The following is a 57,420-nucleotide window of genomic DNA, read 5'->3' on the forward strand; positions in this document are numbered from 1 at the left end:
CGCTGTAAGAGCGGAACCAATCTCAAACATCACCCAAAAACGGATATACCCCCAATCACCCAGCCACCAAGTCCCCCACCCGTGCACTGCGCAAATACGTCTGATACAACGCCGCATAAGCCCCCCCACGATCAATCAACGCATCATGCGCCCCAAGCTCAACGACCTGCCCATGCCGAACCACGGCAATCCGGTCCGCATCCCGGATCGTCGCCAGCCGATGGGCAATGATGATCGCCGTGCGCCCCAGGCACAGCCTGCGCAAGGCCCGTTGAATCCGCCGCTCTGTGTGAATGTCCACCGCCGAAGTCGCCTCATCCAGCACCAGCACCGCCGGGTCCGCCAGATACGCCCGCACCAGGCAAACGAGCTGCCGCTGCCCATGACTCAAATGCGCTCCCAAAGGCCCAACCTCGGTGTGGTACTGATGCGGCAACCGCTCCAATACCTCATCGGCGCCCAGCTCCCGGGCCGCCGCGACCAGGGTCGCGTCATCCGCCAACGGCGCCGCCAACCGCAAGTTGTCCAGAATGCTCCCGCTGAACAACACATTGTCCTGCAACACCACCCCGACATTGCGCCGCAACGCATGCTGGGCCAGCTCCCGCACATCAATCCCGTCCAGCCGCACCACGCCCGACTGCACCTCATAAAACCGCGTGAGCAACTGCACCAGCGTGCTTTTCCCATGCCCCGAAGACCCGACAATCGCCAACACCTCACCCGCAGGAATATGCAAATCCAGCCCATTGATCACCGGCGCCTGCGCACTTGGCACATAACTGAAACCCACCTGCTCGAACCGCACCTCACCCCGCGCTCGGCCCAAATGGCGCGGTGTAGCGCTGTCGGTAATCTGCGCCTGGGTATCGAGCAACAGGAAAATCCGCTGCGCCGACGCCGACCCGGTGGCGTAGCGTTCAAACAGGTCCGACAGCTCCTGCAACGGCCCCAAGAACAGGAACACGTAAAACAGACTTTCGGCCACTTGCCCGACCGACACTTCACCGGCCGCCAGCCCATAGCCGCCCACCAGCAATAACAAGGCGATTCCCGCCGAACTCAGCAGCGCCGTAAAGGGCGCAAACCACCCCGAGCGAAAGCTGCCGCGAATCAGTGCATGGTTGAAGTCATCCAACAGCCCGCGATAACGCCGCAGGTTCGGCGTCTCCTGGGCGCACTGCTGCAGCATCCGCGCGCCGCTGACGCTTTCCACCAGGTGTGCGGTAAAACGGCTGCGGTTTTCCGCAACCCGCGCCCAGTTGCGCTGGGAGATCCGCTTGAAACTCCAGGTCGCCAGCACCAGCAACGGTACGGTGGCCACCAGGCTGAGGAAGAAACGCGGGTCGATACGCCACAACATCACCGATGCCAGGCCACAGCGCAGCAAGGCACCGAGCAGTTCAGGCGGGCCCTGGATCACCAAGGGTTCGAGGGCGTCCACGTCGCGGTCAACCCGGGAAATGATCCGCCCGGCACGGGTCTGGTCGAAGTAGCTGACGCTCAAGCCCTGGACATGCGCAAACACCTGCACCCGCAGGGCGTTCAGCACGCGGATCGCCGCGCCACCGGCAACAAACTGCGAGACCCCGGCCAGCAGGAATCGCACTAGCCAACTGGCGGCCAGCCCCGCGCCCAGCCATAGCACCAGGCGCTCGTCCAACAGCCAGTGGTCGGCCTGCTGAATCAAGCCACGGTCCAGCAGTTCACGCACGAACCAGGGTCGCAAAAACACCGTGAACACCAGCAACAGCTCAATGCCGATCACCGCGAAAATCGAGCGGCGGATTGGCCTGAGCAGCGGCAGCAAGCGTTTGAACATGCTGCGGTCGAGGGCCTTTTTCGCGAGCATTTCTTCAATTTCGATATCGCTCAAGGCTTTGCCGGCGATTGGATTAGCCATGGTCGATCCCCAGCAGGTCGCGGTAGTGCGGGTGGGTGTGTTGCAGTTCGGCGTGGGTGCCTGTGGCGGCGATTTTGCCGTCCGCGAGCATCAGCACCCGGTCGGCCAGGAGGATGGTCGACAACTTGCTGGAGATCACCAGCACGGTGGTACCGCGCAGTTCTCGCAGGTTGTTCAGTACGTGCCGTTCGCTGATGGCGTCGAGGGCGCTGGTGGCGTCGTCCAGGCACAGGATGTCCGGTTGGCTCAGCAGCGCCCGCGCCAGGCACAGGCGCTGGCGCTGGCCGCCGGACAGGGTCACGCCACGATCACCCAGCGGCGTGGCCAGGCCGTGGGGCAGGCGCAGCAAGATGTCGTCCGCTGCGGCGAGGCGCAGGGCTTCAAGCAATTGCTCATCAGTGGCGTCGGGAGCGTTCAGGCGCAGGTTGGCGGCGAGGCTGCCGGCGAACAGGAAGCTCTCTTGCGGCACCACGTGCACCCGTTGGCGCAACGCACCGAGGTCAAGTTCGCGAATGTCTTGCCAGCCAGCGCCGTCATTGCCCAGCAGCACGCGCCCGGTGCTCACATCAGTGAGGCGTGGCAACAGGCTGGCCAGCAGGCTTTTCCCGGTGCCGGTGGCGCCCACCAACGCGACAATTTCGCCGGGCACCAGGGCCAGCGAGCAGTCATGCAGAATGTCCCGCCCACCGCCGGGAGCGCTGACACTGACGTACTCCAGGCGCAACCCCAGGGGCGAAGCGGGCAGGGTGGCGCTGCCACTGCGTATCGCTGCGGGGGCGTCCAGCAGTTGCCAGATACGTTCGGCACTGGCCCGGGCATCGGCGAAGGTTTGCATCACCCGGCCAATGCCTTCGATGCGAAATACCAGGGTGGTGGCGATCAGCAGCGAGGTCACCAGTTCACCGATGCCCAACTGACCGGCCGCCACCAGGTGGGCGCCGTAGACCAGGATCCACACATGGCCGAGGGCGACCACGGCCTGGGGCAGCGGAATGCGTGAACTGGAATAGGCCAGCGCCTGGCGGGCCAAGCCTGCGAACACTGCAACCTGTTCGGAAAAACCCTGGATACGGCTCTGCTCAAGGGCAAAGGATTTGATCACCCGCACCCCGCCGATGCCTTCACTGAGGTCCTGGTTGACGCGGTCGTAGGCCGCGCCGACGCTGCGGTCGAGTTCAACCAGGCGTTCGGTTTGCATCACGAAAATCCACAGTCCGGTGACGGTCAGCAGCAGCGGTACCAAGCCCAGCCACGGGTTGTACCAGCTCAACAGACCCACGGTGGCCAACACCACCAGCGGGGTTTCCACCACCTGGCGCCAGAAGGTGATCAGCGCGTCACGCACCTTGTCGGCATCGCGGGTGGTGCGGGTGATCATCTCGCCCATGCCGTGCTGCCAGTGATAACCCAGGTGCAGGCTTTGCACCTGGGCGAGGATGCGTTCGCGCAGGCGTGTCAGCAGTTCCTGGCTGAGCACCAGGGACATGACGCTGGCGGCGTATTGCAGCGCGCCACGGCCCAGGGCCACGGCGAGCATCAGCCACAGCCAGTGCCAGCCAAGGCTGGCATCGAGGCTGCCGTCGGCGTGGCGGATCACTGCGCGACCGGCGCTGACATCGTTGACCGCATGGCCGATCAGCCATTGTTGCCAGACCAGGCCGAGGTTGATGGCCACGAACAGCCCGGCGACCAGAGCGAAGCGCCAGGGCATTTCACGGTAGATCGCCAGGCTGCGCAGAAGGGGGTGTTTTTCGATCATGAAAAGCTCATTGGGTTTATTGATCCTTCCCAAATTGTGGCGAGGGAGCTTGCTCCCGCCGGGTTGCGAAGCGACCCCAAAAACAGGGCCTGCTGCGCAGTACAGCGGGACCAAGCTCCCTCGCCACAGGGATGTGTTGGGTTGGTCTAGCGAGTGGTAGCGCCCTGGGTTTCCTTGGCATTGAGGATCGCCGTGTACTCCCCCGGATCAATCCCGTTCAGGTAGTAGTTGCCCACATGGTGCAAGCGCCAGCGAATCGGGTCGTGGGTGGTATGCACCCGGGCGTTGCGCCAGAACCGGTCGAGGTTCCATTTGCTCAGCGACGAACTGGCCCCCAGCAACGAGAAAATATCGCTGGAGATCTTCAACGAAGCACTGTCCGAATGCGCCCGTGCCGTGGCCACCGACAGGATCAATTCGTCCTGCAGTTCCTTGTTCTCCGGGTCCAGCTCATGTGCGTCGAACACCCGCGCCGCATCCCGCAACAGCGACTCGGCTGCACGCAGGGCCACCGCGTATTCGCCGATCTGCTTGATGATGTGCGGCTCTTCATTGGCGTGGTCCACGCCGCTTTCCACCCAGGGCCGGGCGTTGTGCTTGAGGTACTCCACCGCCGCGGTCAGCGCGCCCGAGGCAATCCCGGTATCGATCGCCGCATGCAGGATCTGAGGGAAGGTCAGGCCGGTGCGTTTCATCGGGCCCTTGCGCTTCGAAACGAAGTCTTCATCCAGCTCGATATTGTCGAAATTCACCGTGCCGCTGACCGAGTTTTTCTGGCCGAAGGCTTCCCAGTCATCCACCAGGGTCAGGCCCGGTGCGTTGCGGTTGAGCAGCACGCCGGCGCCGCCGTCATCCGAGGCCGCGGTCAGGGAGATCCATTCGGCAAGGTAGGAACCGGTGGAGTAGAACTTGCTGCCATTGAGTACCAGCTTGCCATCTGCACGCCGCTCGACGCGGGTCTTGAGGGCGAACTTGTTCTTGCCGCCGACTTCCGCCAGGGCGTTGCCAAAGCGCTTGCCGGCCAGCACATCGGCCACCAGGCGATCACGCACCGCATCCGGATAGCCGTTGAAGATGCCCCGCAGCATCACGTTGTGAATCTGCAGCAACTGGCCCACACCACCATCGGCCACCGAGACCAGGCGCACGGTTTCGACGATGGTTTGCACCGAGGCCCCCAGCCCGCCGAATGCCTTGGGCACACCGATGGCGGTCAGGCCGCTTTGGGACAGCAGTTGCGCCTGGCGCCACGGCAACTGGCCGTTCTGGCTGCTGTCGGCGGCAATCGCGGCGATCTCCACGGCGATCTCCTTGGCTGCGGCAATGGCTTCGGCCTCGCTGTGCAGTTGGCGTACCGGTACCTGTTCGAACGTACTCATAGTTTCTTCCCCTGATTTGGCCCGTGTGTTTAAGCCCCTCTGCAGGAGCCGGCTTGCCAGCGATGGACTCAAGTGCGCCGCGTAAACCCGTCAGTACACGTCATCGTTAACCACCATCGCTGGCAAGCCAGTTCCTACAGGGGATTGCGCTGGATGTCGGGCATTGAAGGTGCCTTGAGCAAGTTCTGCGCCAATGCCGAAAACCACCCCTGGCGGGGCCTGCGATAACGGAGTGTTGCTGGGGCAGCAGTGGCGAACGGGTGACTGCTGGGCCAGCAGCAGCGCTGCTGACAGGCCAGCAACAGTACTTCGACTCTTTGCGCCAAAGCCCTGCAAACCGGGGCTTTGGCCAATTGGCACGGCCTCTGCAATACCCCCATGGACTGCCTTGCCCAATTCAATGGAGCTGCCCATGACCCTCTCCGCGATCCTGCCCAAGCCTGCGCTTGAGCAGATCTGGTTTACCCGCTGCCCGGTACCGACCGCCTCCGGCATCGCCTACAAACTCGGTTGGCTGGGCGACGAATTCGCCGCCGACGGCCTGCCGGTCTCGACCTTGCAGGAGGCTCGTCAACTGGGCCATCACCACTACGATCACGAGCTGCCGGGGCTGTTTCGCGAAGGCGGTAATGTGCCGGCATTGGCCGCCCGTGCCGCCGGCGCGCCGAGCCGTTTGATCGGCCTGACCTGGATCGAGGAATGGCAAACCATCCTGGTCCGCCCGGACTCCGGCATCACGCGTCCCGAGCATTTGAAAGGCAAGCGCCTGGCCTTGCCGGCCTGGGGTGACAGCCGTCCGGGGAGCATCGCCCGGGCCATGAGCCTGCACGGTTACAAAGGCGCGTTGAGCCTGGCCGGCCTGGGCTTTGATGACGTGCAACTGGTGGAGGTCGCGCTGCACGATCAGGAGCAGGCGCCCAACCCACAGGAAGGTTTGCAACGCCTGTGGTCGGGCCTCGATTACCTGGCGCGCGGCGAAGTGGACGCGGTGTACGTCAAGGGCGCTTCGGCCGCCGACGCCGCGCGCCGTCTGGGCCTGGTGGTGGGCATCGACCTGGACCTGATCGCCGAGCCGCGCTACCGCATCAACAACGGCACGCCGCGCCCTATCACCGTCCACCAGAGCCTGCTGGACAATCACTTTGACCTGGTGGTGCGTTTCCTCGCACAAACCCTGAACGCGGCTGACTGGGCCGCGAACAATCGCGACGGCCTGAACGCGATTCTCGAAGAAGAAACCCGCGCCGGCAGTGCCGGTGTGGCCGAGGCCTATCGCGGTGATTTCCATACCACCCTGGCGCCGGACCTGTCGGCCCAGCGCCTGGATTTCCTCGGCATCCAGAAAGACTTCCTGTACCTGCACGGCTTCCTGGAGCGCGATTTTGCGATCGCCGACTGGGTCGACCCGCGCCCTCTGCAAGCTGCCCATGAACTGTTGGCCAAGCGCCGCGCCTGAACCCGGAGAAATTGCCATGACTGCCATTGTCCACGCCCAACCGATCACCCAGGAACTGCAGGCCTTTATCGACAAGGTCCTGCTGGAAGCCGAAGAAGCCTTCACGGTCTTCCGCGAAACCAACACCATCACCGCCAACGGCACCGTAGGCTTTATTGAGCGCGTGCCGGGCCAGGAACTGCTGGTGTCGGTCAACTACGGCGGCCCGTGGAACTACCGCAAGCCGCTGCAGGCCACCGTCACCGACTTTGCCGGCAACGTGATTGTCGGCAAGGGCAAGGGCGGCCTGGGGCGCTACACCAAGCTGTTCCAGCAGCATGCAGACGTGACCACCGTGTCCCACGTGCACTCGCCGTACCTTGGGGCCTGGGCCCAGACCCACCGCACGCTGCCGTTCCATTACGTGCCGGTGCAGCGTTACCAGTTGGCGCGGGAACTGCCGGTGTACATCGACCGTCGCCAGCAGGAAGTGGATTTCATCCTCGACAAGATCGCGGAAAACCCCTTCAACCTCGCGATCCTCGAAGCCAACGGCGGCTCCACGGTGTGGGGCAAGCAGGGGTTGCGGGCCACGGCTGAGTTCATCCTGTTGCTGGAAGAGGGCGCGCAACTGCAATTGCTGGCGGATGCCCTGGGCGGTTCGCGGGCATACGGGCCGGGGGTGTTGACCCAGCAGTGGAAGATGAGTGGGTTGTTTGAGCAAGCCACGGCGCTGGGCCTGGTCCCCGCCATCGACCGCAAAAACTGAACACACCCTTATCACGGTGACTGAAACCACCACGACCCCTGTATGAGCCGGCTTGCCGGCGATAGCGGTGCATCAGGCGACATTCCTGTTGGATGTGCCACCGTCATCGCCGGCAAGCCGGCTCCTACAAGGGGCGGTTCCATTCAAGGATGTTGCCCCATGGCGGTAAAAATTCTCTGGTACCTCACCACCCCCGACGGCCCTTATCCCTGGGAGCCCGAAGGGCGCTGGAAGACCGACTTCCAGCACCTCAAGCAACTCGCGGTCGCCAGTGATCGCCTGGGTTTCTACGGCTCGCTGCTGGGCTCCAGCCCCAACGAAAGCCTGGCGGTGGCCGCCTCGCTGATCGACGCCACCCAGCGCCTGCGTTTCCTGGTGGCGCAACACCCGGGCGAGCTGTCACCGGCAGTCCTGGCCAAGTGGGCCCTGACCTTCGACCAATTCTCCAATGGCCGCCTGCTGTTCAACGTGGTCAATGGCAATGATGCGGGCCTGGCGACCCTCGGCGTGCATTACCCCCACGATGAGCGCTACGCCTTCAGCCTCGAATACTGGCGCGCCTTCCAGGGCTTCTATGCCGGCGATACTCGGGGTTATGACGGCCAATACATCAAGCTCGCACCGCGTGCGCCCGGAGCGGCCAAGCATCCGCTGGGCGGCTGGCATCCGCCGTACCAGAAACCGGGCATCCCGCTGTGGGGCGCCGGCACCTCGGGGCCAGGGGTGGAACACTCGGTGCAATTGCTCGACGTGTACCTGAGCTTCGCCAATACGCCGCCAAAGCTGGGGGACAAGTTCCGCAAGGTCGCCGCCGAAGCCGCGAAGATCGGCCGTGAGCTGACCTTCGGTACCCGCCTGCAAATCATCGTGCGCGAGACCGAAGAAGAAGCCTGGGCCCACGCCGAGAAACTGCTGCAACGCACCTCGCTGCAAACTGCGCGCAATGCCATTGAGCGACAGTTGCCACCCGGGGTGAGCTTCGAGGATTACCACAGCGACGACCCGCAAACCCAGCGCAACGTTGAGACCATTCGCGCCGGCCGCCTGCCCACGGCTCGCGAGCTGGAGATCTACCCCAACGTGTGGCTCGGCCCGAGCCTGTTCGGCTTCAACATCCTCGGCCCGGCCGCCGGCACTTACCTGGTGGGCAGCGCCGAACAAGTGGCCGAGCGTATCCGTGAGTACGAAGCCCAGGGCACCTCGGCGTTCATCCTGTCGGGTTTCCCGCTGATCGATGAGGCGCACCGGGTGGCAGACCTGCTGTTCCCGTTGCTCGACCTGGACCATGGTTTTGATGTGCCGCGTCTGAACGCCGTGCAGCAGCAAGAGGCGTAGCTGATGAGCGAAGGATTTTCCCGCCGAGTGTTTCTCGGCAACAGCCTGGCCATCGGCGGCGGCTTGCTGCTGGGTGGTTGTGACAGCGGGGCGGCGCCGACTGCGGTGTTGTCGACCACACCGACCACCGGCGGACGCCTGCGCATCGGCATTATCGACGGCGACCAGTCCGGCAACCTCGATGCCCACAAACCGGTGGGCGGCGGGATCATTCGCGGCTGGGCGCTGTACAGCAAGTTCTGGGAATGGAACACCGACGTCAGTACCCGCCTGGCCCTGGCCGAGTTCGCCGAGCCGAACGCCGATGCCAGCGCCTGGACCATCCGCATCAAGCCGGGCCTGGAGTTCCACCACGGCAAGACCATCGGCGCCGACGACATGCTGTTCTCGCTGCTGCGCCTCACCGATCCGAAACTTGCCTCGCCGTTTGCCGGACTGGTGGGCGCCATCGACCGCAATGCGCTGCGCAAGCTGGATGAACGCACCATCGAAATCCGTTTCAAGGAGGGCCAGAGCTTTTTCCCGCTGGATGAAACCCTGATCAGCTTCGGCGGCATCGTGCCCACCGACTACGACCCCTTCACCAATCCGGTGGGTGCCGGCCCCTACAAACTCAAGCGCTTCGTGCCCGGCCAGCGCTCGCTCTACAGCCGGTTCGAGAATTACTACAAACCCGGCCAGCCTTATGCCGACGAACTGGAAATCATCGAATTCAAGGACCAGGTCTCGCGGGTGGCCGCATTGCGTGCCGGGCAGATCGATGTCGCCAGCGGCGTGCAGGCCGAGCACAGCGCGCTGCTCAAGGCCGACTCGCGCCTGTCGCTGTGCGTGTCGCCCAGCACCTCGTTTACCGGCTTCAACCTGAACCTGGCCAAGCCGCCGTTTGACGACGTACGGGTGCGCCAGGCGTTTCGCTTGCTGGTTGATCGGCAAGAGTTGGTGGACCGGGGCCTCAACGGTTTCGGGCGCATCGCCAATGACCTGTACTCGCCCCACGACCCCACCTACAACCACGACATTGCGCAGCGCCCCCATGACCTTGAGCAAGCGCGCTCGCTGCTGCGCCAGGCCGGGCAGACCGATCTGCGGTTGGAGCTGACGACCCCGTCCGGCGCCGGCGTGAATGCCGCTTTGGTGTTTGCGCAACAGGCGAAGAAGGCTGGCGTGGAGGTTCGCGTTACCCAGGTCGACGGCGCGGTATTCAACGGCCCGCAGCGCGAGCAGTGGCAACTCTCACCGGGTTCGACCCCGGCCCGTGGCTTCCTCGCATCGGCGTTGCACAACGACGCGCCCTTGGCGATCTACAACCGCAGCAACTTCCATGACCAGCGTTTCGATGCGCTGTATCGCCAGGCCCTGGCCCAGCCGGATGTGCAATTGCGCAAAGGCCTGGTGCACGAGGCCCAGCAGATTCAACACGAACGCGGTGGCCTGCTGATCTGGGGTTTCAACGATGTGCTGGACGCCGCCTCGGTACGGGTCGGCGGCCTTGCGCCGGAACAGACCACCTTCGCCTCCTGGCGCTTTGACGAGCTGTGGTTGAACCATGTCTAAACCCCTGCGAACGCCGGCCTGGTTATCGTGGTTTATCGGCCGCCTGGGCTACGGCCTGCTCACCGCGTGGGTGATCAGCCTGGTAGTGTTTATCGCCACCCAGGCGCTGCCATCGGACCCGGCCCGGGTGATCCTCGGCCCCGACGCGCCACTGGAAAGCATCCTCACCCTGCAACATCAACTGGGGCTGGACCAACCGATCCTGCGGCAATATCTGCGCTGGCTCGGCTCGGCCCTGAGTGGCGACCTCGGGGTGTCACTGGATTCCAACGCGCCGGTCGGCAGCATCCTGTGGGGGCGTTTCGGCTACACCCTGGCGTTGCTCGCCGGGGTGATCGCCGTGGTGGTGCCGGCGGCGCTGGGCCTCGGTGTGTACCTGGCGCTGCGCCGCGACAGCCACCTCGACCGCTGGAGCCTGTCGTTGCTGATTTTCCTCAAGGCCACGCCGGGCTTTCTGTTGGCCATCGGCCTGGTGCTGCTGTTTTCCATGCCGCATATGGACTGGTTGCCGGCGGTGTCGATCCTCGACCCGGATCAGTCGCTATGGCGCCAGTTGCCGTTCCTGGCGCTGCCGGTTCTGGCCCTGAGCCTGTCGGCGCTGCCGTACCTCACGCGCATGGTGCGCGCCGCGATGATCGACGCGCTGGAGTCCGACTACGTGATCGCCGCACGGCTGCGGGGCATTCCCCATTGGCGGATCGTGTGGCGGCATACCTTGCCCAACGCGCTGGTCCCGGCGATCCAGGGCGTGGCGCTGACCTTGCGCACGCTGATCGGCGGCGCAGTGCTGGCCGAAGTGATCTTCAGTTACCCCGGCATCGGCACCGCCCTCAACGCGGCGATCCAGATGCGCGACTTGCCGATGATCCAGGCCATCGTGCTGGTGATCACCCTGGCGGTGGTGCTGATCAACCTGTTGGCCGACCTGTTGACGGTGCTGCTCACGCCCAAGCTGCGCACGGCCCGTCGCGTGACCCTGATTTCGCGCAACCGCCGGGGCATCACCCCGTGGTGGCGGCGCTCCCGAGGTGATGCATGAGCAAGACGCGAATTTCCCGCTGGCTGGCCGAACCGCAAACCCGCAAGGGCGCGCTGATCACCTTGCTGGTCATTGCCGTGGCGCTGTTCGGTCCGTTGCTGGCGCCCCATGGCTCGACGGACATGGTCGGGCCGGTGTACGGCGCGCCCACGGGGTGGGCGCTGCTCGGGTATGACTTCCTGGGGCATGACGTGTTGTCGCGGCTGCTCAGCGGCGGCCTCTCGGTGCTGTGGATGTCCGTGGCGGCGGCGAGCATTGCCCTGGCCGTCGGCAGCACCCTCGGCTTGCTCGCGGGGCTGTCGCGGCGGCGCCTGGACCAGTTGATCACCTGGCTGGCGGACGTGTCCCTGGCGTTTCCCGACCTGATCCTGGTGTTGTTGATTGTCTCGATGCTCGGCCGCGCGCCGTGGTTGATCGTGCTCACGGTGTCGATTGCGTTTATCCCGGGGGTGATCCGCCTGGCGCGGGCCAGCGCGGTGGCAGTGGCGGGGCAGGAGTTTGTCGAGGCCGCGCAGATGATGGGCTACTCGCGGCGGCGGATCCTGTTCAAGGAGATCCTGCCGAACATCCTTACGCCGTTGCTGGTGCACTTTGGCAACATGCTGACCTGGGGGGTGGGCATGCTCTCGGGCCTGAGCTTCCTCGGTTATGGCGTGGCGCCGCCGACGGCGGACTGGGGCTTGATGATCAATGAAAACCAGGCCGGGTTGCTGGTGCAGCCCTGGGCGGTGTTGGCCCCCGCCGTGCTGATCGGCGTGTTTGCCTATGGCACCAATATCCTCGCTGAAGGCATCGGCCGCAGCAGCGCACGCCTGGGAGAAAAACAGCCATGAATGCAATCGCGCAGATGACGACGACGGTGCTGCAGGTCAGTGGCTTGCGGGTTGAATTGGCGGGGCAGGTGGACGTGTTGTCCGGCGTGTCCTTCAGCCTGGAAGCCGGGGAAATCCTCGGGCTGGTGGGTGAGTCGGGGTCCGGCAAGACCACCTTGGCTACCGCGCTGCTGGCCCATGCCCGACGCGGCGCACAGATTGTCGGTGGCCAGGTGCATGTCGCGGGCCAGGCGTTATTGGGCCTGGAAGGTGAAGCGTTGCGCCGTGCCCGTGGCAGCCTGATCGGTTATGTCGCCCAGGACCCGGCCACGGCGCTCAACCCGGCGTTGCGCATTGGCAGCCTGTTGGATGAAACCCTGGCGGTGCATCAACTGCGCCTGGACAAGGCGGCGCAGCGACAGCGCATCATTGAAACCTTGCGTGATGTCGGCTTGCCGGATGACCCGCAGTTCTTGCGCCGTTTCCCTCATCAACTGTCCGGCGGCCAGCAACAGCGAGTGATGCTGGCCCTGGCGTTTGTGCTGCAACCGCGGCTGATCGTGCTGGACGAACCGACCACCGCCCTGGACGTCACCACCCAGGCGCATATCCTCGCCACCTTGCGCCGCTTGTGCAAAAGCCAGGGCGTGGCGGCGGTGTATGTGTCCCATGACCTGGCGGTGATCAAGGACCTGGTGGACCGGGTGATGGTGATGTACGCCGGGCGGATTGTTGAAACGGCTACTCGGGACGCCTTGTTCAGTCGGCCATCCCATCCCTACACCCGGGGCTTGTTGGCGGCGATTCCCGATGTGGCCGGGCGCCGAGAATTACGGGCGATTGGCGGGCATGCCCCCGCGCCTGGGCAGCGGCCTCAAGGCTGTGGCTTCGGGCCGCGGTGCGAGCGTTTTCGGGCAGGGTGTTCGCAGCAGGAACCGCTATTGCAGCCGCTGTCGCCAGGGCATGAAGTGGCGTGTCTTGCACCCCATGGTCAGCCGTTGCAGCGCATCGCCCTGGCGCCGATTGCAGCGATGGACGCGCGCACCGACAAGGCCTTGCTGGAGATCAGCGGGTTGAACGTGGCGTATGACCGCCAGGTGCTGTTTGACGTGTCCCTGCAATTGCTGCCGGGGGAGTGCCTGGCGCTGGTGGGCGAGTCCGGTTCCGGCAAGACCAGCCTGGCGCGGGCCGTTGCCGGGTTGGGGGAGAATGCCGAAGGCGAGCTGCGTTACGCGGGGCAACCGCTGCCGTTACAGGCACGGCAGCGCGAGGCGGGCTTGCGGCACCAGATTCAGTACATCTTCCAGAACCCGTACCGGGCATTGAATCCCCGGCAGACGGTGTACCAGACCTTGAGCGCACCGCTGGAGCACTTCTTTGCGGTTAAAGGCAGTGCCGCGCGTGAGCGGGTGGAGGCGGTGCTCAAGCGGGTGTCGCTGCCGGCTTCGGTGGGCGAGTTGTATCCCCATAGCCTGTCCGGCGGTGAGCGCCAGCGCGTGGCAATTGCCCGGGCATTGCTGTGCGAACCGAAGCTGCTGATCTGCGATGAAATCACCTCGGCGCTGGACGTCTCGGTGCAGGCGTCGATTCTGGATTTGCTGCGCCAGTTGCAGCGGGACGGGTTGACGTTGCTGTTCGTCACCCATGACCTGGGCGTGGTGCGGGCGATTGCCGACCGGGTGTTGGTGCTGAAGGTCGGGCGGGTGGTGGAGCAGGGCGCGGTGGATAGCGTGCTGGATCAGCCGCAGGCGGCGTATACGCAGACGTTGCTTGAGCATTCGCCATCGCTGGGCTGATTGGCACTGCTGCGCAGTGATCGCCGGCAAGCCGGCGCCTACGGTAAAAGGCGCACACCTGTAGGAGCCGGCTTGCCGGCGATAGCGGAGGCCGCCTTTACGCGGCCTTGCGGCGCCGAGCCTCTTCGCGCACCGCCGGGATGATCCACCGCCCATAATCCACGGTGTCATACAGCGGGTCGTACCCCCGGTTCAAAAACGTCGTGACCCCCAGATCCACATAATCCAGCAGCGCCTGGGCCACGGTCTCCGGTGTGCCCACCAATGCCGTGGTGTCGCCATACGCCCCAACAGCCGTCGCCGTCGGCATCCACAACGCGCGGTCATGCCGATCGCCTAAAGCCGCCGCTGCCAGCAACCGTTCCGATCCCGTTCCCTTGATCCGCTTCTGCCACGGGCTGCCCGCCGCGAACTGCGGGTTGGCCTTGATCTGCTCCAGAATCTGCTCGGCCCGTTGCCAGGCCAGTTCCTCGGTCGCGCCCAAAATCAGGCGCACCGACAAACTCACCCTTGGCGCCTGTACACCCGCCGCACTGGCCGCCGCCTTGAGCTTGGCAATCTGCTCCGCCACACCGCTCAACGGTTCGCCCCACAGCGCATACAGGTCCGCATGCTTGACCGCAATCTGGTAGGCAATGTCCGACGACCCGCCAAACGAAATCGGAATGTGTGGCTGTTGCAGCGGCTTGACCGGGGAAAACGCGCCCTTGATGTTGAAGTACTTCCCCTCGAAGTCGAAAGGCTCCTCTGCGGTCCAGGTGCGCCGCACGATCTCCAGGTATTCGTCGGTGCGTTGGTAGCGCTCGGTCTTGTCCAGCAGGAAGTCGCCTTCCTGGGGTTCGGCGGTGATGCCGGTGATGGCATGCAGGCGAATGCGCCCGCCGCCGGTGGTGTGGTCCAGCGTGGCAAACGCGCGGGCTGCGACCGTCGGCGCAGTGAGCCCCGGGCGGTGGGCGATCATGAAGCCCAGGCGCTCGGTGTGCGCCGCCGCGTAGGCGGCGATTTGCAGGCTGTCGGCGCTGCCGGGCCCGCTGGCGATCAGTACCCGGTCAAAGCCTGCGTGTTCATGGGCGCGGGCGTGGTGGCGGATAAAGTCGAGGTCGAAATCCGGGCTGCGCACGCCACGGGTCTCGGACCATTGGCGGGGGAAGATCATGCCGACAAATTCAATGGACATGCTGGGGCTCCTTTGAGGGTTAGAACTGGTAGTCGACCTGGGCCAGCAAGGTGCGGCCCGGCATCGGTTGCAGGAAGGTGTTGGTGGAGCCGGCCAGGCCGCTGACGAAGTTCAGTTCGTTGGTCAGGTTCAGCACGCGCAAGGTGGTGCTCCACTGCGGCTGGCGGTAGTACACGGCAAGGTCGAGGTTGTATTCGTTGGGGATCTTTACGGTCTTGCTCAGGTTCAGGTACCAGTTGCTGGTCCACCAGCCGGACAGCTCGGCGCCAAAGCCCGAGTCGAAGCGGTAGTCGACGTAGCCACTGGCGGTGTATTCGGGAATCTGCACCGCGTCGAAACGCCCGGAAGGTCGCTGGTTGAGGCTGTTGTTATCGCCGAACACCGTGCCGTTGTCGGGCACGAACCCGGCCGATGCAAATCCCGCCTGGGAGGTGAATTCGTTGTAGGCATTGAGCTTGGACAGGTTCAGGCCGCTGCGCAGGTGGTCATCCGGCTGATAGCGCACGGTGGCTTCCACGCCCTTGATCACCAGCCGCGCGATGCTGTTGTTGCTGTCTGGCGCCTGGTCCCGAGCCTGCTTGAACGCGGCCAGGGTCATGAACAATTGGTTGGGCACCGCTTCGACCTTCACGCCCACTTCGTGCAACACGCTCAGGCTTTGGAACGCCAACGGGTTGAGCTGGTTGGCGCCACTGCCGCTGCCCCAGCCCAGGCCGTTGGAGAAGAACCCGGTGTTGACCGCCAGCGAGCGATCGAAGGTGTAATACAGCGTGGTGTTTTCCGTGGGCTTGACGTAGGGGCTGACCTGGAACGCGAACAGCCGGTAGTTGTCGCTGTCCTTGCGCGGGTTGCCGCCGGCGAGCACGAACGGGTTGTCGATCTCGGCCTCGATCCAGCTGCGGCTGGCACCGATGTTCAGGCCGAAGTAGTCGCCGTACTTGAGGTTGTGCTGGCTGAACAGGGTCTTGGTGGTCCAGGTGCTTTCGGCGGTGTAGGGCGCTACAGACTCGGCGTAGAGCCCGTGCCCGGCCGGGTACATCGGTGGCAGGTTCAGCCAGCCGTAGTAGTTGGAATACTGCGGCACGCCGGGCTGGCCGATCCATGCGCCATTGCCGCCGGCGGGGTTGGCACCGGTAAGGCCCAGCAGGTCGCCGGGGTTCTTGCCCGAGGGGTTCTGGGTCAGGTCATAGGCGTTGATGGTGGAGCCGAAGCTGTTATTGGCCGCAATCGATTGGTTGAATTCGCGGCGATAGATCAGGCCGGTGTTGCTGTCATCCCGCAGGGTCCAGCCGCCCAGGCGGGTTTCATTGCGCGAGCGGAATTCGAAGCGGTTGTCGAAGATGTTGTCTTTGGACTGCACCTGGAACGAACCCACGGCATCGGTGATGTCCTTGGAGCGTTCGTAGAACGTGCTGTTGGCCAGCGTGATGGTGGGCGACAAGTCGGCCTCGACGCGCAGTTGCGTGGTAAAGCGCCGGGAGCTGCTTTCGTCTTCCTTGCGTTGCCCGGTTTGCGAGGACAGCGAGCGTTCGCCGTTGCCCGCCAGCGTCGGGTCATACACCCAGCCCCGCAGGCTGCCGGGGTTGCTCTGGGTGTTGGGCGAGGCGGTCTGGAAGCTGCCGTCCACCACGCTGTATTGGCCCTGGGCATTGCGCTGGCGCTTGACCCAGCCGAGGGTTGGCGCATCGGCGGCGCCAGAGGCCAGCACCGGCGACCACAGGGTGTTGCCGTTCTGGATAATCGGCGTGGCGCGCCCGGCGTAGTACTTGCCGTTGTCCACCAGGTCCTGGGTGGCGCGGTTCCAGCCGTGGGTGATGTTGTAGTCGTAGTAGTTGTCGTAGCTGGCGTTCCAGTCCACCCGCACGTTGTCGTTGCGCCAGGCGAGGGCGCCGTAGAACGCGTCGAAATTGTTGTCGACGTTGTCGTAGAAGTCCTGCTGGCGCTGCTTGGTGATGCTCAGGCGATAGGCCAGGTTGTCGTTCAGTGGCCCGGTATTGTCGATGCTGAATTTGTTGGAACTGCGGGACGTGCCGTCCGGTATCCACGAGCCCAGTTCACCGCTGAGCTTGGTCTTGAACTCATTGAAGTCGGGTTTCTTGCTCAGGTAGTTCACATAGCCGCCGCTGCCGGACACCGAACCGTAGGTGACCGACGACGGCCCGGCGACGATGTCGGCGCCTTCGTAGGCGTTGAAGTTCGCCGGGTGGCGCACGCCGTAACCGCGCTGGCCGTCCTGGAATACCTCGGAGCCCTGGGCGCGAAACTGCGGGGCGATGCCGGCGTTCTGGCCGCCGCCCCGGGTGATGCCGGGGGCGTATTTGACCAGGTCATCGGCGCTGCGGATCGAGTCGTTGGCCAACTGCTCGGCGTTGATCTGCACCACCGAACGCGGCGTGTCGAGGACCTTGGTCTCCGTGCCGCCGTACACCGACGTCGGCGGGCGGGTGGGCAGGGCATCATCATCGGACTGGCTGGCACTGGCCTGCACGGTCACGGTTTGCAGTTGGGTATCGGCGGCAAACGCCTGGATTGGCAGGCTTGCGGCCAGCAGCAGAGGTAAACGCAAGGCGATAGCGTGCATGGCAGAGGTGCCCCATAAAAAACAATGAAGAGCGCACGGTCCCTTGTAGGAGCCGGCTTGCCGGCGATGAGGCCCTTGGGCCCTGCGCCGGTCGACCGGACGCCATCGCCGGCAAGCCGGCTCCTACAGGGCGATGCGGTGTAAGTGGGTCAGGCCGTGTCTTTGAGCCAGAGCTTTTCAAAGCGCCAGGTGCTGAACAGCGACTCTTCCGACTGCGCCCCTCCGACGCGGGTGGAAACGCTGTCGAGCAAGTCGGCGTAGCCCCAGATCAGCATCCCGCCGCGCTCGTACTGGATCTGCTGGACCTGATGCACCAGGGCCTTGCGTTTTTCCAGGTCGGGCTGGGCCATGGCGGCCAGGAACAGCTCGCTGAATTGCGGGTCGTTGAAGTGGGTCTTGTTGGACACCGCAAACGGCGCGTCGGTATGGATCGCACTGGCCAGGAACGGCGCGCCGATGCTGCCGCCGGTGCTCAGGGTCCAGTCGTTTTTCAACGGGCCCTGGAAAGTCGCCAGGTCCACCTGCTTGACCTTCAGGGTCACGCCAATGCGCTTGGCCTGCTCGGCCAGCACCAGCGCCGAACTCAAGCCAGGCCCCGGAGTGGTGATCAATTCCACCTCGAGGTTTTCCTGGCCGGCGTCCTTGAGCAGTTGCGCCGCCCGTTGCGGGTCGTAGGGGCGTGGCCCGAGGTCGTGGTTGAAGGTCGGGTCGCTGGGCGCATACAGGTCATTGGCCACCCGGCCCTGGCCATTCAACGCGCGGCGCACCAGTTCTTCGCGGTCGGCCATCAGGCGAAACGCTTCGCGCACCCGTGGGTCGTTGAACGGCGGCTTGTCGAGGTTCATGTCGAACGACAGCCAGTTACCGGTCACCGAGGTGATCACCTTCAGGCGCGGGTCCTTTTGCAGGATCGGCAACTGCTCGGTGGGCATCACGTTGGCCATGTCGATTTGCCCGGAACGCAGGGCGGCCAGGCGCGAGACCTGATCCTTGAAGTCGATGATCTCCAGCTCATCGGCGTAGGGCTTGCCGTCCTTGTAGTAGTTCTCGAAGCGGGTAAACAGTGAGCGTTGGCCGGGGGTGAAGCTTTTGAGCTTGTAGGGGCCGGCGCCCACCGGGTTGGTGACCGGGTGGTAGTCCACCGGCACGATGCCGCCGAAATTGACCCAGGTTTCTGCCAGCGGCATGTAGCTACGCCCCTCCCGGAAGCTCAGGCGCACGGTGCGGTTGTCGAGCTTGACCAGGTTGTCGCGGTCCACCCAGTGCAGCAGCGCCGCGTAGGGCGAGGCCAGCTGCGGGTCGGTGAGGCGGCGGATCGAGAAGATCAGGTCGTCGGCGTCGATGGTCTTGCCGTTGTGGAATTCCAGGCCGGGGCGCAGGCGCAGGGTCCAGCTGCTGGCGTCGGCATTCGGCTCCGCGAACTCGGCCAGAGCCAGGCGCGGCTGCATCTGCTCGTCCCATTCCCAGAGCTTGCTGTACAACGCAAAGCCGCGAACGATGCCGCTGCCAATGGGTTTGTGGGCATCGAGGTTGCCGGTCTGGTTGCCGTCGAGAATCCCCAGGCGCAGGCGCCCGCCGTAGCGGGGTTGATCGTTGCCGGTGACGTTTTTGGGCGTGTCAGCGGGGCCGCAACCGGCCAGCAGCAAGCCGCCGCCGACGGTCACGCTGTAGCCGAGAAAGTCCCGACGGCTAAGCAGTAGGCTCATGGCATCAGACTCCGGCCGGGCCGTTGGCGGAGCGCAGTTCCAACACCGGCTCCTGGGGACGACTCAACTCGGCGCGTTCACTGCGAAAGTGCGGCAGGATGTGCTCGCCGAGGCGGTAGGCTTCTTCCAGGTGCGGATAGCCGGCGAGGAAGAACAGGTCGATGCCGATGCTGTTGTACTCGCGAATCCGCGCCACCACGTTCTCGTAGCTGCCCACCAGCGCACAGCCCGGTGGAATACCGATGTAGCCAAAACCGGTCCATACATTGGGGTGGATGAAGAAGTCATCGAAGCCCTGGGTCTCGGTTTTTTCGCTGAAGCCGTGCTCGTAGCTGAGCTTGCGCGCCGTACGCAACCCGGCGTGGGCCGCCACGGCCTTGACCGCGCCGCGGGCGATGCCTTCGTCGAAGAAGCGTTTGGCTTCGGTGCGGGCCAGTTCTTCGGTTTCCCGGGTGATCACGTCAATCGACAGGCCGAAGCGAATGTCAGTGCGGCCCCACTTCAGCGCGCGTTCGCGCAGGTCGGCGATCAGGGCGGCGATTTCGTCCGGGTGTTCGGCGCGCATCAGGTAGAAGTCGGCGTGCTTGGCGGCAAACTCCCGGGCGGCGATGGATGAGCCGGCGGTACAGATCAGCGGCAGCTTGGCCTTCTTCAATGGCCCGCGCAGGCCACCACCGTCGGCCTTGTAGAACTTGCCGTCGTAGTGGAAGGACTCGTTGTGCCAATAGCCCTTGACCACGTCCATGAATTCGGTGGCGCGTTCGTAGCGTTCATCGTGGTCGCTGAAGTCGCCGACCTGGCGCTGGATCACGTCCGAGCCGCCGTTGATGATGTTCCACACCAGGCGGTTGCCGGTGGCCCGCTGGTAGGTCGCCGCCTGCTGCACCGCCACCCACGGGGTGTAGTGGTAAGGCTGGAAGGCGGTGACGAATTGCAGGGTACGGGTTTCCCGGGCCAGCAGCGCGCAGACGGTCCACGGTTCTTCGCCGGTGGGCGCGTTGACCATCAGTGCGCCGCCAAAGCCGTTGATCTCCGCAGCCCTGGCGATTTGCCCGAGGTAGTCGATGTAGGTGAAATGATCACCGACACTGAAGCCCGACACCGCGCCGGTGCTGGGCCCGCCGCGATGCCAGTCGCCCCGGTTGCGCGGGTCGCCGGGCAGGAACTGGGTTTCGCCGTGCAAGGGCAGGCGGGTAAAGAATTCGATGCTCATGCAAGCCTCCTGCTTATTGCTCGGTGGGGGCGCAGATCGGGGTGATCGGCTGGTCGTTGATGACTTTGTGGGCAAACGGGATCGAGTCCTTGAGCGATGCATTGACCGTGGCACTGTGGCCCAGGCCTTTGTACAGGTGGCCTTCGACGATGGAGCCAGCCTTGCAGGCGTCCTGCATCAGCTTGACCTGGGTCGCGGCGGCCGGCGTGGTGTCTTCGGCGCCGGTGCCGATGAAAATCGGCTTCGAGGTTTTCAGCGTCGGGTAAGACACCTGCGCCAGCCACGGCGCGAGTTGCTTGCCCTTGTAGTCTTTCTTGGTGTTGGCGATGCTCAGGCCGAGGCCTTCGACATCGCCTTCGAGGGCGAACAGGCAACTGGTACGGGCCTGCTCGAAAATCGGCAGGGCCTTGTCGGTATAGAAGTCGGCGGGGTTGATGCTCGGGTCGTATTGCTGGGCGGCGAGCAACGTGTAGAAGCCGTAGGCCAGGGTGGGATCGACCTTGTTGCGCACTTCCTCGCTGGGGTTCTTCGCGTAGTCGAGGGTGTAGATCACGCCGGTGCCGATGCTGCCTTTCACTCCCAGGTCCGGAGCGTAGGTGGCGGCATAGGCGGCTGCGGCGAAGGCGCCGGCACCGCCTTGGGACTGGCCGACGATCAGCACTTTGTCGGCCAGCCCGGGTACCCCGGCCACCACGGCCTTGGCGGCGTCGAGAATCCCGTAGGCGGCCATGCGGCTGTTCAGCAGCGGATGCCCACCGGGTACGCCGAGGCCCTGGTAGTCGGTGGCGACGACGGCAAAGCCTTCGGCCAGCCAGCGATTGAGGTAGGCCACGTCACGGTAGGAGCGACCTTGCCACGACGGCGCACACACATCCGCCACGCCCACGGTGCCATGGCCCCAGCTCGCCACTGGCCAACCACCGGCAGGCGGCGTGCCTTTGGGCAGGAACAACGCGCCGGACACCACGATCGGTGTCTTGTTATCGATGCCGTCGGTGGAGGTGTACAGGATGCGTTGGGCGCTGGCGGCATTGGCCAGGCTCAGGGTGTTGTCCAGCGGCTCGCTGCGCAGCAGTTTGCCGGGAACGGCCGGGATGGCTTTTTCCCAGGTGTAGAAAGCCGAGACGCGGCCATCACCTTGCAGCGGGTCAGGTTTGGGGGCGTAGGTGTCGGCAGCAAACACGCTCATGGACAGGGCCAGGACGCTGAGGCCGAAGGCAAAGGAGTGCGGCAGTTTCATGCTCAATTTCCCTATTACGGATTGGTGCTGACCTGGCCACGCAGGGCCGGCCAGTAGTCGGTGAGTTTCAGGTCGATCAGGGCCTGGTTGGTAAAGCCGGTGGCCAGTGACGGGCCGATGTCGTAGGTGTCGCGAATCAGGTGATTGGCCAGGGCGTAGGTGGTGAGGGCCTGGTAATGAGCCTTGAGTTGCTGGTCGCTTTTTGGCGCCCAGCGATCCTTCCAGGCCACCGGGTCGTTCTGGTCGTCGCGACGCAGCACGCTCTCGGCGGTGCCGGCGCGGGATGACAGTTGGTAATAGGCGTCCTGGTTCTGTGGCTGGGAAATCCACCACGCAGCTTTCACCCAGGCGGTGGCGAGCAATTGGGTGATATCCGGGTGCTGCTGTACGAAGGTCTCGGTGCCCCACAGGTCGGAGACCAGCCGCCAGTCGTTGCTGCCTTGCTTGGTCGACCAGATGATCTTGCCCACGCCTTTGTCTTCCAGGGCATAGGCCTCGCTGAGCAACACTGCTGCGTCGACCTTGCCGGCAGACACAGCCGCGGCGCCGACTTGCGGGTTGAGATTGGCAATCTTGAAATCGTCGAGCTTCAGGCCCTTGCTGGCCAGGAAGTTGCTGAAGGCGAACTCCCATGGCCGACCGCGATGCAGCGCCAGGCGCTTGCCCTTGAGGTCTTCGATGGTGTTCGCGGCGGAGCCTTCCGGTACCACCAGGTAAATATTGTTGCCGCTGCCACCGGGCACGATCAGCTTGCCTGGTACGCCACCGGCGCCGGCAATTACCGAGGGCAGGTCACCGCGTACGGCGAAGTCCAGGCTGTTGTTGCTGAAGCCTTCGTTGATCTGCGGCCCGGCGCCGGCATGGGGCAGGGCGATCCACTCCAGCTTGACCCCGCGCTCACGCAGTTGCGCTTCGAGCCAGCCGTCTTCGATGACGCGCCCGGCGATGCCGCCGAACACCGGTTTGCCGCCCTGGGTGTAGGCGACGATCGCGATCTTCACCGACGCCGGTGGCGCCTGTTCGGCCAGCACGCCGGTGCTGACCAGCACAGCGAACATGGTGGCGATGCTGTTGCGCCAGAATCTTTTCATTGGGATCTCCCTGCTAAGTGATCGCGACCCCCTGTAGGAGCCGGCTTGTCGGCGAAAGCGTCCGTTTAGTCGGTGCAAGGCTTTAGGGCCTCTTCGCTGGCAAGCCAGCTCCTACAGGGCAGGTGGCGTTGAGAGGGAGAGAGCAGATTGCATGCCATCAGCCGAAAAACGCGCTGCACGCCTTGTAGAACGTGGCTTTGCGGGTTTTCGAAGGACTGCCTGGCAACGGCTTGGTGTTGATCTGCACACACGCAGGTGCTGGCTGATTGCTGCTCCAGCAGCAGGCGAGGTGCGACGTGTTGGCATATTCTTTTTGGGAATATATAAATATTAATTAATAATTAAATGGTATAGAAAACTTCATGCACTATTGACACGCGCTTTTACTGCCAGGAATGCACCATGTCGCTGATCACCCATCCCAATGCCCGTGAATTGACCAAGTCGGTGCGCGCCACCGTGCTGGTCTTCAAGGACCCGCGCTCACAGGAATTGCTGGCGCGTATCGAGCGCCTGGCCCCCAGTGAGGCCAACACCTTGATCATCGGCGAGACCGGCACCGGCAAGGAATTGGTCGCGCGGCATATCCATCACCTGAGCCGTCGCGGGCGTGAACCGTTTGTGGCGGTGAACTGCGGCGCCTTCGCCGAAACCCTGGTGGAAAGTGAGTTGTTCGGCCACGAGAAAGGCGCATTCACCGGCGCCACCACCCACAAGGCCGGCTGGTTCGAAGCGGCCAACGGCGGCACGCTGTTTCTGGATGAGATCGGCGATTTGCCGTTGAACATGCAGGTCAAATTATTGCGGGTGTTGCAGGAGCGAGAAGTGGTGCGCCTGGGCTCGCGCACACCGATTCCGATCAATGTGCGGCTGGTGGCGGCCACCAACGTCAACCTCGCCGACGCGGTGGTGGCGGGGCATTTTCGTGAGGATTTGTTCTACCGCCTGCACGTCGCCACCATCCGCCTGCCGCCCCTGCGGGAACGGCCCGGCGACATCCTGCCGCTGGCGGAATTTTTTCTTGAAGAGCACTGCCAGCGCCTCGGCTACAACCGCGCGTCACTGAGCATCGATGCCGAGCGCAAGCTGCTGGAACACAGCTGGCCGGGGAATATTCGCGAGCTGGAAAACGCCATTCACCATGCGTTGCTGGTGTGCCGCAATCAACTGGTGCAGCCGCCGGATTTGCACCTGGTGGACATGCGTTCTTCCGGCATTCGCCAGGACGAGGCGAACCAAGCCCCGCCTGCGATCACTGGGCCGGTGAGCCTGGAGGCGGCGCTCACTGCGTTGTTCGAACAGAACATTCCGGACCTCTACGAGCACATCGAAGAGACGATCTTTCGCGCGGCCTATCGCTATTGCCATGGCAACCAGTTGCAGACCGGGCGCCTGCTGAATATCAGCCGCAACATCGTGCGGGCGCGGCTGGAGAAGATCGGCGAGTTGGGCAAACCGGTGCTGCTCGACGGGCAGTGACGGGGGTGTTAGCGTTTCGGGCTTCTCTGATCTGTAGAGGGCTCGACGTTGATTCGACTGACCGATTACATCGCTGATTTTTCCCGTTCGCCGCTGGCACCCTGGGTGGATCTTGCGCCGTGGGAGTTGGTGACCCAGGCGCCGGAAATCGTTCGCAAATTGCTGGCGGGGCTTTCTGATGATGACTATGAGATTCATGACGAGATTGCCGTGCACCGTACTGCGGTCGTGGAGGCGGGCGCTGTTTTGAAATCGCCGCTGATCATCGGCGCCCACTGTTTTATCGCTGCCGGTGCCTACCTTCGCGGCGGTTGCTGGGTGGATGAATATTGCATCTTCGGACCGGGTGCAGAGCTCAAGACATCCTTTGTCTTCAGCGGCAGCAAGTTGGCGCATTTCAACTTTGTCGGTGATTCGGTATTGGGCCGCGGGGTTAACCTGGAAGCCGGCAGTATCGTCGCCAACTACCGGAACGAGCGTGACGACAAGGAAGTGCAGGTGCGCATTGACGGGCAGTTGCAGCGCACCGGCTGTGACAAGTTTGGCGCGCTGCTTGGGGATCAGTCGCGGGTTGGAGCCAATGGTGTGTTGGCACCGGGAGGGGTGCTTGCGGCGGGTAGTGTGGTTAGGCGTGGGGAGGTTTTCGATTGTGAGGGGTAGGGGGTTTTTGGTGTACATATCCGTTAGTTGAGTAACGGCTGCTTATGGTTTCGCTCTTACAGCGACTCGCTTTGGAAAAGCCGGAATGCCGGCCCAGCCCAAAGTAAGCACAGGGCTCTGCCCCGCCTGTCGGCGCCTCGCTGTGGCTCGGGCTTATTGGGGCAGTCAGAGCCAGATCCAAATCAAAAGCAAGAGCACAGCGGCCTACAGGCCGGCTTGAGTGGTAGAAGCCAGAGCAAGATCAAGGGCGCACACGGTCCAAATGTGGGAGCGGGCTTGCTCGCGAATGCGGTGTGTCCGTCACCCAATGCATCAACTGAAAGACTGCATTCGCGAGCAAGCCCGCTCCCACATTTTTTGACCGTGCCCGCTTTAGATTTTGATTTTGCTCTTCAACACTCAAGTCGGCTTTCAGGCCGCTGTGCTCTTGATCTGCTTTTGATCTTGATCTTAGGCGCCCCGTTAAACCACGCTGGCCGAACGCAGGTAGTACGGGGCAGGGACGCCCCGTCGCGGCGGCCCGCTTCCCAACGCTACTGCAAGTTGACAAACAATCCCCCGTCTACCAACAGCGAAGCTCCGGTCACATACCGCGCCATGTCCGAGGCTAGGAACACGATGGGCCCCGCGACGTCGTCGGGTTCACCCAGGCGCCCCAACGGCGTGCGCGAAGTCATGTACGTCAGCTTCTCCTCGTCGGCCAAGTCTTCCTTGTTGATATCGGTGGCAATCGTTCCCGGCAGCACCGAGTTGCAGCGAATACCATACGGCCCCAACGCAATCGCACAGGACTGCATCAACGAGTGCAGCCCGGCCTTGGTCGGCGTGTAGTGCGTCTGCATCCCGCCACCCACCAGCGCACTGATGGAACTGACGGCGATGATCGCGCCGCCCTTGCCCTGGTTTTTCATCTGGTTTGCCGCCGCTTGCACGGCGAAGTAGGCGCCGTTGAGGTTGGTGTTGACCGTCTTCAGGTACACCTCACGCGGCATGTCGAGAAACGAGTGGAACGGACAGATCCCGGCGTTGTTGACGAACACATCCACACTGCCGAATGCCTTGAGCGCGCCGGCCACCAGTTTGTCGCCGGTGTCCGGATCAGCCGCATCGCCGCCCACCTCCACCGCTTGGCCGCCGAACGCCTTGATTTCCTCGATCAACGAAAACGCCGCTTCAGTGCCTTGGCCGCTACCACTGTGGCCGATGACCACACGGGCACCCTGGCGTGCACATTCCCTGGCGGCGGCGCGGCCGATTCCACGGGAGGCGCCAGTAATAATCACGGTTTTGTCTGCAAGTAACATAAGTGAACTCCTGAAAAAAAGCGGCCTCAGCCGAGATAGTTGCCGTAACCGACCATGGCAATGGCACCGAGAATCACCGCGATACCCGCGGCCAATACGCCTTTGTTGGTGGCGCTGGTGCCCTGCCATTCGCGGAAATACAGGCCCCAGCAGTTGGATACGATGATGATGAAAGACATGTGCAACACCCACGAACTGGCGTCGTTCTGCAGGCGGCTTTCGCCCATGCCGTAGAAGAAAAACTGCAGGAACCACAGGGTGCCGGCACACGCCACCAACAGGTAGTTGCCAAGCAGCGGAGTGCTGCGGTCGGTGTAGTTGTGGAACGTGCGGTTGCGCCAGTTCAGCCACAGGCACCAGAGGCCGTTGGTGGTCAGGCCACCCCACATGATCACCATGAAGGTCACGTTGTTCTGGAACAGGCTGTTGGCGCCATGCTCGACAGCCGCGGCAGCCAGTGGGCGCCCGGCTGAAATACCGTAGCTGAAGCACGCGCTCAGCACCCCGGAGATCACCGCAACCAGCATGCCCTTGGCCACCGAGAACTCGCTGATGCTGGCGAATTTCACCGCTTCCGGCACTTCTCGTTCCTTGATCAGCCCGGCCTTGCCGCACACGGCGATGCCCACCAGCGATACCGCCACGCCCCACAGCACCCAATGCCCGCCCTGGGAGGCGAGCATTGAGGTCAGGGTGCCTTCGGTGGCGTCGGTGAACAGGTCGCGATACAGCGCCGGCATCAAGGCGCCAAGGGCCGAGGTCAGGCCCAGTACCAGCGACATGCCCAGGGACAGCCCGAGGTAGCGCATGGTCAGGCCGAAGGTCAGCCCGCCGATGCCCCAGAGCACGCCGAACAGGTAGGTCCAGAGCAAGGTGCTGCTGTCGGCCTGGCGCAGGATGTCGGCCCAGCCGGGCACGGTCAGTTGCGCGGCAATCAGCGGCACGATCAGCCATGACACCAGGCCGCCGGTGATCCAGTAGCTTTCCCAGGCCCAGCCGCGGACTTTCTTGTAGGGGATGTAGAAGCTGCCGGAGGCGAAGCCGCCGATGAAGTGCAGAATCACACCGAAGAAAATGATTTCCAAGTAGTCGAATCCTTTTTTATTGTTGTGGTAGCGCGCTGTTTTAGCCTGGGGTAAGGCTGAACATCGGGATTAAATCCACGCTGACGGGCGAGGCGTCCGGCTGGCTGGGCATGATGTCTTGCATGTACTGCCACCACCGTTGCATCAGCGCGGTGCCCGGCAGTGCGTCGAGCCCGTGCCGCTCTTCGTGGGTCATCACGGCGAACAAGGCGTTGCTGGCCTCGTCGAGGAAGATCCGGTAGTCCACCACGCCGGCATCACGCAGGGCCTGGGCCAGTTCGGGCCAGATCTCATCGTGGCGTCGACGGTACTCGGCGTGCTGACCGGGGTTGAGGTTCATGCGAAAGGCTCGGGTCTGCATTACTTGCCTCCGTGGGGTGGCGTAGGACTGTAGATGCGCACCGCGTTGTGCAGGAAGAACTTGCCCTGTACGTCCTCGGGTTTGCCCGCCATGCAGGCTTTCACCAGGCCCAGGGTGGTGGCGAAACTGGCCAGGTGATCGCTGTTGGGCCAGTCGCTGCCGAAGAAGCAACGGTCTTCGCCAAAGGCTTCCCACAGCACGGCCAGGCGGTCGTTGTAGAACGCCGGGTCAAGGATCAGACCCTGCGGGCCGACCTGGGGGATTTCCGCCAGTTTGGCAAATACATTCGGCCGCTCTGCCAGGCGCATCAGGTCGGCGTGATACGCGGATTCTTCGCCGGCGGGCACGCTGGCATTGGGCAGGTGATCGACGATGATGCGCAGCTCGGGCAAGGCATCGCTCAAATGCAGCAGCCCTTTGATCAAGCGCGGATTGGGGTTGGCGCTGTCCAGGCCACGCCCGTATTCGGCGAGGCGGCGCAGGCCTTCGATAAAGCCGGGGCGCTTCTGGTCGTCTGGCAAATCGCGGTCCCACAGGTTGCCGTAGCGCAAACCGAGGAACAGCGGTTCATGGGCCAAGGCATCGAGGTCTGCCGCAAAGTCGCCGTGCAGCGGGTCAAGGTTGCCGACGAAACCGAGCATGCGCAGGTCGCTGCGCAGGGTCTCCAGCAACCAGCGGTTGTCGTCGCGCCACGGGCTGGCTTCCACGGCAATCGCGCCGATCACGTTATGTTCGCCTGCCAGCGGCCAATAATCCGCCGGCAAATGTGCGGCATACAGCGCGTTTCCCGGCTCGGGCCAGGGAATACCCTGGGGGCGGCGCGGGTCGAACAGGTGCAAATGGCTGTCGATGATCGGCCCGCTGTAAGGGGTAAGGGGCATAGCGCAATCCTTCGGAACAATGGATGGGGAAGGGCCCGCACGCTACCGCGCCAAGGCCCGTTGCACCACTTCAGCTCTGCAAGTACACCGCATGGGTGTGGGTGTACTCGTACAGGCCGTGCTTGCCATCGGCGCCGCCGATCCCGGATTTACGCACGCCGGCATGAAAGCCTTGCATCGCCTCGAAGTTCTCGCGGTTGACGTAGGTCTCGCCGAACGACAATTCGCGCACCGCCTGCATCGCCTTGCCCAGGTCGCGGGTGTAGATCGAAGAGGTCAGGCCGTAGTCGCAGTCGTTGGCCATGGCGATGGCTTCATCCAGGTCGTCGACAATCTGGATCGGCAGCACCGGGCCAAAAATTTCTTCGCGCATGATTTCCATGTCGGCGTGGCAACCGGCCAATACCGTCGGCTGGAAGTGAAAGCCCTGGCCCAGGTCGGCGATCTGTCCACCGGTGACCAGCGATGCACCCTGGCTCAAGGCGGTGCGTACCTTGCGATTGACGCTGTCCAGGCCTTGGCGGTTGATCAGCGGGCCCATCTCCACATCGGCCTGGGCGATGGGGTCGCCGTAGCGGGTGGCGGCCATCGCGGCGCTGATGCGCTCGATAAACTGGTCGGCCACCTTGCGCTCCACGTACACCCGTTCGGCGCAGTTGCACACCTGGCCGCTGTTGATGATCCGCGAGTCGCGAATGGCGTTTACCGCGAGGTCCAGGTCGGCATCGGCGAGGACGATGGCAGGTGCCTTGCCACCCAGCTCGAGGTTGAGCTTGGTGATATGGGGGGCGGCGGCAGCCATGATCCGCGAGCCGGTGGCGACGCTGCCGGTGAAGCTGATCATGTCCACGCCCTTATGGGCGGTGAGGGCGCCACCGACGCGGCCATCGCCGCAGACCACATTGAATACCCCGGCCGGCAGGTCGGTCTCGGCCACCAGTTTGGCGAACTCGAAGCAGTTGTTCGGCGTTTCTTCGCTGGGTTTGATCACGATGGTGTTGCCGGTGAGCAACGCCGGGGCCATCTTGCGGGCGATCAAAAAGAACGGGAAGTTCCACGGCAGGATGCCGGCCACCACACCCAGGGGTTTGCGGAACAGGAAGATATTTTCATTGGGGCGGTCGCTGGTGATGATCTCGCCTTCAATGCGGCGCGCCCACTCGGCCATGTAGTCGAGGTAGTCGGCGGTGAAGTTGACTTCCACTTCCGCCAGGCCGCTGACCTTGCCTTGCTCCAGGGTAATGGTGCGCGCCAGGTGGGCGACGTTTTCCCGCAGCTTGGCGGCGATGCGGCGCAAGTGACCGGCGCGTTCGATCGCCGGTTTGCGCGCCCAGTCTTTCTGCGCATGACGCGCAGCGGCCAGGGCCTGGTCGACGTCATCAAAGGTGGACGCCGGGACCTTCGACAGCAGGACGCCGGTAGCCGGGTTCAACACATCCAGGTGGGCATCGCTCGGGGTAAAGCGGCCGTTGATGAAGTTCTGGTAGACCGGTACGGATGACATGCTTGGCTCCTCAGTAGGTACGTGACGGCGCCTTGGCGTCGGCGGCTGGGCGATAGCGGGCCAGGGTCGACATGGCACCCTGGCGCAGCAGGCTGATGTCGATGGCCACCGCAATGAACTGGCAGCCCCAGGCTTGATAGCGGCGGGCGTCGTCTTCGTTGGGCGCGAGAATGCCGCAGGCCTTGCCGGCCGCCAGCGTGGCATTGACCGCGTACTGGATGCGCTCCTGTACCTCGGGGTGCCCGGGATTGCCGGCGTGACCGAGGCCGATGGACAGATCGGCGGGGCCGATAAACACCGCGTCCACGCCTTCCACCGCCGCAATCGCCGCGACGTTTTCAACGCCGCGACGCGACTCCACCTGCACGATCAGGCACAGCTGTTCATGGGCGGTGTTGAGGTAATCCGACACGCCGTCCCAGCGGGTGGCGCGGGTCAAGCCGCCACCAACGCCACGAATACCGTGGGGCGGATAACGCATCGCGCGCACCAGGGCCTGGGCTTGCTCGGCGGTTTCGACCATCGGGATCATCAGCGTCTGGGCGCCGACGTCCAGCAGTTGCTTGATCAGGTTGGCGTCGCTGCTTACCGCGCGTACCACCGGGGCGGTGGTGTAGGGCGCCACGGCCTGGAGCTGGTTGAGCACGCTGGGCACGGTGTTGGGGGCGTGTTCGCCGTCAATCAGCATCCAGTCATAACCGGTGCTGGCGACGATCTCGGCGGCATAGGCGGTGGCGAAGCCGGCCCAGATCCCGTATTGCGCGGCGTCTTTACGCAGCGCGGCCTTGAAAGCGTTGTGGGGCATGTTCATGGCAGGAGTCCTCAGCGGTTGTACGGGCGATGCAATTGGCAATCGGGATTGAGGTCCACGCCAAACCCGGGTTTGTCGAGCACCGACAGGCGCATGCGGCCATTCACCGGCACGGGTTCACCGAGCAGTTGCGGGTGGAACATCGGCACCACTTCGTCTGCCTTGGGCGCCATCATCAGGAACTCGGCGAAGGGGCTGTTATGGCGGGTCGCAACAAAGTGGTAGCTGTAGACCGACGAGCCGTGGGGCACCACCAACGCATTGTGGGCATCGGCCAAGGCGGAGATTTTCACCAGCTCGGTGAGGCCGCCGCACCAGCCCACATCTGGCTGGATAATGTCGCAGCACCCCATCTCCAACAGCATGCGAAAGCCCCAGCGGGTGGCTTCGTGTTCGCCGGTGGTAACCAACATGCCTTTGGGCACGTTGTTGCGCAGCGCGGCATAGCCCCAGTAGTCGTCGGGCGACAGCGCTTCTTCGATCCATTTCAGGCCGTATTCATGGGCGCCGGTTGCCAGTTTGGTGGCGTAGTTCAGGTCCAGGCTCATCCAGCAGTCGAGCATCAGCCAGAAGTCCGGGCCGACCCGTTCGCGCATGGTTGCCAGTTCCTCGAGGTTTTTGCGCAGGCCTTCTTCGCCTTCCGATGGGCTGTAGTGCAGGGGCATCTTGCCGCCGATAAAGCCCATCTTCTGTGCGAGGTCGGGGCGGGCGCCGGTGGCGTAGAACTGCAATTCGTCACGCACCGCGCCGCCGAGCAACTGGTGCACCGGTTCCTGGCGGATCTTGCCGAGCAGGTCCCACAGCGCCAGGTCGACACCGGAGATCGTGTTGATCACCAGGCCCTTGCGGCCGTAGTACAGGGTGGACTGGTACATCTGGTCCCAGATTTTTTCGATATCGGTGACGCGGGCGCCTTCCAGGAAGCGCGCCAGGTGCTTCTCGACGATATAGGCGGCGGGCTCGCCACCGGTGGTCACGGCGAACCCGACGGTGCCGTCGCTGGCCTCGATTTCCACTACGAGCGTGCCGAGTACGTTGATCCCGAAACTGCGGCGACTCTGGCGGTACTCGGGGTATTTGCTCATGGGGGTGCTGATGTGATCGTCGATCCAGTGGCCGTCTGCCTGGTCGTGGTAGTCCGCGCCGCCGCCGCGCAGCACAAAGGCGCGCACGTGCTTGATTGTGAGATTGCCCATGGTGTGACTCCTTGATTAAACAGTGGCCGGCGTGTTCGTCGCTTTATGGCCTGGGGAATGGATACCGAGTACCAGCAAGGCTGCGACTACAGTGGTGGCGGACAGCAGGTAAAGGCCGGCCGCAGGGGAGTGAAAGGCGGTTTCTGCCCAGTTCTTCAGCACCGGGGCGATAAAACCGCCGAGGGCGCCGAAGGAGTTGATCAGGGCGATGCTGGCGGCCGCTGCGCTGCCGGCCAGGTAGCTGGACGGGAAGGTCCAGAACACCGGTTGCACGGCGATAAAGCCCGAGGCGGCAAAGCACAGGGCGAGCATGCCCAGCAGCGGGTTGGCAAAGGTCACCGAGCAGGCGATCCCGGCGGCGGCCATCAACAGGGTCAGGGACGCGGTTTTGCGGCGCTCGCCGGTGCGGTCGGAATAGCCGGGAATCCACCACGCGGCGAACAGCGCACAGACCCAGGGAATCGCCGAGACCAGGCCCACCATCAAGCCGACCCTGGTCCCCAGCAGCCCACCGACCTGGGTTGGCAAGTAGAACACCACGCCGTAAACGCTGGCCTGGATCAGCATGTACACCAGGCACAGGTACAGCACGCTGGGTTGGCACAGCACAGTGAGCAGGCTACGGCCGTGAGAGGTTTTGTGCTGGTCTTCGCGGTCGAGCAGGTCCTGGATCTGGCGGCGCTCTGCAACGCTCAGCCATTTGGCATCGGCGGGGCGGTTGTCCAGGTACCAGTAGGCCCAGATGCCAACCGCGGTGGCCATCAGGCCTTCCACCGCGAACAGCCATTGCCAGCCGTGCAGCCCAGAGAACCCGTCCAGCTCCAACAACAGGCCCGAGAGCGGGCTGCCGAAGATGAAGGCCAGGGGCGCGCCAAAGTAAAAGAAACCCATGGCCTTGCCGCGCACGGCAGAGGGGAACCAGTAGGTGAGGTAGAGAATCACCCCGGGGAAAAATCCGGCTTCGGCCACGCCCAGCAGGAAGCGCAACAGGTAGAAGCTGGTTTCGTTATGGGCAAACATCATGGCGGCGGACACCAGGCCCCAACTGACCATGATCCGGCACATCCACAGGCGGGCACCGACGCGATGCATGATCAGGTTGCTCGGCACTTCCAGCAGCGCATAGCCGACAAAAAACACCCCGGCGCCAAAGGCGAAGGCGGCATCACTGAGGCCGGTGTCGGCCTGGAAGGCTTGCTTGGCGAACCCGACGTTGGCGCGGTCGAGGAAGGCCATGATGTACATCAACAGCAGAAAGGGCAGCAGCCGCCAGGAAATCTTGGCGAGCAAGGACGCAGGCAGGGTCTTCATTGTTCAGTCCAGTTGTTTTGTTCTTATGGGAAGGACTGTACGGCGCTCCATCTATACGCTACAAATCGAATCTCGCTTACAACTGATAACCTCAGGGTATCGATAACAAGGAAAAAAATGAGTAGTCCCGCAATCTCCCGCAGCCTGTTCAACCGACTGCGCTACAAGCATCTGCATATGCTGGTGGCCTTGAGTTCCAGCCAGAACCTGCACCGTGCGTCCCAAAGCCTGAACATGTCGCAGCCGGCGGCGACGCGCATGTTGCGCGAGATCGAGGATATGTTTGCCTGTGACCTGTTCGAGCGCCTGCCCCGGGGCATGCGCCCGACGGCACTGGGCAAGGAATTGATCCGCTTTGCCGAGTCGGCGCTGAGTGGCCTCGACCGCTGCGCCGAGGAACTGATGATGCGCCAGCAGGGCGGCTACGGGTATTTGTCGATCGGCACCATCATGGGCGCGGCGCCGGACCTTGTGATGGACTCCATTGCGCAGATCAAAACCCTCAACCCGCAGATGCGCATTCGCATCATGGGCGACACCAGCGACCAGGTGATCCAGTTGCTGGAGCAAGGCCGCATCGACCTGGCCATCGCCCGGCGCAACGCCGCCACCGACAGTGAGCATTACACCTTTGAGCCCCTGGGCAACGAACGCATGCTGGTGGTGGTGCACGCCGGCCACCCCCTGGCCCAGCGCGAGCATCTGCCGCTGGCGGAACTGGTCAGTGACTGGCCGTGGATCCTGCAACCGCAAACCAGCCCGGCGCGCATTGGTTTTGATGAAGCATTGCAACACCTGGCCTTGCCGCAGCCGGCGGACATTATCGAGTGCAGTTCGGTGTATTCCATGCAGCAACTGATTCAACTCACCGACGCGATCATGGTGCTCTCGGAAAGCGCCCTGCGGGATTACTTGAAAATGGGCCTCGTGGTGGCCTTGCCGGTGGTGCTGGAGGTGCAACTGGCACCGTTCGGGATGCTGCTGCGCAAGGGCGACCCGGTGAGCCGCGAGTTGGGGTTGTTTATCGACATGCTCAGGCAAAAGGCCGCAATGCTTTAAACATCGTGTGCAAAAGAACATGGTATGCCGGCGGGTTATTAAATAGAATGAATCTCATTTGAGACTGACTCGCGCCGCGCAGGTTACTTGCCATGAATGATGCTGTAGTGCCGACGCACCTCGCTGAACCCAGCCTTCACACGTTGTATCGCGACCACCGCAGCTGGCTCGAAAGCTGGCTGCGGCGCCGCTTGGGCAACGCCTGGGATGCGGCCGACCTGAGCCAGGACACGTTCCTGCGGGTGCTGGCCAGCGCGCAGCCGATTGCGCAATTGCAGGAGCCCCGGGCCTATCTGGTAACGGTGGGCAAGCGCTTGCTGGTGAATTTTCACCAGCGGCGCAGTCTGGAACAGGCGTATCTCAATGCGTTGATGCAGTTGCCGGAGGCTTGCGTGCCGTCGCCGGAGCAACGCTGGTTGCTGCTGGAAACCCTACAAGCCCTGGATGAATTGCTCGACGGTTTGCCGGCGGTGGTGCGCCGCGCGTTTCTCTGGAGCCAGCTGGAAGGACTCGGCTATCGGGAGATTGCCGAGCGGCTCAAGGTGTCCGAGCGTACGGTCAAGCGCTACATGGCCCAGGCTTACGAGCATTGCCTGCTGGTGGAACTGTGAGCCGTACTGCGCCGGATCTCGCCCGGGCGGCGGCGCAATGGCTGGCGTTGCTGGAATCCGGCAGCGCCACCGAACGTGATCACGCCCGCCTGCAGCAGTGGCGTGACAGCCATCCCCAGCATGAGCAGATCTGGCAAAAAGCCCAGTCGCTGCGCCAACGGTTTACCGACTTGCCGCCAGCGTTGGCCATGGCCAGCCTTGATCGTCCGCAACCGGGACGGCGTGCAGTACTCAAGCGTGCCTTGGGCGTCGCCGCGTTGTTGCCAACCGCGTGGTTGCTCAGCCGGCAATTGCCTATCGACGTGTGGCGCGCCGACCTGCACACCGCTACTGGCGAACGCAAGCGAGTGCCGCTGTTGGATGGCAGCAGCCTGCAACTGAATACCGCGAGCGCGGTGGACGTGGATACGGCCCGGCGCCGTGTGACGCTGGTGGAAGGGGAGATGGCGTTGACGGTGCCGGGGGCTGGTGCGCTGACGGTGCAGACGCGTTATGGCCAGGTGATCGTCAGCCAGGCTGAAGTGTGTGTGCGGCAGTTGTCTTCCGGGTGTTTGGTGTCGGTGTTGAAGGGCGCGGTGCAGGTGCAGGACCTGCGTGGGCAAGTGGCGACATTGCAGGGGGGGCAGCAGGCACGGTTGCAGGCGTCGGGGATGGGCGCTGCGGTGGGGTTTGATGCGTTGCAATTGGGTTGGCGCGACGGTGTGCTGACTGCGCAGAACCAGCTGTTGGGTGATTTTTTGCGGGAGCTGGAGCGGTATCGGCCGGGTGTGCTGCGCTGGGACCCGAGCCTTGAAGCGCTGCGGGTCACTGGGAGTTTTCAGTTGGCTGATACCGATCGAATTCTTGCGTTGCTGGCGTCGACGATGCCGCTGCAAGTGCAGTCCCGTACGCAGTATTGGGTGACGTTGACGCCGCGTAAATCGGCTGCTTGATGCGATCCTTGTGGGAGCGGGCTTGCTCGCGAAAAACCTGAGAGCGCCGCGTTGAATCAGGATGCCCGCGTCATCGTTAACGACCTTCGCGAGCAAGCCCGCTCCCACATTTGGACCGTGCCCGCTTTAGCTTTTGATTTTGGGCGGACTCAACACGTGCCTTTCAGATCACATGCGCCCGCTGCAGCTCAGTCAACGCCAGTGCCTTGAGCCGCGCCAACAGCGGATCCCGCCGATCCCGCGGATGCACCAACTCCACCGCCAGCTCCTGGCGAATACTGCTCGGCCGGTTATCCATCACCAACACCCGGTCACTCAGGTACAGCGCCTCGTCCACATCGTGAGTCACCAGCAGCAGTGCGATCCCGTGGTGCTCGGCCAATTGCAGCAGCAGGTCCTGCAGCTTCATGCGGGTAAACGCATCCACCGCGCTGAACGGTTCGTCCAGCAACAGCACCTGCGGCCGTGAATACAGCCCGCGAGCAATCGCCACCCGTTGCGCCATCCCGCCAGACAACGCCTTGGGCAACGCCTGGCCAAAACCCGTAAGCCCCACCTCATCGATCAACTGCGCGACCCAGGCCTTGTCATAGCCATCGTCATCGCTGAAACCAATGTTTTGCTCCACCGTCAGCCACGGCATCAGCCGTGGCTCCTGAAATACAAACGCGACCTCACCACCACCTTGCAACAGTTCCCCCTGATAGTCCTTTTCCAGCCCGGCGACGATCCGCAGCAAGGTGCTTTTGCCGCAGCCACTGGGGCCCAGCAAACTGACGGCTTCCCGCGGCTGCAAGGCCAAATGGACGTTGGTCAGCACCGTCGTCGCGCCGAAGTTTTTCCGCTCGACGCGAATGTCCAGTAGCGCTTCACTCATGCTCAATTCTCCGGGCCTTGGCCGTTGAAGGTATCGCGCCAGGCCAGGCAGCGTTTTTCCAGGGCCGCCAACAGGCCGTCGCTGATCTTGCCCAGCAGCGCCAGCACGATGATCGCCGCCAGCACAATGTCGGGCCGTGAGGTTTCCCGGCCATCGCTGAGCAGGTAACCCAGGCCCTTGGTCGCGGCGATCAACTCGGCCGCCACCAGGAACATCCACGCCAGGCTCAGGCCGCTGCGCAACCCGGTGAACAGGCCGGGCAGGGCGGCAGGCAACAGGATGCGACGCACCAGGCGCGTGCGGCTGAAGCCATACATCTGCCCGACTTCCACCAGCTTGCGGTCGATGTCGCGAATGGCCGCGACGCCATTGAGGTACACCGGGAAGAACGCGCCGATGGCAATCAGCACGATCTTCGAGGTCTCATCAATGCCCAGCCACAGCAGCAACAGCGGCACCCAGGCCAGGCTCGGGATCGAGCGCAGGCCGGCGAAGGTTGGTTCCAGGTACGCCTCGGCCTCGCGGCTCAAGCCGACCCAGGCGGCAAACACCAGGGCCAGGCCGGCGCCGATGGTGAACCCCAGCAGCACCCGCAACAGGCTGGCGCTGATGTGTTTCCACAGCGCGCCTTCGGCGAGGTCGGTGAGGGTCACGGCGATCTCGCTGGGCGCCGGCATCTGGTAGGACGGCAGCCAGCCGATGCGCACCACCACTTCAAGGATCACCAGGATCAACACCGGCAACGCCAGGCCCTTGAGCCGTCGCGGCCAGGCGCTGCGCTGCACGGTGAGCGTTGGCGCGAGTGCGACGGGCAGGGTTTCGCTTTTGCTGCTCATGACGCTCCCCTTATGGACGAGGCAAAGCCTGGCCAAAGCTTGGGTCGATCAACTGGTCGATCACCTGATCCACATTCACCCCACGGCGCACCAGTTCTTCCGACACCAGGATCGGCGCGGCCGCCTTGGACGACACCACGTCCTGGGCAGTGAGCAATGGGCTGCTCAAGTCGGTACGCGACAATTGCAGCTTGGCCACGTCCAGGGGCAGGCCGGATTCGTCGGCCAGCAGCTTGGCGAATTCGTCGGGGTGTTTCACCGCCCAGTTGCGGGCTTTTTCATAGGCACCGAGCACCTTGGCGATGGTCTGTGGATGCTCCTTGGCGTATTTGTCGGTCACGCTGACCACGCCGTAGCTGTTGAAGTCCTTGTTGCGGTACAGCAGGCGCGAACCCGCCTGGATTTCGCTGGCGGCCATGTGCGGGTCGAGACCGGCCCAGGCATCCACATCACCTTTCTCCAGCGCGGTACGGCCGTCGGGGTGCTGCAGGTGCACCAACTCCACGTCGTCCTTGCTCAGGCCGGCTTTCTGCAGGCTGCGCAGGGTGAACAGGTACGGGTCGGTGCCTTTGGTGGCGGCGATTTTCTTGCCCTTGAGGTCGCTGACGCTGTTGAACGTTGAGTCCTTGCGCACCACCAGTGCAGTCCACTCGGCGCGGCTGTACACATACACCGACTTGATCGGGCTGCCATTGGCCCGGCTGAGCACCGCCGACAGGCTGGCGGACGAGGCGAAGTCGACGCCGCCGCTGTTGAGGTATTCCAGGGAACGGTTGCTGCCCTGGCTCAACACCCAGCCGACCTTGGTTTGCGGCAGCGCTTCTTCAAGCCAGCCGAAGTGCTTGAGCACCAGGCTCACCGGGGAGTAGTAGGCGTAGTCCAGGTTGACTTGCGCAGGGTCGGTTTTCGCTGCATGGGCCAGGGGTTGCAGGCTGAGGGCCAGGGCGCAGGCGCCCAACAGGGTATTGAAGAAGGGTTTCATGGAACAGCTCCGGACAAGGCGGGAAAAGAGAAGGCTTTTCTTATATTCAGAAAATTCATATGGCATGTTCCATCATGCGTTATAGGAATATGCAGTCTCTGTGCCAGCGTCTTTGCAGGGCAGGGCAGCACCCTGGCGTAGCAGCTGTCGAGCCTAAGCGAGGCTGCGTTCGCGGTGTGTCAGACAGACCGCGAACGCAGCCTCGCTTGGGCTCGACAGCTGCTACGTGGGGAGTGGTTGGGAGTGGGGAGGCGGGCACTTTGTTGAATCACTGTTGGCTGTGCAACAGCTTTCATATGTTTTTATGGAATAAATAAAGAGTTATATATTCCTTTTGTTGGTTTCACGAATAGGGCACTTTGAGTGCCTGCGCATTCGTGCGGATTGACCCAACAGACCAAAGGAAAGCCGACATGACCATTAAAGCGATCAACGTGCGCAACCAGTTCAAAGGCGTGATCAAGGAAATCCTGATCGGCGAAGTGGTGTCCGAGATCGACGTGCAAACCGCGTCGGGGATCGTGACGTCGGTGATTACCACACGCTCGGTGCGTGACCTCGAATTGAAGGTGGGCAGTGAAGTGATTGCCTTTGTGAAGTCGACTGAAGTGTCGATCGCCAAGCTGTAAACCCGAGTCCAGTGGTGAACCCAATCCAAATGTGGGAGCGGGCTTGCTCGCGAAGGCGGTGTGACAGTCGACATCTACAATGACTGATCCAGCGCTTTCGCGAGCAAGCCCGCTCACACATTTTGTTTTGCATACAGCCGTTGGAGGGTTAGTTGAGCCGAGGCCCGCCTCCCGATGGCCGGGACCCAGGCTTCTCATCCGAAGCATCCGGCAGTGCCTTGGGCGTTTCACTCGGGTCCTTGTAGTCCTTGTGCAAATCCCCATCCAGCCGGTTGCTCGACGAGCCGCCGCTTTGTGGTGTGGAGTCGAAATGCTCCCACTCCGATTGCTGGAAGCGGAACAGGCTGTCATCGGTCGGCGTGTCGCGGCCGTGGTAGTGGTGGATCTCGTAGTGGGCGTATTCGACCTTATCCGCCCAGTTGTCCTGCAGCAAACCGTCGCCGGCCAGGTCGCGGTACCAGTCGTTTTCCTTCTCGGTGGCCTTCTGTTTTTTGTTGTGGTCGACGAAGTAGCCGATGATCCCGCCCACCACCGCCAACACCACGCCCACCAGGAACAGCGGCCCGGTCAGCGCTGCCGCCGTGCCTGCGCCAAACAGCGCCGCCGCTCCCAATACCCCGGCTGACGCGCCGAACGCACCGCCGGCCACCTGCAAACCACCTGCGGCCTGAGCCAGGGGGTCTTTGCTGTCCACGCCGCTTTTGATCGCCAGGGCGCCGAGCACAATGTCGGCAAAACCACCGGCAATGTCCGTCGCCGGGCCCAACACCTTGATCACGGAACCGGCGATCTTCGCCGATTGGGAGGCGCCAAGCTTGGCCGCACCGGCTGCCTTGAGGCCGTCATCCAGGTGAGTGGCAAGGCCTTCGGTGGCTTCGGTTACCGCCTTGTCGCCCTCGCCAAACAGCTTGGCCACGCCGTCGTACTGGCTGTCGGGAACCGCGTCCAGGGCCGCAGCGATTTCCTTGCTGACCTTTGAGTCGATTTCGGTGGGCTTGCTGAAGTCGATGACTTTGCCGGCCGCACCTTCCTTGCCCCAGATTTCCGGCAGGGTCTTGTCCAGGCCGAGGAAGTCCACCAGGCCGCCCTTGCCCAGGGCTTCGCCGATCTTGTCACCGAGCTTGACGAAGTGGCTGGCGCCGCCGGCAAAACTCAGGAAGTCCTTGGCGATGGTCATGCGTTGGGCCGGGGTTTCGCCGAGCTTGCCGCCTTTGCCCACCAGTTGGTAAATCCCCGAGAACAGGCTGACGCCGGCGCCCATCGAACCGAGGATGCCTTTGCTGTTGAGGGTGTTGAACACTTCGCCGAGCATGCCGCGATCCGCCACCGGGATATACGGTTTGCTCAGGGCGGTTTTCACGTCGGCTTCGCTGATGGTGCCGCTGTTCTTGTAGACGTCGCCGAGTTCTTCCAGGGCCTTGGTCACGGCCGAGGATTTCTCCTTGCCCTCCAGGCCCTCGTTGAGGAATTTCTCCAGCACTTCCTGGCTGCGGCGCGGCAGGTCCAGCAGGTTGCCCTTGAGCACGCCCTTGAGCAGGCCGAACAGGTCCTTGGTGGCCAGCTCCTTGTTGTCGTCGGAGATCTTGCTCGGGTCCGAGAGAATCTCGTTGAGGTCGGTGGTGAGGCCGTCGGCCTGGATATTCTGCGCGGCCTTGGTGGCGGCTTCCGGGTCGAACAGCGACAGCGAGGTCAGGGTGTTGCTCAGGTCTTGCTGGGCTTCGTGGCTCTTGCCCTGTTTTTGCAGGTCCTTGAGGTACAGCACATAGTCGGGGTTGCTGGTCAGGTCGAGAAGCTTCTGCTTGATCTCGTCCTTGTTGGGCAGGTGACTGATGGCGTCGTCCATCTTGGTCTTGTAGTCGGCCTGCACCGTCGGGTCCTTGAACAACTCGCCGATCTGCTCCTGCACCGCCTTGCCGTCGATGATGTCGTGCATGTCGGCGGAAGTGAGCTCGGTCTGCTTGTCATCGAACTCGCGCCAGGTGGTGTTGAACGGGCGCTTGGATTCTTCGTAGCCGGTGATGCCATGGCCGTTCTGGTAGGCGGCCTGGGCTTCCAGGGCGCGGACCAGTTTGGCCCGTGGGTCGTCCTTGGGAATCGAGCCGTCCTTGACGCCAGCGCGGTAGGTGTCGATCAGTTCGGTGGTGGCCAGTTCGCTGACGCTTTGGGTCGGCGATTTGTCGTCGTCCTTGTCGGCATGCACGCCGGTGTCGAGGTTGAGCACGTCGAGCTCATCGTTGCTCGGCAGGTTGTACTTGGCGCGGGTCTCGTCGACGGTGCCGGCGCTCCAGGCTTCCCATTTCGCCACCACTTCGTCGTAGAGCTGCGGGCTGAGCTCCTTGGAGACGATGACCTTGCCTTCGCTGGTTTCATAGCGGATCAGGCCATCCCCCAGCTCGTCGGGGGAACCGAAGGTGATCTCGGTGTTCTTCAGGAAGTCATTCGGCCCGGCCAGCTTGTAGCCGGCGTCTTCACTGGAGTGGATCTTGCTCCAGGTGTCCTGGGCGGTGGCCACGCTCTTGAACAGTTCCGGGCTGACGTCGGCCGATACCACGACCTTGGTGCCGTCGTGGGTTTCATAGGTCAGCACATTGCCTTGCTGGCCTTCGATCCAGCCGAAGCCCTTGTAGTCGTTCAGCTCCGGCGCCTTGGTATTGGCGTCTGCCAGGGTCGAGCCGTCGTTGAGCGCGGACTCTACGGCGGCCTTTTTGTCGGGGTTGGTGTAGACCTCGTGCAGGCCTGCCAGGTAGTCGAACAGCTTGGGGTTGTCGTCGCGGGCCACGACCATTTTCTGGCCGTTGCTTTCAAAGCGGATCAGGCCGGGGCCGACTTCATCCTTGGGGCCGACGGTGGTGCCGGCGTAGGGCGGCCACACTTCGTTGTCGCTGGCGCGCTTATAGCCGGCGTCTTCGCTGCTGCCCAGGCCGGTGAAGCTTTCATAGGCTTCCTTGGCTTTCTGGAAGGCCTCCGGGTTGTCGCGCTGGCTGATGACGAACTTGTTGCCGTCCTGGGTCTCGTAGCGAATCACACCGGGGCCGGTTTCGTCGGGCGGGCCGAGGGATTTGTAATCACCGAGCTTTTCCGGGGCCGTGGCGTCGCCGCCCAGGCGCTGGTAGCCGGCGGCTTCGCTGGCGTTGACGCCGGAGAGTGCCTTGAAGTCGGCGCTGACTTGCTTGAACAGCTCGGGGCTGTCTTTTTCGCTGACGATGACTTTCTTGCCGTCCTGGGTTTCATAGCGGATCAGGCCGGGGCCGACTTCGTCCGCCGGGCCGATGGCCTTGTAATCCCCCAGGGTGGTGGGCGGCGCGGCGTCCTTGGCGGCCAGTTCATAGCCTTGTTCCTTGCTGGCAGCGAGCCCTTGCGCGGTTTTGTCGCCGGCCTCCACCTTCTTGTTGTTGGCGCTGTTCTTGAGCAGCACGTGGAACGCCGCGCCGGACTTGGGCGGTGTGAGAGGAAGGGCTTTGGGGTCGGTCGAGCGGTTGAGCGGCTGGGTCGTCATGCCATGGAACTCCTGCTGTTACCGGTGGGACGAATCGGCAAAAACAGTAACAGCAGGGGTTCGGCGGTCGTTGCGAAAAGTTGTGAATTGCGCCTTAACGGTGACGCAGGCTGCGTTCCAGGCGGGCGATGCCTTCTTCCAGCATGGCCCGTGGGCAGCCGAAGTTCAGGCGCACGAATTGCTGGCTGTCATCGCCGAATTCAATCCCGGCGCTCAAGCCGACCCTGGCCTGTTCGAGGAAGAACCGTTGCGGGTCGTCCAGGCCCAGGGCGCTGCAATCCAGCCAGGCCAGGTAGGTGCCTTGAGGCGCATGCATGACCACGCCGGGCAGGCGGGTTTGCACGGCGTTCAGCAGGTAATCGCGGTTGGCTTGCAGGTAGGCCACCAGCGCCTGCAGCCAGTCGCCGCAGTCGCTGTAGGCCGCACGCGTGGCTTCCAGGCCCAGGGGGCTGACGCTGTCGACCATGCCGCAGCGGGCTTGGTTGAAGCGCTCGCGGATCTCGGGATTCTGGATCACCGCGAAGCAGGTCTTCAACCCGGCGACGTTATACGCCTTGCTCGCCGACATCAGGGTGATGGTGCGCTGGGCAATCTCGGGGCTGAGGCTGGCGGTGGGAATATGCCGGCGGCCGTCAAAGCACAGCTCGGCGTGGATTTCATCGGAGACGATCAGCGCACCCTGGTCCAGGCAGGCGCTGGCCACGGCCAGCAGTTCCTCACGGGGGAAGACCTTGCCCATCGGGTTGTGCGGGTTGCTCAACAGCAGCGCCCCGGCGCCGGTGAGGGCTTCACGCATTGCCGGCAACGGCGTGAGGTACTCGCCTTCGGCGCTCAGCTCAAATGGCACTTCGATCTTCGGCAGGTTCCAGTGGCCGGGCGCCAGGCGGATCGGGCGATAGTTGGGGGTTTGCAACACCACCGGTTGGCCGGGCTGCACAAATGCGTGCAGCGCCATGTTGAAACCAGGCTCGACCCCCGGCAGGAACAGCAACTCATCCGGCTGTACGCGCCAGGCGTACTTGGCCCACAGGTCGGCGACGATCGCCTCGCGCACGCCATCGCAGGCCACGCTGTAGCCGAGGATCTGTTGACCCAGTCGCTCATGCAACGCTTGAAGCACGGCCGGTGGGGCAGCGATGTCCATGTCGGCAATCCACATCGGCAGAACGTCTTGCGGGTAACGACTCCACTTGGTGCTGCCGGTGCCGAGGCGGGAGTGGATCGTGTCGAAATCAAAGCTCATGGGTGGCTCGTATCAGGGAGGCGGGCGTAGAAATGGCGCTGATTCTAGCGCCATTAATTTTACGCGCCAGCGCTGATTGCCGCCCGGGCACCCGCTTGCCGGTCAAATGCCTCGGCCAACTGCGTGTGGGCCTGTTCCAGGCTGCGCTGCACGGCGGCTGCGCCACGCACCATGGCCCCCAGATAGACGAAATCCACCGTGTGAATGCCCACGGTTCCAAGGATCGCCTGCAGGTAGGGCGTGAGGAAGTCGGGCTCGCGGTTTTTTCGCGAACTGCCGGAGCTGACCAGTACAAAGGTGCGCCGGTCCTTGAGCAAGCCGACTTTCTCAAACTGCGGATTCACCGTGAAACTGCGGTGGATGCGCACCACATGGTCGATCCAGCACTTGAGGGCCGCCGGCACCGTGAAATTGTGCACGGGGGTGCAGATGATCAACAGGTCACAGGCTTCCAGCTCGACAATCAGTTGCTCGGAGCGCTCGGTTGCCGGGCCGCTCAGGCCGCCGGGCGTGGTCAGGGCGTTGGCGTATTCCCGGGTCAGCGCCGGCAGGGCCTGGCCGCCGTAGTCGCGTTCGACCACTTCGGCCTCGGGTGCCTGTTCGCGGAGCAGGGCGCGGGCCAGGCGGAAGGTCTGGGCGGCCTTGCCGTGGGGGCTGAAGCTCAGTAGCAGGGCGCGGGTCATTGGCCGAGGTCCTGTGAAAAGTGCATCCCCAGTGGCAGCAGGCCCTGGCGAAAATAGAAGCGTTGGGCCAGGGCCATGTGCATGCCGGTGTCCAGCACCAGGTAGCGATAGCCCAGGCGGCGGGTGTGCTGGCGTACCTCGTCCAGCAGGTGCGCACCCAGGCGTCGGCGTTGCAGCGAGGCGTCCACCACCAGGTCATCGACGTAGATAAAGCGGCCATACAGCAGGTTTTCCGTCAGGCGATAACCGGCCAGGCCCAGCACCTGGCCGTTTTCCCGGGCGGCCAGCAGGCGGTAGCCGGTTTCGCGCTGGCGCTGGATCTGCTGGACGAAGGCGTGCGGGTCTTCGAGCTTTGGCCGCAGTTGCTGCATAACGGCAAAGCAGGCCAGGCAGTCGGCGTCGCTTTCGATGTGCACAAACTCAACAGAGTCATTCATGGTTGCCGTGCTCCATGTGCGCTTTTACGGCGGCAGGGACTTTGCGAAAGCTGATGGCGACGCGGTTCAGGGCGTTCATCAGGGCGATAGCCAGGGTCAGGTCGGCAATTTCCTTGTCATCGAAGAGGGCCTTGGCCTCGGCATAGTGTTCGTCCGGCACCTCGGTTTGTGCGACCTGGGTGACCGACTCGGCCCAAGCTAACGCGGCGCGTTCACGCGGGCTGAACAACGGCAACGCTTCGCGCCAGGCGGCCAGCAGCATCAGCTTTTCCAGGCTCACGCCCTGTTTGAGCAGGTCGCGCGAATGTGAGTCCAGGCAGTAGGCGCAGCCGTTGAGTTGCGAGACCCGCAGGTACACCAGGTCAATCAATTCCTTCTCCAGGTCGCAGCCGTGGATGTAGCTGTGCACCGAGCCAAGGGCCTTGTAGCCGACGGGCGCCGCCAGGGCGTAGTCGAGACGGTGTTGCATGGGGTGCTCCTTGTTTCATGAAGTGATGCCGTCAGTGTGGCGGCCGGGTCGCCGGCTCAATAGGGCCAAGAATGGACAAGCGGGTTGGGACAAGATCAGACTTCAGGGCTGATTCACTGTGAGCCGGATAACGATGTCGTCACTGCCCAAATACCAGGAGATCTACCGGCGCTTTCGCCAGGCCATCGACCAGGGCCAACTGCGCCCCGGTGAGCGGGTGCCGTCGGTGCGCAGCCTGGCCCAGGAACTGAAGGTGGCCCGGGGCACGGTGGAGACGGCCTACCAGTTGCTGGTGAGCGAAGGGTTCTTCCTGGCGCGGGGCCAGGCAGGAACAGTGGTGGCCGAGGCGTTGCCGCAGCGCTCGATCAAGTCGTTGCCGGTTGAACCCGAACCCGTGGCGCCGGCGTCGGCCCCGCGCCTGTTGCAGTTGGGCTTGCCGGCGCTCGACAGCTTTCCGCGCAAGCTGTGGGCGCGGCTGGTCACCCGGCAAGTGCGCCGAGTCGATGTGAACAGCCTGGCCATGGGCGATGTGCGTGGCGCCCGCTCGCTGCGTGTGGCGATCGCGCAATACCTGGCGCTGTACCGGGGCGTGGAGTGTTCGCCGGAGCAGGTGTTCGTGTGTGCCGGTTACTCGGCGTGCCTCGCGCTGGTGTGTGATGCGCTGCAGATGGCCGGCCAGCCATGCTGGTTCGAAGACCCGGGCTACCTGCATGCGCGGCAACTGCTGCTGCACTTGGGGGTGCAGTTGGTCCCGGTGCCGGTGGACCACGACGGGCTTGATGTGGAGGAGGGCATACGGCGTGCGCCCGGCGCCCGGCTGGCGATTGTCACCCCGGCCCACCAGAGCCCGCTGGGGGTCGCCCTCGGTACTGCGCGGCGCCATCGCTTGCTCGATTGGGCACAGGCCCACGGCGGCTGGGTGGTGGAAGACGACTACGACAGTGAGTTTCGCTACAAGGGCCAGCCCCTGGCCGCGCTCAAGAGCCAGGACACAGCCGACCGGGTGATCTACTCCGGCAGTTTCAGCAAGATGCTCTTCCCGGGGCTGCGCCTGGGTTATCTGGTGGTGCCTCGGGCGCTGCTCCCGGCCTTTGAGGCCAGCGCCGGCGTGCTGCAAAACCGCAGCGCCGAATTGTTGCAAGCCACCACGGCGGACTTTCTCGACCAGGGCCATTTCACCCGCCACCTGAAAAAAATGCGCCAGCTCTACACCGCGCGGCGCGGCTTTCTGGTGGAGGCACTGGCCAGTCATTGCGGGGCGCTTTTGCAGGTGGATGAGCAGTCCGGCGGGATCAACCTGCTGGCGCGGCTGCGGGTGGACGTCTGCGATCAGGCCGTCGCTGCGGCCGCCGCACGTGCCGGGCTGGGGATACAGGCCGTGTCGGGCTGGAGTATCGAGCCCGGTGGTCAGCAAGGTCTGTTGATGGGCTTCACCAACCTGGCGACTCGCCAGCAAGCGGTGCAAGCGGCGCTGGTGTTGCGCGAGGTCATCGACGGCGCTTTATGAACACCGGTTGAACATCTTCATTCGCCACATCGGCCCCGAGCTTCTACCCTGAAGGCATAGCCCTCAGGACGCCAAGCGCTCATGTACAAAGACCTGAAGTTCCCGGTTCTGATCGTACACCGCGACATCAAGGCCGACACCGTTGCCGGCGACCGCGTCCGGGGCATCGCCCGGGAGCTTGAGCAGGAGGGCTTCAGTATCTTTTCGGCGGTGGACTACGCCGAGGGTCGCCTGGTGGCTTCGACCCATCACGGCCTGGCCTGCATGCTGATTGCCGCCGAGGGCGCCGGGGAAAATACCCATCTGATGCAAAACATGGTGGAGCTGATCCGCCTGGCGCGGGTGCGGGCGCCAAACCTGCCGATCTTCGCCCTCGGTGAGCAGGTCACCCTGGAAAACGCCCCAGCCGATGCCATGAGCGAGCTGAACCAGTTGCGGGGCATTCTTTATCTGTTTGAAGACACCGTGCCGTTTCTTGCCCGGCAAGTGGCCCGTGCGGCCCGCGCCTACCTGGATGGCCTGTTGCCGCCATTCTTCAAGGCCCTGGTGCAGCACACGGCGGATTCCAATTATTCCTGGCACACCCCCGGTCATGGCGGCGGCGTGGCCTATCGCAAAAGCCCGGTGGGGCAGGCGTTTCATCAGTTCTTCGGGGAAAATACCCTGCGTTCGGACTTGTCGGTGTCGGTGCCGGAGCTCGGCTCGCTGCTGGACCACACCGGCCCGTTGGCCGAAGCCGAGGCGCGGGCAGCGCGCAACTTCGGTGCCGATCACACCTACTTCGTGATCAATGGCACCTCCACCGCCAACAAGATCGTCTGGCACTCGATGGTGGGCCGGGATGACCTGGTGCTGGTGGACCGCAACTGTCACAAGTCGGTGTTGCATTCGATCATCATGACCGGCGCCATCCCGCTGTACCTGTGCCCGGAGCGCAATGAACTGGGGATCATCGGGCCGATTCCCCTGAGCGAGTTCAGCCCCGAGTCGATCCGCGCCAAGATCGACGCCAGCCCGCTGACCCGAGGCCGACCGGCCAGGGTCAAGCTGGCGGTGGTCACCAATTCCACCTACGACGGCCTGTGCTACAACGCCGAGCTGATCAAGCAGCAACTGGGCAACAGCGTCGAGGTGCTGCACTTTGACGAGGCGTGGTACGCCTACGCGGCGTTTCATGAGTTTTTCGCCGGGCGCTATGGCATGGGCACTTCGCGCACGGCCGACAGCCCGCTGGTGTTCACCACGCACTCCACGCACAAGTTGCTGGCGGCGTTCAGCCAGGCGTCGATGATCCATGTGCAGGATGGCGGCGTGCGCAAGCTGGACCGCGACCGCTTCAACGAAGCGTTCATGATGCATATTTCCACCTCGCCGCAGTACAGCATCATCGCCTCCCTGGATGTGGCGTCCGCAATGATGGAAGGGCCGGCGGGGCGGTCGTTGCTGCAAGAGATGTTTGACGAGGCCCTGAGCTTTCGTCGCGCCCTGGCCAACCTGCGCCAGCATATCGCCGCTGAAGACTGGTGGTTTTCCATCTGGCAGCCGCCGCTGGTGGCGGGCATTGACCGGGTGGTGACGGCGGACTGGTTGCTGCAACCCCAGGCCGACTGGCATGGCTTTGGCGATATCGCCGAAGACTACGTGCTGCTGGACCCGATAAAAGTCACCCTGGTGATGCCTGGCCTGAACGCCGGCGGGGCTTTGAGCGAGTGCGGAATTCCCGCAGCGGTGGTCAGTAAATTCCTCTGGGAACGTGGGCTGGTGGTGGAAAAGACCGGGCTGTATTCGTTCCTCGTGCTGTTTTCCATGGGCATCACCAAAGGCAAGTGGAGTACCCTGCTCACCGAACTGCTGGAATTCAAGCGCAGTTATGACGCCAACGTGAGCCTTGCTGTGTGTTTGCCATCGGTGTTTCAGCAGGGCCCGGCGCGGTATCAGGGATTGGGTTTGAAGGATCTGTGCGACCAGTTGCACAGCTGTTACCGCAGCAATGCCACGGCCAAACACCTGAAGCGGATGTACACGGTACTGCCGGAAATCGCGATGAAACCGGCCGACGCCTACGACCTGTTGGTCAAGGGCGAAGTCGAGGCGGTGTCCATCGACGCTTTGCCAGGTCGGGTCGCAGCGGTCATGCTGGTGCCTTACCCGCCGGGCATTCCGTTGATCATGCCGGGTGAGCGCTTTACCGAATCGACTCGCTCGATCATTGATTACCTGGCGTTTGCCAGGACGTTCGATAGCAGTTTCCCCGGCTTTGTTGCCGATGTTCATGGATTGCAACACGAAGATGACGGCAGTGGTCGTTGTTACACCGTCGACTGCATCAAGGGTTAAGGATGTTTATGCAAGCTGTAATGAACCCGAAGTACCCGGGCCTCAGTGTCCGGGTGGCTGACGAAGGATTTGACGCCTACGTGTGGGGGAACGACTTCAGCTTTGAAGTCAACGCCTACGGCAAGCCGGAAATGGGCAAGCGCGTCGACCAGTGGGCGGTGGAGCGTATCGTGCCGTACCGCAAATGCTACGGCATCGACCCCGAGGAGTTCGCCAGCTTCCGTGACGCGGCCGACAGTGCGGTGTTCATGGCCTACCTCGATGACCGGCCCGTGGGGCATATCGTGGTCAGCACCAACTGGAACGGCTTTGCCCACGTGGATGAACTGGCGGTGGTCTTGCCCGCGCGGCGCCACGGGGTGGCCAAGGCGTTGCTGGACGTGGCGCAGTTCTGGAGCCGCAAGAAGAACCTGCCGGGGATGATGCTGGAGACCCAGAACAACAACCTCGGTGCCTGCCGGCTGTATGAGCGCTGCGGGTATGTGATGGGCGGGATCGACCACCTGCGCTATCGTGGGATTGATCCGCAGACGCGCGAAGTGGCGATTTTCTGGTATCGGTTGTTCAAGACAGAATTGGAAGCAGTCTGAGCTGCACCGATCAATTGTAGGAGCCGTCGAGCTTTGGCGAGGCTGCGATAGCGGTGTGTCAGGCAACGTCTTTATCGACTGTGCCGCCGCCTTCGCAGCCTCGCTGAAGCTCGACAGCTCCCACATTCGATTTGCGCAACTCAAGTACTTGCGACCGAACACACAGCTCCCAGACTTCCCCCGATCCCCTGTGGGAGCCGTCGAGCCCCAGCGAGGCCGCGATAGCGGTGTATCAGGCAACCTCTTTATCGACAGTGCCGCCGCCTTCGCAGCCTCGCTAAAGCTCGACAGCTCCCACATTCGATTTGCGCAACTCAAGTACTTGCGACCGAACACACAGCTCCCAGACTTCCCCCGATCCCCTGTGGGAGCCGTCGAGCCCCAGCGAGGCCGCGATGGCGGTGTGTCAGGCAACCTCTTTATCGACAGTGCCGCCGCCTTCGCAGCCTCGCTAAAGCTCGACAGCTCCCACATTCGATTTGCGCAACTCAAGTACTTGCGACCGAACACACAGCTCCCAGACTTCCCCCGATCCCCTGTGGGAGCCGTCGAGCCCCAGCGAGGCCGCGATGGCGGTGTGTCAGGAAACCTCTTTATCGACTGTGCCGCCGTCTTCGCAGCCTCGCTGAAGCTCGACAGCTCCTACATTCGATTTGCGCAACCCAAGTACTTGCGACCGAACACACAACTCCCAGACTTCCCCCGATCCCCTGTGGGAGCCGTCGAGCCCCAGCGAGGCCGTGATAGCGGTGTATCAGGCAACCTCTTTATCGACAGTGCCGCCGCCTTCGCAGCCTCGCTAAAGCTCGACAGCTCCCACATTCGATTTGCGCAAGCCGAGTGCTTGCGACCGAGCACACAACTCCCAGACTTCCCCCGACCCCCTGTGGGAGCCGTCGAGCCCCAGCGAGGCCGCGATGGCGGTGTGTCAGGCAACGTCTTTATCGACTGTGCCGCCGCCTTCGCAGTCTCGCCAAGGCCCGACAGCTCCCACATTCACGGCAATGTGCTTGTCAGCAGGCTTTCAGCCTTCTCGGTGACAATCTCCAGCAGCGCATTCAAGGCGGGCGATGGCTCGCTGCCCTTCAGGGTCAACGCATACAAGGTCACCATAATCGGCGGTGACAATGGGCACGCATCCAGCCCGGCTTCCCGTGCGCCGCTGGCGGTGAACGGGTCGACAATCGCCAGGCCTTCCCCGGCTTCTACCATGCTGCGCATCATCTGGTATGTCTGCACCCGCGTTTGCACCACCGGCAGCGGGCGCAGGGCTTGCAGTTTGCTGTCCAGCAGGCGACTCAGCGGGTCCTGGCCTTCAAGGCCGATCATCGACTGCCCGGCCAGTTCCTGTAGCGCAATGTACTTCTGCCGCGGCTTCAGCCAGCCATGGGGCGCGAGCAATTGCAGCTTGCCGTGGGCCAGCGGTTGGCTGTGGATTTGCGGGTGTTCCGGGTCGTGCAGGCTCAGGCCGAGGTCGGCTTCGTGCAGCAGCAGGCTTTTGACGATATCCCGGGTGGAATGGCTGGAGAGGTTGCACGGCATGTCTTGGAAACGTCGGCGCAGCACGGCGATCGCCTGGGGCAGCAGTTGATTGGCCAGCGGCGGGGTGCACAGTGCGCGCAAGGGCGGGGCATGATGGTGCTTAAGGCTGCTGGCCAGGCGTTGCACCGGCTCAAGGGCTGCATAGAGGTGGGCGATTTCGGCCTGCAGCTCAAGGGTTTCCCGGGTGGCCTGCAAGCGTCCGCGCACACTGGCGAACAGCATGAAGCCCAACTGCAGCTCGGCATCCTTGAGGGTTGCGTCCACATCGGCCACAGGCAGTTGCAACCATTCGGCGGCGGTGCCGAGGTGTCCGGTCTGTAAAATCGCTTGAATGACTTCGATATGACGTAAACGCATGGCCGGAGTCTATGTTCAGCGCGACGTGGATTCAATGGCTCAGGCCCGGGCGTGGAAAAAAGACCCGCCACGGCAGCGCCCCAACTAGACTTGCACGATCAAGTCCCTTGGCGCCTGCAACCAGCAGGTCATACAAAGGGCGTATCAACCAGAGGATCCACGGGGGAGCCTTATCGATGCTCGGTAAAACAGACACGCGCGGGTTTTCGTTGTGGGACCTGCTGGTGGTGGTGCTGGTGGTCGGCGTGTTGGCGGTTGCGGTGGGGCCGCGGATCTTCGGCGACGTGACTCAGTCGGAAATCGCCACGGCCAAGGTCCAGTTGAAAGAGCTGGGCAAGGCAGTCGAGCAGTTTCATCAGGATGTAGGGCGTTATCCTACCGACGACGAGGGGCTGGCGGTGTTGACGGTTCAGCCAGCGGGAGAAGGGAAGTGGCGGGGCCCCTATCTCAAGGATCAGGACATGCTGACGGACCCTTGGGGCGTGGCCTATCAGTACCACTATCCTCCCAGCCAGGCCAAAACCAACTTTGATCTGTTCTCGTTCGGCAAGGACCGGACACTGGGAGGCGTCGGCGATAATGTTGATATCGCCTATGGGGAATAACGTTTTATGAAGCGTGGATCGTGGCGGATTCGCGGGTGATGATAGTGCCCGACTGAATCAGCCTGAACTCATCGCCATCCAGTTTTTCTACGCGGTCGCCAATGGCCAGCTTGTAGGTGGTGGTGGGCGCCGAGCCAGCCAGGCCGTCGAGGGGCGGGTTGGATTCCTGGAACTCATGCACCGAATAAACGCGACCTTCCGCGTCTCTGGCATGGAACTGTCCGACAAGTACTGCTGCCATCTGTTTAGAACCTCTGGAGATAAACACTCGATTTGCGGTTCTGTAGACCGTAGGAGAGCGGGGTAGTTTACCTATTGAAAAAAAATACTATTCGTTGACTTTTTCAGACATTACTTACAAATCCATCTGCGGTGTAAACGTCCCTGGGGATTACAAAAACGCGCTGGTGATAGCGTCGCGCAGGCTCTATAACTACAAACTCCTTAAGTCAGAAATCGGGAAACCCCAATGAGCAAGGTCTACACGATTGCCGTACTGGTCGGCAGCTTGAGAAAAGAGTCGATCAACCGCAAGGTCGCCCTGGCACTGGCCGAGTTGGCGCCCGCCAACCTCAAGTTGAACATTGTCGAAATTGGCGATTTGCCGCTCTACAACGAGGACATCGACGGTGCTGCACCGCCGGCAGCCTACAGTACTTTCCGTCAACACGTGCGTTCATCCGACGCGGTGCTGTTTGTGACCCCCGAATACAACCGCTCCGTGCCGGGTGTATTGAAGAATGCGATTGACGTCGGTTCACGTCCTTATGGCCAAAGTGTCTTCAGCGGCAAGCCGGGTGCGGTGATCAGTGTGTCTCCCGGAGCCATCGGCGGTTTTGGGGCCAATCACCATTTGCGCCAGTCGCTGGTGTTCCTCGATGTGCCGTGCATGCAGCAGCCGGAAGCCTACCTGGGCGGTGCGGGCAGCGTGTTCGATGAGTCGGGCAAGGTCTCGGAAAAGACCAAGCCGTTTTTGCAGGCGTTTATCGACGCCTATGGCAAGTGGGTGGAAAAACAGCACGGCTGATCAGCCGTGCGAAAGAAGACCCCGCTATTTAAGCGGGGTCTTTTTTGTCTGCGGTCAGGCCGCGTGGTCGGCCACTACGGCGCTATTAACGCAGCCAGTTGGTTTTCGCCAACTCGATCACCTCATCACCGCGCCCACTCATCACCGCCTTGAGCATGTACAGGCTGAAGCCCTTGGCCTGCTCCAGCTTGATGCTCGGCGGCATCACCAGTTCCTGGGTGGCGGTGACCACGTCCACCAGCACCGGGCCGTCGTGGGCCAGTGCGCGGCGCAGGGCCGGTTCCAGGTCTTCGGACTGCTCTACGCGAATACCGAGGATGCCCATGGCGTTGGACATGGCGGCAAAGTCCGGGTTTTTCAGCTCGGTGCCGGTATCCAGGTAGCCTGCTGCTTTCATCTCCATGGCGACGAAGCCCAAAGAAGAGTTGTTGAACACCACCAGCTTCACCGGCAGGTTCAGTTGCGCCAGGCTGATGAAGTCACCCATCAGCATGGTGAACCCACCGTCGCCGGACATCGAAATCACTTGGCGCCCGGGAAACGCGGCTTGCGCACCGATGGCCTGGGGCATGGCGTTGGCCATCGAGCCATGGTTGAACGAGCCGATCAACCGGCGCTTGCCGTTCATTTTCAAGTAACGCGCCGCCCAGACTGTCGGCGAGCCAACGTCGGCGGTGAAGATTGCGTCGTCGTCCGCCAGTTCGCTGAGCAGGCGCGCGACATACTGCGGGTGAATTGGCCGGCCGGCCTTTGACGGTTCCGCCAGGTCATCCAGCCCTTGGCGGGCTTTTTCATAATGCTTGAGCGAGGTTTCGAGGAAGCTGCGGTCCGTCTTGCGGGTCAGGCGCGGCAGCAGCGCCTGGATGGTCTCGCTGACGTCAGCTGCAATGCCCAGGTCCAGCGTGGCACGCCGGCCCAGTGCCTGCGGGTTGCGGTCGACCTGGATGATCTTCGCGTCGGTCGGGTAGAACTGGCGATACGGGAAGTCGGTGCCGAGCATGATCAGCGTGTCGCAGTTGAGCATGGCGTGGTAGCCGGAGCTGAAGCCGATCAGGCCGGTCATGCCGACGTCGAACGGGTTGTCCCACTCCACATGTTCCTTGCCGCGCAGGGCATGCACCACGGGCGCGCCGAGGGCGTCGGCCAGGGCCACCACCTCATCGTGGGCGCCGGCACAGCCGCTGCCACACAGCAGGGTGACTTTGCCGCTGTGTTCGAGGATGTCGGTGAGGCGTTGCAGGTCCTGTTCCGCCGGCAACGTGCGCGGTGCCAGCAGGGCCGGCCAAGGTTTGAATTTATCTTCTACTTCCAACAGTGACACATCCCCGGGAATCACCACCACCGCAACGCCGCGATTGAGGATCGCCGAGCGCATGGCACGGTGCAGCACGTGAGGCATCTGCTCGGGGTTGGTCACCAGCTCGATAAAGTGGCTGCACTCCTTGAACAGCTCCTGGGGATGGGTCTCCTGGAAGTAGTTCAGGCCGATCTCGGAGGAGGGGATCTGTGCGGCAATGGCCAGCACCGGCACGTGGTTGCGATGGCAATCGAACAGGCCATTGATCAAGTGCAGGTTGCCGGGGCCGCAGCTGCCGGCGCATACGGTCAGCTCGCCGGTGGCGGCGGCTTCGGCACCGGCGGCAAACGCGGCCACTTCTTCGTGGCGCACATGCATCCACTCGATGCTGTCCATGGTGCGCAGGGAGTCGGTCAGGCCGTTGAGGCTGTCGCCGGTCAGGCCCCAGATGCGCTTGATGCCCGCCTGTTCAAGGGTGGTCGCCAATTGCTGGGCCAGGGTGATTTTCGCCATGAAGAACTCCAATCGTCAGTGAGGGTAAAAAGCTGCTGATCAGTTAAGGACAGTTCCATGGCGCTGAATGCTCCCCGCTCAATGTGAAGAATTGGTCATCGCAGCGCGATATTGCCGAGTGCGGCGGGCGATAAACAGTTGGTCTTTTATCAACGCCAGCAGCGGCGTCACCCCGGGTTTCGGCTGGCGGCCACGGCTCAGGCGGCGAAGCTGATAGCGCACCACTGCCATGCTCGCCAGGCTGGCCAGGGGTTTGCGCTTCCAGCGGATCGGCGGCAATTGCGGGTTGAGATCGCGGCCGGCGCGCCACTGCTTGATCAGGTGCGGCTCCAGGGTCAGCGCGGTGGCGATCCCGGCCATGGCGATGCCGCTGTCCAGAACTTGCTGCACGATCGGCAAGCGCCGGATGCCGCCGGTGACCATCACCGGCATGTTGGCGACTTTCGCCAGGTCGCTGGCCATCTCGATGAAATAGGCTTCGCGGGCCAGGGTGCGTCCGTCGCGAGCCTCGCCTTGCATGGCCGGGGCTTCGTAGCTGCCGCCGGACAGTTCCAGCAGGTCGATGGCCAGCGGGTTGAGCAGCTCGACCACGGCATGGGCGTCGGCGGCGTCGAAGCCACCGCGCTGGAAGTCGGCGGAATTGAGTTTCACCGCCACGCAGAAATCCGCGCTCACGGCGGCGCGCACGGCCTTGATCACCTCCAGCAGCAGCCGCGCACGGTTTTCCAGGCTGCCGCCCCAGCGGTCTGTGCGCTGGTTGCTCAAGGGCGAGAGAAACTGGCTGAGCAGGTAGCCGTGGGCCGCGTGAATCTGCGCACCGCTGAAGCCGGCCTTTTCGGCGAGACGCGCGCTGGTGGCGAAGCGCGTGATGACGTCCTGGATATTGTCCTCGGTCATGGCCTTGGGTTGGGCGAACATCTTCGAAAAGCCGCCGAGATCGAGGGCCACCGCCGAAGGTGCCAGGGCCTGCTGGCCGAGGTTGGCCATGGTCTGACGGCCCGGGTGGTTGAGCTGCACCCAGAAGTGCGCGCCCTTGGCCCGGCCAATCGCGGCCCATTGGCGAAACTTGTCCAGGTGACGTTCGTCTTCCAGCACCACGCCGCCGGGGCCGGTCATGGCGTGGCGGTCGATCATCACGTTGCCGGTCAGGATCAGGCCGGGCTCGCCGTCGGCCCAGGCTTGATACAAGCGCATCAGGGCCTCGGAAGGCGCCTGGTTCGCATCCGCCATGTTCTCTTCCATCGCCGCCTTGGCGATGCGGTTACTGATGAGCTGGCCGTTGGGCAATTGCAACGCTTCAAAGGGCGACATGCTTGACTCCTCACATTGGGAGCGCTCAGGCTAAGCTTAAAGGTCACTTTAAGGTCAATGGGGTTGGCGATGAATATTGGTGAACTGGCGGAACGCAGCGGCTTGGCAGCCTCGAAGATTCGCTTTTACGAAGCCCAGGGGCTGATCCAGGTCGAGCGACAAGGTAATGGCTATCGCCGTTATCCCATGCAGACGTTGCAGACGCTGCAATTGATCCAGGGCGCTCAGCGCGCCGGTTTCAGCTTGCAGGAGTTGAAGGCGCTGATGCCCGACGATTCGCCGAGCGAGGCGAAACGCGCCGATATCATCTTGAGGCTTGAGCGCAGGATTGCGCAGATAGAAGAGCTTCAAGCCCGAATGGACCAGAGCAAGGCAGAGTTACGCGCGGTGATCGCCACGATCCAGGCACACCCGGAAGGCACGCCGTGCACCCAGGCGCAGGACAAGGTCTGGGCCTCAATCGAGGCGCATAAAAAAACGCCGCGCATCTGATGATACGCGGCGTTCGTTTACAGCAACAAAACCTTAGGCTTGAACCACAGGAATGTTGGCGCTTGCAGCAATTTCACGGAACTCGGCGATCTGGTCAAAACTCAGGTAGCGATACACGTCGCTGGCCATGGTGTTGATCTTCGCGGCGTATTCCATGTACTCCTCGACGGTCGGCAGGCGACCCAGGATGGAAGCCACCGACGCCAG

At 63.2% G+C, this 57,420-nt stretch carries 49 protein-coding genes (1 of these 49 only partly in view); 19 read left to right on the forward strand and 30 right to left on the reverse strand.

The features are described from left to right. Positions 1-55: 55 nt before the first annotated feature. The 3 genes from HX801_RS01480 to HX801_RS01490 all read right to left on the reverse strand — a co-directional run bounded on the left by HX801_RS01480 (position 56) and on the right by HX801_RS01490 (position 5,041). Positions 56-1,903 (reverse strand): ABC transporter ATP-binding protein, encoded by a 1,848-nt coding sequence (locus HX801_RS01480; RefSeq protein WP_177021446.1) that lies wholly within the window; start codon positions 1,901-1,903, stop codon positions 56-58. Continuing rightward, the gene (locus tag HX801_RS01485; protein ID WP_177021447.1) at positions 1,896-3,662 is read right to left on the reverse strand and encodes an ABC transporter ATP-binding protein; all 1,767 of its coding nucleotides are present in this window, start codon (positions 3,660-3,662) and stop codon (positions 1,896-1,898) included. Before HX801_RS01485 ends, HX801_RS01480 begins: the two co-directional genes overlap by 8 nt. 146 nt (positions 3,663-3,808) lie before the next feature. Further along, positions 3,809-5,041 carry an acyl-CoA dehydrogenase family protein gene (locus HX801_RS01490; RefSeq protein WP_177021448.1) on the reverse strand — a complete coding sequence of 411 codons (1,233 nt, stop codon included), beginning with the start codon at positions 5,039-5,041 and terminating at the stop codon, positions 3,809-3,811. A gap of 412 nt (positions 5,042-5,453) precedes the next feature. On the opposite strand from HX801_RS01490, the gene HX801_RS01495 reads away from it, so the two are divergent. From HX801_RS01495 to HX801_RS01525, 7 genes are all read left to right on the forward strand, one after another. Beyond that, a complete protein-coding gene (locus HX801_RS01495; protein ID WP_003216970.1) occupies positions 5,454-6,497 on the forward strand; it encodes an ABC transporter substrate-binding protein in 1,044 nt (347 codons plus the stop codon). Between the two features lie 16 nt (positions 6,498-6,513). Further along, positions 6,514-7,245 carry a class II aldolase/adducin family protein gene (locus HX801_RS01500; protein WP_003216972.1) on the forward strand — a complete coding sequence of 244 codons (732 nt, stop codon included), beginning with the start codon at positions 6,514-6,516 and terminating at the stop codon, positions 7,243-7,245. A gap of 159 nt (positions 7,246-7,404) precedes the next feature. Beyond that, positions 7,405-8,580, forward strand: a complete 1,176-nt coding sequence (locus tag HX801_RS01505; protein ID WP_008430942.1) for an LLM class flavin-dependent oxidoreductase — start codon at positions 7,405-7,407, stop codon at positions 8,578-8,580. A gap of 3 nt (positions 8,581-8,583) precedes the next feature. After that, positions 8,584-10,134, forward strand: a complete 1,551-nt coding sequence (locus tag HX801_RS01510) for an ABC transporter substrate-binding protein (protein WP_177021449.1) — start codon at positions 8,584-8,586, stop codon at positions 10,132-10,134. Further along, a complete protein-coding gene (locus tag HX801_RS01515; protein ID WP_177021450.1) occupies positions 10,127-11,173 on the forward strand; it encodes an ABC transporter permease in 1,047 nt (348 codons plus the stop codon). The genes HX801_RS01510 and HX801_RS01515 overlap by 8 nt, the downstream gene beginning before the upstream one ends. Beyond that, a complete protein-coding gene (locus HX801_RS01520; RefSeq protein ID WP_087693864.1) occupies positions 11,170-12,006 on the forward strand; it encodes an ABC transporter permease in 837 nt (278 codons plus the stop codon). Before HX801_RS01515 ends, HX801_RS01520 begins: the two co-directional genes overlap by 4 nt. Then, positions 12,003-13,781, forward strand: a complete 1,779-nt coding sequence (locus HX801_RS01525; RefSeq protein ID WP_177021451.1) for an ABC transporter ATP-binding protein — start codon at positions 12,003-12,005, stop codon at positions 13,779-13,781. The genes HX801_RS01520 and HX801_RS01525 overlap by 4 nt, the downstream gene beginning before the upstream one ends. A 97-nt stretch (positions 13,782-13,878) precedes the next feature. Here HX801_RS01525 and HX801_RS01530 read toward each other — a convergent pair whose 3' ends face one another. The 6 genes from HX801_RS01530 to HX801_RS01555 form a co-directional block, all read right to left on the reverse strand. Next, on the reverse strand, positions 13,879-14,958 hold the full coding sequence (locus tag HX801_RS01530) for an LLM class flavin-dependent oxidoreductase (protein ID WP_010171267.1): 1,080 nt from the start codon (positions 14,956-14,958) through the stop codon (positions 13,879-13,881). A 19-nt stretch (positions 14,959-14,977) separates the two neighbouring features. After that, positions 14,978-17,539 (reverse strand): TonB-dependent receptor plug domain-containing protein, encoded by a 2,562-nt coding sequence (locus tag HX801_RS01535; protein WP_087693862.1) that lies wholly within the window; start codon positions 17,537-17,539, stop codon positions 14,978-14,980. A gap of 149 nt (positions 17,540-17,688) precedes the next feature. Beyond that, positions 17,689-19,245: an ABC transporter substrate-binding protein gene (locus HX801_RS01540; protein WP_177021452.1), complete on the reverse strand. Its 1,557-nt coding sequence runs from the start codon at positions 19,243-19,245 to the stop codon at positions 17,689-17,691. 4 nt (positions 19,246-19,249) lie between these two features. Beyond that, on the reverse strand, positions 19,250-20,458 hold the full coding sequence (locus HX801_RS01545) for an LLM class flavin-dependent oxidoreductase (protein WP_008430959.1): 1,209 nt from the start codon (positions 20,456-20,458) through the stop codon (positions 19,250-19,252). A gap of 13 nt (positions 20,459-20,471) precedes the next feature. Then, positions 20,472-21,698: a S9 family peptidase gene (locus HX801_RS01550; protein ID WP_008430961.1), complete on the reverse strand. Its 1,227-nt coding sequence runs from the start codon at positions 21,696-21,698 to the stop codon at positions 20,472-20,474. 14 nt (positions 21,699-21,712) lie between these two features. Then, entirely contained in the window at positions 21,713-22,789 is a 1,077-nt protein-coding gene (locus HX801_RS01555) for an ABC transporter substrate-binding protein (RefSeq protein WP_003216993.1), read from the reverse strand. 402 nt (positions 22,790-23,191) lie between these two features. On the opposite strand from HX801_RS01555, the gene HX801_RS01560 reads away from it, so the two are divergent. Next, complete coding sequence (locus tag HX801_RS01560) at positions 23,192-24,268, forward strand: sigma-54-dependent Fis family transcriptional regulator (protein WP_177021453.1); 1,077 nt, start codon at positions 23,192-23,194, stop codon at positions 24,266-24,268. Positions 24,269-24,316: 48 nt separating this feature from the next. After that, positions 24,317-24,928 (forward strand): LpxA family transferase, encoded by a 612-nt coding sequence (locus HX801_RS01565; protein WP_177021454.1) that lies wholly within the window; start codon positions 24,317-24,319, stop codon positions 24,926-24,928. Between the two features lie 533 nt (positions 24,929-25,461). Here HX801_RS01565 and HX801_RS01570 read toward each other — a convergent pair. The 8 genes from HX801_RS01570 to HX801_RS01605 form a co-directional block, all read right to left on the reverse strand. Continuing rightward, positions 25,462-26,232 (reverse strand): SDR family NAD(P)-dependent oxidoreductase, encoded by a 771-nt coding sequence (locus HX801_RS01570; protein WP_087693857.1) that lies wholly within the window; start codon positions 26,230-26,232, stop codon positions 25,462-25,464. 26 nt (positions 26,233-26,258) lie between these two features. After that, complete coding sequence (gene rhaT / locus HX801_RS01575) at positions 26,259-27,317, reverse strand: L-rhamnose/proton symporter RhaT (RefSeq protein WP_177021455.1); 1,059 nt, start codon at positions 27,315-27,317, stop codon at positions 26,259-26,261. A gap of 40 nt (positions 27,318-27,357) precedes the next feature. Next, positions 27,358-27,678 (reverse strand): L-rhamnose mutarotase, encoded by a 321-nt coding sequence (rhaM, locus tag HX801_RS01580; RefSeq protein WP_087693855.1) that lies wholly within the window; start codon positions 27,676-27,678, stop codon positions 27,358-27,360. Further along, complete coding sequence (locus tag HX801_RS01585; RefSeq protein WP_087693854.1) at positions 27,678-28,559, reverse strand: amidohydrolase; 882 nt, start codon at positions 28,557-28,559, stop codon at positions 27,678-27,680. The genes rhaM and HX801_RS01585 overlap by 1 nt, the downstream gene beginning before the upstream one ends. A gap of 70 nt (positions 28,560-28,629) precedes the next feature. Then, the gene (gene aldA / locus HX801_RS01590) at positions 28,630-30,063 is read right to left on the reverse strand and encodes an aldehyde dehydrogenase (protein ID WP_177021456.1); all 1,434 of its coding nucleotides are present in this window, start codon (positions 30,061-30,063) and stop codon (positions 28,630-28,632) included. A gap of 10 nt (positions 30,064-30,073) precedes the next feature. Continuing rightward, complete coding sequence (locus tag HX801_RS01595) at positions 30,074-30,874, reverse strand: HpcH/HpaI aldolase/citrate lyase family protein (RefSeq protein ID WP_177021457.1); 801 nt, start codon at positions 30,872-30,874, stop codon at positions 30,074-30,076. An 11-nt stretch (positions 30,875-30,885) separates the two neighbouring features. Further along, positions 30,886-32,070: an L-rhamnonate dehydratase gene (gene rhmD, locus HX801_RS01600; protein WP_102605248.1), complete on the reverse strand. Its 1,185-nt coding sequence runs from the start codon at positions 32,068-32,070 to the stop codon at positions 30,886-30,888. A 15-nt stretch (positions 32,071-32,085) separates the two neighbouring features. Further along, positions 32,086-33,381 carry an MFS transporter gene (locus HX801_RS01605; RefSeq protein WP_087693850.1) on the reverse strand — a complete coding sequence of 432 codons (1,296 nt, stop codon included), beginning with the start codon at positions 33,379-33,381 and terminating at the stop codon, positions 32,086-32,088. 117 nt (positions 33,382-33,498) lie between these two features. Here HX801_RS01605 and HX801_RS01610 point away from each other — a divergent pair, with 117 nt between their 5' ends. The 3 genes from HX801_RS01610 to HX801_RS01620 all read left to right on the forward strand — a co-directional run bounded on the left by HX801_RS01610 (position 33,499) and on the right by HX801_RS01620 (position 35,983). Further along, on the forward strand, positions 33,499-34,440 hold the full coding sequence (locus HX801_RS01610) for a LysR family transcriptional regulator (protein ID WP_087693849.1): 942 nt from the start codon (positions 33,499-33,501) through the stop codon (positions 34,438-34,440). A 92-nt stretch (positions 34,441-34,532) separates the two neighbouring features. Beyond that, entirely contained in the window at positions 34,533-35,051 is a 519-nt protein-coding gene (locus tag HX801_RS01615; RefSeq protein ID WP_087693848.1) for a sigma-70 family RNA polymerase sigma factor, read from the forward strand. Continuing rightward, positions 35,048-35,983, forward strand: a complete 936-nt coding sequence (locus tag HX801_RS01620; RefSeq protein ID WP_177008502.1) for a FecR domain-containing protein — start codon at positions 35,048-35,050, stop codon at positions 35,981-35,983. The genes HX801_RS01615 and HX801_RS01620 overlap by 4 nt, the downstream gene beginning before the upstream one ends. A gap of 163 nt (positions 35,984-36,146) precedes the next feature. Here HX801_RS01620 and HX801_RS01625 read toward each other — a convergent pair whose 3' ends face one another. From HX801_RS01625 to HX801_RS01635, 3 genes are read right to left on the reverse strand one after another with little or no spacing between them, the layout of a single operon-like run. After that, entirely contained in the window at positions 36,147-36,860 is a 714-nt protein-coding gene (locus tag HX801_RS01625) for an ABC transporter ATP-binding protein (RefSeq protein ID WP_008431321.1), read from the reverse strand. 2 nt (positions 36,861-36,862) lie between these two features. Beyond that, a complete protein-coding gene (locus HX801_RS01630) occupies positions 36,863-37,696 on the reverse strand; it encodes an ABC transporter permease (RefSeq protein WP_087693846.1) in 834 nt (277 codons plus the stop codon). Positions 37,697-37,706: 10 nt separating this feature from the next. Further along, positions 37,707-38,678 carry an aliphatic sulfonate ABC transporter substrate-binding protein gene (locus tag HX801_RS01635; protein WP_177021458.1) on the reverse strand — a complete coding sequence of 324 codons (972 nt, stop codon included), beginning with the start codon at positions 38,676-38,678 and terminating at the stop codon, positions 37,707-37,709. A gap of 413 nt (positions 38,679-39,091) precedes the next feature. Here HX801_RS01635 and HX801_RS01640 point away from each other — a divergent pair, with 413 nt between their 5' ends. Then, positions 39,092-39,307, forward strand: a complete 216-nt coding sequence (locus HX801_RS01640) for a molybdopterin-binding protein (RefSeq protein ID WP_003217010.1) — start codon at positions 39,092-39,094, stop codon at positions 39,305-39,307. Between the two features lie 148 nt (positions 39,308-39,455). On the opposite strand, the gene HX801_RS01645 is transcribed toward HX801_RS01640, so the two are convergent. From HX801_RS01645 to HX801_RS01665, 5 genes are all read right to left on the reverse strand, one after another. Continuing rightward, on the reverse strand, positions 39,456-42,803 hold the full coding sequence (locus HX801_RS01645; RefSeq protein ID WP_134326606.1) for a hypothetical protein: 3,348 nt from the start codon (positions 42,801-42,803) through the stop codon (positions 39,456-39,458). Positions 42,804-42,897: 94 nt separating this feature from the next. After that, positions 42,898-44,046 carry a MalY/PatB family protein gene (locus HX801_RS01650; protein ID WP_087693843.1) on the reverse strand — a complete coding sequence of 383 codons (1,149 nt, stop codon included), beginning with the start codon at positions 44,044-44,046 and terminating at the stop codon, positions 42,898-42,900. Between the two features lie 59 nt (positions 44,047-44,105). After that, positions 44,106-44,729, reverse strand: coding sequence for an FMN-dependent NADH-azoreductase (locus HX801_RS01655; protein ID WP_177021459.1), 624 nt, complete (start codon positions 44,727-44,729; stop codon positions 44,106-44,108). Beyond that, complete coding sequence (locus tag HX801_RS01660) at positions 44,726-45,166, reverse strand: GNAT family N-acetyltransferase (protein ID WP_177021460.1); 441 nt, start codon at positions 45,164-45,166, stop codon at positions 44,726-44,728. Before HX801_RS01660 ends, HX801_RS01655 begins: the two co-directional genes overlap by 4 nt. Further along, entirely contained in the window at positions 45,159-45,635 is a 477-nt protein-coding gene (locus HX801_RS01665) for a carboxymuconolactone decarboxylase family protein (RefSeq protein ID WP_177021461.1), read from the reverse strand. The genes HX801_RS01660 and HX801_RS01665 overlap by 8 nt, the downstream gene beginning before the upstream one ends. A 133-nt stretch (positions 45,636-45,768) precedes the next feature. Here HX801_RS01665 and HX801_RS01670 point away from each other — a divergent pair, with 133 nt between their 5' ends. From HX801_RS01670 to HX801_RS01680, 3 genes are all read left to right on the forward strand, one after another. Continuing rightward, a complete protein-coding gene (locus HX801_RS01670) occupies positions 45,769-47,142 on the forward strand; it encodes a PLP-dependent aminotransferase family protein (protein WP_177021462.1) in 1,374 nt (457 codons plus the stop codon). Between the two features lie 81 nt (positions 47,143-47,223). Next, positions 47,224-49,479 carry an arginine/lysine/ornithine decarboxylase gene (locus HX801_RS01675; protein ID WP_087693840.1) on the forward strand — a complete coding sequence of 752 codons (2,256 nt, stop codon included), beginning with the start codon at positions 47,224-47,226 and terminating at the stop codon, positions 49,477-49,479. 20 nt (positions 49,480-49,499) lie between these two features. After that, positions 49,500-50,069, forward strand: a complete 570-nt coding sequence (locus HX801_RS01680) for a GNAT family N-acetyltransferase (RefSeq protein ID WP_003217028.1) — start codon at positions 49,500-49,502, stop codon at positions 50,067-50,069. 996 nt (positions 50,070-51,065) lie between these two features. Here the strand turns inward: HX801_RS01680 and HX801_RS01685 are convergent. Further along, complete coding sequence (locus tag HX801_RS01685) at positions 51,066-51,968, reverse strand: LysR substrate-binding domain-containing protein (RefSeq protein WP_177021463.1); 903 nt, start codon at positions 51,966-51,968, stop codon at positions 51,066-51,068. A 176-nt stretch (positions 51,969-52,144) separates the two neighbouring features. Here HX801_RS01685 and gspG point away from each other — a divergent pair, with 176 nt between their 5' ends. Then, on the forward strand, positions 52,145-52,573 hold the full coding sequence (gene gspG / locus HX801_RS01690) for a type II secretion system major pseudopilin GspG (RefSeq protein WP_102369043.1): 429 nt from the start codon (positions 52,145-52,147) through the stop codon (positions 52,571-52,573). A 4-nt stretch (positions 52,574-52,577) separates the two neighbouring features. On the opposite strand, the gene HX801_RS01695 is transcribed toward gspG, so the two are convergent. Beyond that, positions 52,578-52,814, reverse strand: coding sequence for a hypothetical protein (locus HX801_RS01695; protein ID WP_003209248.1), 237 nt, complete (start codon positions 52,812-52,814; stop codon positions 52,578-52,580). A 228-nt stretch (positions 52,815-53,042) separates the two neighbouring features. Between HX801_RS01695 and HX801_RS01700 the strand changes: the two genes are divergently transcribed. Then, positions 53,043-53,600, forward strand: a complete 558-nt coding sequence (locus tag HX801_RS01700; RefSeq protein ID WP_008431334.1) for an NADPH-dependent FMN reductase — start codon at positions 53,043-53,045, stop codon at positions 53,598-53,600. Positions 53,601-53,685: 85 nt separating this feature from the next. Here HX801_RS01700 and poxB read toward each other — a convergent pair whose 3' ends face one another. Both poxB and HX801_RS01710 read right to left on the reverse strand, forming a co-directional pair. Beyond that, positions 53,686-55,410 carry a ubiquinone-dependent pyruvate dehydrogenase gene (gene poxB, locus HX801_RS01705; RefSeq protein WP_008431335.1) on the reverse strand — a complete coding sequence of 575 codons (1,725 nt, stop codon included), beginning with the start codon at positions 55,408-55,410 and terminating at the stop codon, positions 53,686-53,688. Positions 55,411-55,488: 78 nt separating this feature from the next. After that, complete coding sequence (locus tag HX801_RS01710) at positions 55,489-56,721, reverse strand: NADH:flavin oxidoreductase/NADH oxidase family protein (protein WP_177021464.1); 1,233 nt, start codon at positions 56,719-56,721, stop codon at positions 55,489-55,491. Between the two features lie 69 nt (positions 56,722-56,790). Here HX801_RS01710 and HX801_RS01715 point away from each other — a divergent pair, with 69 nt between their 5' ends. Next, the gene (locus tag HX801_RS01715) at positions 56,791-57,213 is read left to right on the forward strand and encodes a MerR family transcriptional regulator (RefSeq protein WP_087693749.1); all 423 of its coding nucleotides are present in this window, start codon (positions 56,791-56,793) and stop codon (positions 57,211-57,213) included. Positions 57,214-57,246: 33 nt separating this feature from the next. Here HX801_RS01715 and acnB read toward each other — a convergent pair whose 3' ends face one another. Continuing rightward, a protein-coding gene (gene acnB / locus HX801_RS01720; RefSeq protein WP_177021466.1) for a bifunctional aconitate hydratase 2/2-methylisocitrate dehydratase crosses the window boundary here: on the reverse strand, positions 57,247-57,420 show its end. 2,427 nt of this gene lie beyond the right edge of the window; the window shows 174 of its 2,601 coding nt (coding positions 2,428-2,601); the start codon falls outside the window, past its right edge; the stop codon is at positions 57,247-57,249.

Origin of the sequence: Pseudomonas sp. G1002, assembly GCF_013385455.1 — a bacterium.
Classification (GTDB): domain Bacteria; phylum Pseudomonadota; class Gammaproteobacteria; order Pseudomonadales; family Pseudomonadaceae; genus Aquipseudomonas.

Coding starts and splice junctions, on each gene's coding strand:
- HX801_RS01480 (WP_177021446.1), bottom strand. CDS start 1,903: ATGGCTAATCCAATCGCCGGCAAAGCCTTGAGCGATATCGAAATTGAA.
- HX801_RS01485 (WP_177021447.1), bottom strand. CDS start 3,662: ATGATCGAAAAACACCCCCTTCTGCGCAGCCTGGCGATCTACCGTGAA.
- HX801_RS01490 (WP_177021448.1), bottom strand. CDS start 5,041: ATGAGTACGTTCGAACAGGTACCGGTACGCCAACTGCACAGCGAGGCC.
- HX801_RS01495 (WP_003216970.1), top strand. CDS start 5,454: ATGACCCTCTCCGCGATCCTGCCCAAGCCTGCGCTTGAGCAGATCTGG.
- HX801_RS01500 (WP_003216972.1), top strand. CDS start 6,514: ATGACTGCCATTGTCCACGCCCAACCGATCACCCAGGAACTGCAGGCC.
- HX801_RS01505 (WP_008430942.1), top strand. CDS start 7,405: ATGGCGGTAAAAATTCTCTGGTACCTCACCACCCCCGACGGCCCTTAT.
- HX801_RS01510 (WP_177021449.1), top strand. CDS start 8,584: ATGAGCGAAGGATTTTCCCGCCGAGTGTTTCTCGGCAACAGCCTGGCC.
- HX801_RS01515 (WP_177021450.1), top strand. CDS start 10,127: ATGTCTAAACCCCTGCGAACGCCGGCCTGGTTATCGTGGTTTATCGGC.
- HX801_RS01520 (WP_087693864.1), top strand. CDS start 11,170: ATGAGCAAGACGCGAATTTCCCGCTGGCTGGCCGAACCGCAAACCCGC.
- HX801_RS01525 (WP_177021451.1), top strand. CDS start 12,003: ATGAATGCAATCGCGCAGATGACGACGACGGTGCTGCAGGTCAGTGGC.
- HX801_RS01530 (WP_010171267.1), bottom strand. CDS start 14,958: ATGTCCATTGAATTTGTCGGCATGATCTTCCCCCGCCAATGGTCCGAG.
- HX801_RS01535 (WP_087693862.1), bottom strand. CDS start 17,539: ATGCACGCTATCGCCTTGCGTTTACCTCTGCTGCTGGCCGCAAGCCTG.
- HX801_RS01540 (WP_177021452.1), bottom strand. CDS start 19,245: ATGAGCCTACTGCTTAGCCGTCGGGACTTTCTCGGCTACAGCGTGACC.
- HX801_RS01545 (WP_008430959.1), bottom strand. CDS start 20,458: ATGAGCATCGAATTCTTTACCCGCCTGCCCTTGCACGGCGAAACCCAG.
- HX801_RS01550 (WP_008430961.1), bottom strand. CDS start 21,698: ATGAAACTGCCGCACTCCTTTGCCTTCGGCCTCAGCGTCCTGGCCCTG.
- HX801_RS01555 (WP_003216993.1), bottom strand. CDS start 22,789: ATGAAAAGATTCTGGCGCAACAGCATCGCCACCATGTTCGCTGTGCTG.
- HX801_RS01560 (WP_177021453.1), top strand. CDS start 23,192: ATGTCGCTGATCACCCATCCCAATGCCCGTGAATTGACCAAGTCGGTG.
- HX801_RS01570 (WP_087693857.1), bottom strand. CDS start 26,232: ATGTTACTTGCAGACAAAACCGTGATTATTACTGGCGCCTCCCGTGGA.
- rhaM (WP_087693855.1), bottom strand. CDS start 27,678: ATGCAGACCCGAGCCTTTCGCATGAACCTCAACCCCGGTCAGCACGCC.
- HX801_RS01585 (WP_087693854.1), bottom strand. CDS start 28,559: ATGCCCCTTACCCCTTACAGCGGGCCGATCATCGACAGCCATTTGCAC.
- aldA (WP_177021456.1), bottom strand. CDS start 30,063: ATGTCATCCGTACCGGTCTACCAGAACTTCATCAACGGCCGCTTTACC.
- HX801_RS01595 (WP_177021457.1), bottom strand. CDS start 30,874: ATGAACATGCCCCACAACGCTTTCAAGGCCGCGCTGCGTAAAGACGCC.
- rhmD (WP_102605248.1), bottom strand. CDS start 32,070: ATGGGCAATCTCACAATCAAGCACGTGCGCGCCTTTGTGCTGCGCGGC.
- HX801_RS01605 (WP_087693850.1), bottom strand. CDS start 33,381: ATGAAGACCCTGCCTGCGTCCTTGCTCGCCAAGATTTCCTGGCGGCTG.
- HX801_RS01610 (WP_087693849.1), top strand. CDS start 33,499: ATGAGTAGTCCCGCAATCTCCCGCAGCCTGTTCAACCGACTGCGCTAC.
- HX801_RS01615 (WP_087693848.1), top strand. CDS start 34,533: ATGAATGATGCTGTAGTGCCGACGCACCTCGCTGAACCCAGCCTTCAC.
- HX801_RS01625 (WP_008431321.1), bottom strand. CDS start 36,860: ATGAGTGAAGCGCTACTGGACATTCGCGTCGAGCGGAAAAACTTCGGC.
- HX801_RS01630 (WP_087693846.1), bottom strand. CDS start 37,696: ATGAGCAGCAAAAGCGAAACCCTGCCCGTCGCACTCGCGCCAACGCTC.
- HX801_RS01635 (WP_177021458.1), bottom strand. CDS start 38,678: ATGAAACCCTTCTTCAATACCCTGTTGGGCGCCTGCGCCCTGGCCCTC.
- HX801_RS01640 (WP_003217010.1), top strand. CDS start 39,092: ATGACCATTAAAGCGATCAACGTGCGCAACCAGTTCAAAGGCGTGATC.
- HX801_RS01645 (WP_134326606.1), bottom strand. CDS start 42,803: ATGACGACCCAGCCGCTCAACCGCTCGACCGACCCCAAAGCCCTTCCT.
- HX801_RS01650 (WP_087693843.1), bottom strand. CDS start 44,046: ATGAGCTTTGATTTCGACACGATCCACTCCCGCCTCGGCACCGGCAGC.
- HX801_RS01655 (WP_177021459.1), bottom strand. CDS start 44,729: ATGACCCGCGCCCTGCTACTGAGCTTCAGCCCCCACGGCAAGGCCGCC.
- HX801_RS01660 (WP_177021460.1), bottom strand. CDS start 45,166: ATGAATGACTCTGTTGAGTTTGTGCACATCGAAAGCGACGCCGACTGC.
- HX801_RS01665 (WP_177021461.1), bottom strand. CDS start 45,635: ATGCAACACCGTCTCGACTACGCCCTGGCGGCGCCCGTCGGCTACAAG.
- HX801_RS01670 (WP_177021462.1), top strand. CDS start 45,769: ATGTCGTCACTGCCCAAATACCAGGAGATCTACCGGCGCTTTCGCCAG.
- HX801_RS01675 (WP_087693840.1), top strand. CDS start 47,224: ATGTACAAAGACCTGAAGTTCCCGGTTCTGATCGTACACCGCGACATC.
- HX801_RS01680 (WP_003217028.1), top strand. CDS start 49,500: ATGAACCCGAAGTACCCGGGCCTCAGTGTCCGGGTGGCTGACGAAGGA.
- HX801_RS01685 (WP_177021463.1), bottom strand. CDS start 51,968: ATGCGTTTACGTCATATCGAAGTCATTCAAGCGATTTTACAGACCGGA.
- gspG (WP_102369043.1), top strand. CDS start 52,145: ATGCTCGGTAAAACAGACACGCGCGGGTTTTCGTTGTGGGACCTGCTG.
- HX801_RS01695 (WP_003209248.1), bottom strand. CDS start 52,814: ATGGCAGCAGTACTTGTCGGACAGTTCCATGCCAGAGACGCGGAAGGT.
- HX801_RS01700 (WP_008431334.1), top strand. CDS start 53,043: ATGAGCAAGGTCTACACGATTGCCGTACTGGTCGGCAGCTTGAGAAAA.
- poxB (WP_008431335.1), bottom strand. CDS start 55,410: ATGGCGAAAATCACCCTGGCCCAGCAATTGGCGACCACCCTTGAACAG.
- HX801_RS01710 (WP_177021464.1), bottom strand. CDS start 56,721: ATGTCGCCCTTTGAAGCGTTGCAATTGCCCAACGGCCAGCTCATCAGT.
- HX801_RS01715 (WP_087693749.1), top strand. CDS start 56,791: ATGAATATTGGTGAACTGGCGGAACGCAGCGGCTTGGCAGCCTCGAAG.